Origin of the sequence: Inquilinus ginsengisoli (genome assembly GCF_031453975.1) — a bacterium.
Taxonomy (GTDB): Bacteria; Pseudomonadota; Alphaproteobacteria; order DSM-16000; family Inquilinaceae; genus Inquilinus; species Inquilinus ginsengisoli_A.
This window is the reverse complement of record NZ_JAVDPW010000009.1, coordinates 1-56463: the sequence shown is the minus strand read 5'-3', so window position 1 is coordinate 56463 and position 56463 is coordinate 1. Positions and strand designations below refer to the sequence as shown.

The 56463-nt window shown below is 69.0% G+C and carries 51 protein-coding genes (1 of these 51 only partly in view); 25 read left to right on the top strand and 26 right to left on the bottom strand.

Annotated elements, in window-relative coordinates:
- The 5 genes in view from E9232_RS24235 to E9232_RS24215 are tightly spaced (at most 11 nt apart) and all read right to left on the bottom strand, a layout consistent with a single transcriptional unit that may run on beyond the window.
- A protein-coding gene (locus E9232_RS24235) for a hypothetical protein (protein ID WP_309798365.1) crosses the window boundary here: on the bottom strand, window positions 1–281 show its 5' portion. 244 nt of this gene lie to the left of the window's left edge; 281 of the gene's 525 nt are visible here — the first part of the coding sequence; it begins with the start codon at window positions 279–281; its stop codon lies beyond the left edge, outside the window.
- Window positions 282–2462, bottom strand: coding sequence for a portal protein (locus tag E9232_RS24230; RefSeq protein ID WP_309798364.1), 2181 nt, complete (start codon window positions 2460–2462; stop codon window positions 282–284).
- 11 nt (window positions 2463–2473) lie between these two features.
- The gene (locus tag E9232_RS24225; RefSeq protein ID WP_309798363.1) at window positions 2474–2728 is read right to left on the bottom strand and encodes a hypothetical protein; all 255 of its coding nucleotides are present in this window, start codon (window positions 2726–2728) and stop codon (window positions 2474–2476) included.
- The gene (locus E9232_RS24220; RefSeq protein WP_309798361.1) at window positions 2728–4260 is read right to left on the bottom strand and encodes a terminase large subunit; all 1533 of its coding nucleotides are present in this window, start codon (window positions 4258–4260) and stop codon (window positions 2728–2730) included. The genes E9232_RS24225 and E9232_RS24220 overlap by 1 nt, the downstream gene beginning before the upstream one ends.
- Window positions 4257–4562: a hypothetical protein gene (locus E9232_RS24215; RefSeq protein WP_309798359.1), complete on the bottom strand. Its 306-nt coding sequence runs from the start codon at window positions 4560–4562 to the stop codon at window positions 4257–4259. Before E9232_RS24215 ends, E9232_RS24220 begins: the two co-directional genes overlap by 4 nt.
- 177 nt (window positions 4563–4739) lie before the next feature.
- Here E9232_RS24215 and E9232_RS35865 point away from each other — a divergent pair, with 177 nt between their 5' ends.
- Complete coding sequence (locus E9232_RS35865) at window positions 4740–5105, top strand: 4-fold beta flower protein (protein ID WP_374710650.1); 366 nt, start codon at window positions 4740–4742, stop codon at window positions 5103–5105.
- A gap of 571 nt (window positions 5106–5676) precedes the next feature.
- On the opposite strand, the gene E9232_RS24210 is transcribed toward E9232_RS35865, so the two are convergent.
- The 6 genes from E9232_RS24210 to E9232_RS24185 form a co-directional block, all read right to left on the bottom strand.
- Window positions 5677–6198: a hypothetical protein gene (locus E9232_RS24210; RefSeq protein WP_309798357.1), complete on the bottom strand. Its 522-nt coding sequence runs from the start codon at window positions 6196–6198 to the stop codon at window positions 5677–5679.
- 128 nt (window positions 6199–6326) lie between these two features.
- On the bottom strand, window positions 6327–6662 hold the full coding sequence (locus tag E9232_RS24205; protein WP_309798355.1) for a hypothetical protein: 336 nt from the start codon (window positions 6660–6662) through the stop codon (window positions 6327–6329).
- Window positions 6663–6852: 190 nt separating this feature from the next.
- On the bottom strand, window positions 6853–9276 hold the full coding sequence (locus E9232_RS24200; protein ID WP_309798353.1) for a hypothetical protein: 2424 nt from the start codon (window positions 9274–9276) through the stop codon (window positions 6853–6855).
- Between the two features lie 37 nt (window positions 9277–9313).
- Window positions 9314–9814, bottom strand: coding sequence for a hypothetical protein (locus E9232_RS24195; protein WP_309798351.1), 501 nt, complete (start codon window positions 9812–9814; stop codon window positions 9314–9316).
- A gap of 146 nt (window positions 9815–9960) precedes the next feature.
- On the bottom strand, window positions 9961–10320 hold the full coding sequence (locus E9232_RS24190) for a hypothetical protein (RefSeq protein ID WP_309798349.1): 360 nt from the start codon (window positions 10318–10320) through the stop codon (window positions 9961–9963).
- 504 nt (window positions 10321–10824) lie between these two features.
- Window positions 10825–11028, bottom strand: coding sequence for a hypothetical protein (locus E9232_RS24185; protein WP_309798347.1), 204 nt, complete (start codon window positions 11026–11028; stop codon window positions 10825–10827).
- Window positions 11029–11114: 86 nt separating this feature from the next.
- Between E9232_RS24185 and E9232_RS24180 the strand changes: the two genes are divergently transcribed.
- The 13 genes from E9232_RS24180 to E9232_RS24120 all read left to right on the top strand — a co-directional run bounded on the left by E9232_RS24180 (window position 11115) and on the right by E9232_RS24120 (window position 25200).
- Complete coding sequence (locus E9232_RS24180; RefSeq protein WP_309798345.1) at window positions 11115–11726, top strand: XRE family transcriptional regulator; 612 nt, start codon at window positions 11115–11117, stop codon at window positions 11724–11726.
- Between the two features lie 139 nt (window positions 11727–11865).
- Complete coding sequence (locus E9232_RS24175; RefSeq protein WP_309798343.1) at window positions 11866–12324, top strand: hypothetical protein; 459 nt, start codon at window positions 11866–11868, stop codon at window positions 12322–12324.
- Between the two features lie 58 nt (window positions 12325–12382).
- Entirely contained in the window at window positions 12383–12949 is a 567-nt protein-coding gene (locus tag E9232_RS24170; protein ID WP_309798341.1) for a hypothetical protein, read from the top strand.
- Window positions 12950–12996: 47 nt separating this feature from the next.
- Window positions 12997–13506, top strand: coding sequence for a hypothetical protein (locus tag E9232_RS24165; RefSeq protein ID WP_309798339.1), 510 nt, complete (start codon window positions 12997–12999; stop codon window positions 13504–13506).
- Between the two features lie 609 nt (window positions 13507–14115).
- Window positions 14116–15066: a tyrosine-type recombinase/integrase gene (locus E9232_RS24160; RefSeq protein WP_309798337.1), complete on the top strand. Its 951-nt coding sequence runs from the start codon at window positions 14116–14118 to the stop codon at window positions 15064–15066.
- A gap of 314 nt (window positions 15067–15380) precedes the next feature.
- Window positions 15381–16760, top strand: coding sequence for an aldehyde dehydrogenase family protein (locus tag E9232_RS24155; RefSeq protein ID WP_309798335.1), 1380 nt, complete (start codon window positions 15381–15383; stop codon window positions 16758–16760).
- A gap of 101 nt (window positions 16761–16861) precedes the next feature.
- Window positions 16862–18490: an NAD-dependent malic enzyme gene (locus tag E9232_RS24150; protein WP_309798333.1), complete on the top strand. Its 1629-nt coding sequence runs from the start codon at window positions 16862–16864 to the stop codon at window positions 18488–18490.
- 388 nt (window positions 18491–18878) lie between these two features.
- Complete coding sequence (gene nadC / locus E9232_RS24145; protein ID WP_309798331.1) at window positions 18879–19727, top strand: carboxylating nicotinate-nucleotide diphosphorylase; 849 nt, start codon at window positions 18879–18881, stop codon at window positions 19725–19727.
- Window positions 19724–21811, top strand: coding sequence for a phosphonate metabolism protein/1,5-bisphosphokinase (PRPP-forming) PhnN (gene phnN, locus E9232_RS24140; RefSeq protein ID WP_309798330.1), 2088 nt, complete (start codon window positions 19724–19726; stop codon window positions 21809–21811). The genes nadC and phnN overlap by 4 nt, the downstream gene beginning before the upstream one ends.
- Window positions 21812–21875: 64 nt before the next feature.
- The gene (locus E9232_RS24135; protein WP_309798328.1) at window positions 21876–22850 is read left to right on the top strand and encodes an ABC transporter substrate-binding protein; all 975 of its coding nucleotides are present in this window, start codon (window positions 21876–21878) and stop codon (window positions 22848–22850) included.
- Between the two features lie 50 nt (window positions 22851–22900).
- Window positions 22901–23701 carry an ABC transporter ATP-binding protein gene (locus E9232_RS24130; protein ID WP_309798326.1) on the top strand — a complete coding sequence of 267 codons (801 nt, stop codon included), beginning with the start codon at window positions 22901–22903 and terminating at the stop codon, window positions 23699–23701.
- Between the two features lie 22 nt (window positions 23702–23723).
- Window positions 23724–24473, top strand: coding sequence for an ABC transporter permease (locus E9232_RS24125; protein WP_309798324.1), 750 nt, complete (start codon window positions 23724–23726; stop codon window positions 24471–24473).
- A 4-nt stretch (window positions 24474–24477) separates the two neighbouring features.
- Entirely contained in the window at window positions 24478–25200 is a 723-nt protein-coding gene (locus tag E9232_RS24120; protein ID WP_309798322.1) for an ABC transporter permease, read from the top strand.
- On the opposite strand, the gene E9232_RS24115 is transcribed toward E9232_RS24120, so the two are convergent.
- Together E9232_RS24115 and E9232_RS24110 are read right to left on the bottom strand one after the other, a co-directional pair.
- Window positions 25197–26390 (bottom strand): amidohydrolase family protein, encoded by a 1194-nt coding sequence (locus E9232_RS24115; RefSeq protein WP_309798320.1) that lies wholly within the window; start codon window positions 26388–26390, stop codon window positions 25197–25199. The two genes, E9232_RS24120 and E9232_RS24115, sit on opposite strands and share 4 nt — an antisense overlap.
- A 135-nt stretch (window positions 26391–26525) precedes the next feature.
- Window positions 26526–28025: a CoA-acylating methylmalonate-semialdehyde dehydrogenase gene (locus tag E9232_RS24110; RefSeq protein WP_309798319.1), complete on the bottom strand. Its 1500-nt coding sequence runs from the start codon at window positions 28023–28025 to the stop codon at window positions 26526–26528.
- Window positions 28026–28137: 112 nt separating this feature from the next.
- Here E9232_RS24110 and E9232_RS24105 point away from each other — a divergent pair, with 112 nt between their 5' ends.
- Complete coding sequence (locus tag E9232_RS24105) at window positions 28138–29049, top strand: LysR family transcriptional regulator (protein WP_309798317.1); 912 nt, start codon at window positions 28138–28140, stop codon at window positions 29047–29049.
- A 199-nt stretch (window positions 29050–29248) separates the two neighbouring features.
- On the top strand, window positions 29249–29938 hold the full coding sequence (locus E9232_RS24100) for a DNA-3-methyladenine glycosylase I (RefSeq protein WP_309798315.1): 690 nt from the start codon (window positions 29249–29251) through the stop codon (window positions 29936–29938).
- Between the two features lie 129 nt (window positions 29939–30067).
- Here E9232_RS24100 and E9232_RS24095 read toward each other — a convergent pair whose 3' ends face one another.
- Entirely contained in the window at window positions 30068–30568 is a 501-nt protein-coding gene (locus E9232_RS24095; protein WP_309798313.1) for a Ros/MucR family transcriptional regulator, read from the bottom strand.
- Between the two features lie 229 nt (window positions 30569–30797).
- The gene (locus E9232_RS24090) at window positions 30798–32177 is read right to left on the bottom strand and encodes an HlyD family type I secretion periplasmic adaptor subunit (RefSeq protein WP_309798312.1); all 1380 of its coding nucleotides are present in this window, start codon (window positions 32175–32177) and stop codon (window positions 30798–30800) included.
- Window positions 32178–32565: 388 nt separating this feature from the next.
- On the opposite strand from E9232_RS24090, the gene E9232_RS24085 reads away from it, so the two are divergent.
- On the top strand, window positions 32566–33501 hold the full coding sequence (locus tag E9232_RS24085; RefSeq protein WP_309798310.1) for an MBL fold metallo-hydrolase: 936 nt from the start codon (window positions 32566–32568) through the stop codon (window positions 33499–33501).
- A gap of 41 nt (window positions 33502–33542) precedes the next feature.
- Here the strand turns inward: E9232_RS24085 and E9232_RS24080 are convergent, their stop codons facing one another.
- Window positions 33543–33944, bottom strand: coding sequence for a hypothetical protein (locus E9232_RS24080; protein WP_309798308.1), 402 nt, complete (start codon window positions 33942–33944; stop codon window positions 33543–33545).
- A gap of 215 nt (window positions 33945–34159) precedes the next feature.
- On the bottom strand, window positions 34160–34516 hold the full coding sequence (locus E9232_RS24075; protein WP_309798306.1) for a hypothetical protein: 357 nt from the start codon (window positions 34514–34516) through the stop codon (window positions 34160–34162).
- A 108-nt stretch (window positions 34517–34624) separates the two neighbouring features.
- Between E9232_RS24075 and E9232_RS24070 the strand changes: the two genes are divergently transcribed.
- From E9232_RS24070 to E9232_RS24060, 3 genes are read left to right on the top strand one after another with little or no spacing between them, the layout of a single operon-like run.
- Window positions 34625–35269, top strand: coding sequence for a response regulator (locus tag E9232_RS24070; protein ID WP_309798304.1), 645 nt, complete (start codon window positions 34625–34627; stop codon window positions 35267–35269).
- Between the two features lie 53 nt (window positions 35270–35322).
- On the top strand, window positions 35323–35889 hold the full coding sequence (locus E9232_RS24065; RefSeq protein WP_309798302.1) for a hypothetical protein: 567 nt from the start codon (window positions 35323–35325) through the stop codon (window positions 35887–35889).
- Between the two features lie 5 nt (window positions 35890–35894).
- Complete coding sequence (locus tag E9232_RS24060; protein WP_309798301.1) at window positions 35895–37157, top strand: sensor histidine kinase; 1263 nt, start codon at window positions 35895–35897, stop codon at window positions 37155–37157.
- Between the two features lie 52 nt (window positions 37158–37209).
- Here the strand turns inward: E9232_RS24060 and E9232_RS24055 are convergent, their stop codons facing one another.
- The 7 genes from E9232_RS24055 to E9232_RS24025 all read right to left on the bottom strand — a co-directional run bounded on the left by E9232_RS24055 (window position 37210) and on the right by E9232_RS24025 (window position 47771).
- A complete protein-coding gene (locus E9232_RS24055; protein WP_309798300.1) occupies window positions 37210–37701 on the bottom strand; it encodes a Ros/MucR family transcriptional regulator in 492 nt (163 codons plus the stop codon).
- A gap of 219 nt (window positions 37702–37920) precedes the next feature.
- Window positions 37921–41394, bottom strand: a complete 3474-nt coding sequence (locus E9232_RS24050; RefSeq protein ID WP_309798298.1) for a beta strand repeat-containing protein — start codon at window positions 41392–41394, stop codon at window positions 37921–37923.
- Between the two features lie 50 nt (window positions 41395–41444).
- Entirely contained in the window at window positions 41445–44369 is a 2925-nt protein-coding gene (locus tag E9232_RS24045) for a beta strand repeat-containing protein (protein ID WP_309798296.1), read from the bottom strand.
- 317 nt (window positions 44370–44686) lie between these two features.
- Complete coding sequence (locus E9232_RS24040) at window positions 44687–45289, bottom strand: response regulator transcription factor (protein ID WP_309798293.1); 603 nt, start codon at window positions 45287–45289, stop codon at window positions 44687–44689.
- 267 nt (window positions 45290–45556) lie between these two features.
- Window positions 45557–46348: a DeoR/GlpR family DNA-binding transcription regulator gene (locus tag E9232_RS24035; RefSeq protein ID WP_309798292.1), complete on the bottom strand. Its 792-nt coding sequence runs from the start codon at window positions 46346–46348 to the stop codon at window positions 45557–45559.
- Between the two features lie 144 nt (window positions 46349–46492).
- Window positions 46493–47008, bottom strand: coding sequence for a RidA family protein (locus E9232_RS24030; RefSeq protein ID WP_309798291.1), 516 nt, complete (start codon window positions 47006–47008; stop codon window positions 46493–46495).
- Window positions 47009–47168: 160 nt separating this feature from the next.
- Window positions 47169–47771, bottom strand: a complete 603-nt coding sequence (locus E9232_RS24025; RefSeq protein WP_309798289.1) for a helix-turn-helix transcriptional regulator — start codon at window positions 47769–47771, stop codon at window positions 47169–47171.
- Window positions 47772–48023: 252 nt separating this feature from the next.
- On the opposite strand from E9232_RS24025, the gene E9232_RS24020 reads away from it, so the two are divergent.
- Genes E9232_RS24020 through E9232_RS24010 form a run of 3 tightly spaced genes read left to right on the top strand, consistent with a single transcriptional unit; the run spans window position 48024 to window position 52903 of the window.
- Window positions 48024–49085: a dienelactone hydrolase family protein gene (locus E9232_RS24020; protein ID WP_309798287.1), complete on the top strand. Its 1062-nt coding sequence runs from the start codon at window positions 48024–48026 to the stop codon at window positions 49083–49085.
- A gap of 3 nt (window positions 49086–49088) precedes the next feature.
- The gene (locus E9232_RS24015; protein ID WP_309798285.1) at window positions 49089–51362 is read left to right on the top strand and encodes a penicillin acylase family protein; all 2274 of its coding nucleotides are present in this window, start codon (window positions 49089–49091) and stop codon (window positions 51360–51362) included.
- Window positions 51359–52903 (top strand): GH3 family acyl-acid amido synthetase, encoded by a 1545-nt coding sequence (locus E9232_RS24010; protein WP_309798283.1) that lies wholly within the window; start codon window positions 51359–51361, stop codon window positions 52901–52903. The genes E9232_RS24015 and E9232_RS24010 overlap by 4 nt, the downstream gene beginning before the upstream one ends.
- Here E9232_RS24010 and E9232_RS24005 read toward each other — a convergent pair.
- Both E9232_RS24005 and E9232_RS24000 read right to left on the bottom strand, forming a co-directional pair.
- Window positions 52900–53568, bottom strand: coding sequence for an SOS response-associated peptidase (locus E9232_RS24005; protein ID WP_309798280.1), 669 nt, complete (start codon window positions 53566–53568; stop codon window positions 52900–52902). The genes E9232_RS24010 and E9232_RS24005 overlap by 4 nt on opposite strands.
- A 17-nt stretch (window positions 53569–53585) precedes the next feature.
- The gene (locus tag E9232_RS24000; RefSeq protein ID WP_309798278.1) at window positions 53586–54185 is read right to left on the bottom strand and encodes a YIP1 family protein; all 600 of its coding nucleotides are present in this window, start codon (window positions 54183–54185) and stop codon (window positions 53586–53588) included.
- A 146-nt stretch (window positions 54186–54331) separates the two neighbouring features.
- Between E9232_RS24000 and E9232_RS23995 the strand changes: the two genes are divergently transcribed.
- On the top strand, window positions 54332–55624 hold the full coding sequence (locus tag E9232_RS23995; protein ID WP_309798277.1) for a class I SAM-dependent RNA methyltransferase: 1293 nt from the start codon (window positions 54332–54334) through the stop codon (window positions 55622–55624).
- 439 nt (window positions 55625–56063) lie between these two features.
- A partial coding sequence (locus E9232_RS23990; RefSeq protein ID WP_309798273.1) for a hypothetical protein occupies window positions 56064–56463 on the top strand: 400 nt, incomplete at its 3' end.

Sequence of the window (56463 nt, the reverse complement as noted above, 5' to 3'; positions counted from 1 at the left end):
GTGTCCGGCAGATGCCCGTTGGCCGCTGCCTTGGCTCCGCTCCTCCAGGCGCCGCGGAGGTCGTAGTCCGCGAGATCCTGGGAGGCGTCATAGCCCTTGCTCTTGCTCAACTGCGCCAGCCACTTGGCAAAGGCGGCTTCATCCTCGGCAGCCAACTGCGTGTTGTAGCGATCTGATAGATCGGGCGGCCCGGCCGCGACGTCATCCGATCCAGGCACGCCTAGAAGGCCGCCCATGACCGGCGTCGGCTGGACCTGCAGCAACCCCTTCGCGCCGGCCATCTATTCAGGCTTCGGCACGTTGGTGGCCTGCGCCGTCTCGGCCTGCTTCTCGATCTGGTACCGCTTCAGCGCGATCTCAGCGTCCATCTCCATGCGCCGCAGCTCGTAGTCCTGCACCGCCCGCTCGCGCTCCATCTGCAGCCGCGCGGCAAGCTCCTCGCGCTTCAACTGAAGCTCCTGCTCGGCCATCTCGCGGCGCATGGCGATGTCGGCCTGCCCCTGCTGCGCCTGAAGCTGGATCTGCGTCTGTGCCTTCTGCTGGTCCAGTTGTGCCTGGCCCTGCGCCTTCTGCTGCTCGATCTGCAGCTTGCCCTGCGCCTCGACCATCTTCGGGTCGGGCGGCGGCGCTTCCTGCGGCGGCTGGTTGGCCTGGTCGTCGGGGTCTGCGAAGTAGAGCTCGGGCGACTTGATGCCGCTGTACTCCACGATGCGACGCGCCGTGTTGTATAGGTGCTCCGGCTTGACGAACGGCCCCTTGGGCTGCCCGCCCTGCATCATCACCAGTGCCTGCTGCGCCGGCACGATGCCCTGCATCAGCGCGCCAAGCTGCTCGGTCCGGTCGCCCGTGCCGAGGCCGACGGAGACCTTCAGGTCCATCTTGTCGGCCCAGCCGCGCGGATCCATCGGCACCCACTTGTTCCGCAGGCGGATGACCTTCGGCTGCTGCTGGTACTTCCGCACGCAGGCGTAAATCAGGTTGAACACGCGCTTGACGCCGGTCTCCGCGAAGATGCGCGCGATCATCTTGAGGCGACGCTGACCGGCGCTGTTCATGATGCGCGCCGCGGTCGCCGTCTTGTTGATGACGTCCGGGTCCATGCCCTGCGCCTGGCGGATCAGGCCGGTGCGGCGTTCGATCACGGAATCCAGGTACTCGATCATCGGGAACGACGACTGGCCGACGAACGGCGTCACCTGCGCCTGGTAGTTCTCGGACAACGGGCCCGAGTTCGGCTTGACCCGGATCACGCCGCCCGGGCGGCTGTTCAGCACGTCGTCCAGGTTGACCTTGTCGCTGACCAGCTGCCGCGGATTGTTCGACAGGTAGAGGCTATCGAGGCTGCCGCGGGTGACGGCCGTTTTGATGTCCTGGATGTCCATCGTGTCGTCGGCGATGCTGCGGCCTTCCCAGGTGTGCGGCATCGGGTTCGGCGAGAGCATCGCGAACCAATTGTCGTCGACCTTGGTGTCATCGAGGATGACCTCGTTGACCTTGGTCACCTTGCGCAGCTCGGCGATGCCGTCCCCGTCGCGATCGGCCTTGATGAACACCTCTTCGACCCACACCTGGCGCATGGACTCGTCCAGCGTCGGGTTGTTCATCGGGATCTGCGTCAGGTCCTTGAACCGCTCCAGCTTCTCGCCGTGCAGGTCATCGCCCTCATCGTCGCTCGGCAGGCCGTCGACGATGTCCTTGTCGAACCCCTCCTGGATGAGCTGCGACTTGGTCTTCTGCGTGCGCTGGCCGATGAACGGCGTGTTGTCGGTGCCGGTCGCCCGGCTCCAGATCATGAACTCTTCGGGCGGAATGCAGCCCACGCAGACCCGGCCGCCCGGCACGGTCTGGCGCGTCTTCACGTCGAACAGGGGCCCGCCGAGCGCCGCCTGCGCGTCGGCCGCCATGACCGTCGGCGTCGTCTCGATGATCTCCGTGGACGGGTCGCTGCTGAGCAGCTTCAACTCGTCCTCGGTCAGACCGGCATAGGCCGCGTCCTTGACGTGCTCCTCGCTCTCCCACCACACCTTGACCATGCCGTTCTTGAACAGCAGGGCATCCTTGAACCAGGTGTAGAGGATCTCGAAGCCCGGGTTGTCCTGGCTGAAGATCCAGTTGACGTAGTCGGTCGCCTGCTCGGCGGCGTCCTCGTCCTCCGGCCCCATCGGGTCGAACCGCACGACCTCGTTGCCGCTGACGAAGATCTCCAGCAGGTCGGGCAGCATGCCGTCCACCGCCTCGGCCACGTCGCGGCTGACGACGGACGAGCGGCCCTCGATCTCATCGCCACGCGCATCGCCGCGGTAGTAGGCCAGCGCTCTCTCGCGGAACTTGGCGAGAGGCTGGTCCCACATGCCGCCGCTGTCCGCCACATACTGGTCGATCAGCGAGGCGAGTTCGCTGTCGGACATGGCTTCGCCGTCGCCCTTGCTCTCGGCGGGGGCGTCGTCGGCGGCGTAGGCCATTCAGATGCCTCTCAGGCGACCTTGCGGGGGCGGCCAGGGCCACGCTTCGTGTCGTCGGCAGGCTCGGGCTCCGGACCACGCTCCGCCGGCACAACGCCGCGCACAGCGACCGCGCCCTGCGCGTGCGCCAGCGCCGCGGCCTCGTCGCCGTCCTTCGCCTCGACCGTGATGATCTTGATGTTCGGCGTCTTTGACTCGTCCACGCCATCACCGTCCAGGTCGGCCATGACGAAGCCGCCCATGTCTGCCGTCACGTCGTAGAACATCAGACGATTCCCTTGTTGCTGTAGACGATCTTCTTGGCCCACGAGTTCGCCACATCGACTGGCTCGGCGAACGTCAGAGCCCAAGCATCACCTTCGTCGGGGCTGCGAACGCCGCGACGCTTCATGTCTTCCTTCTTCTCCAGGACGACACGCGAGTTGCTGTCATACTTGTAGCCAGGGCCAGTGATGTCGGCGTGCAGGCTGTCCATGTCCGGGATCTGCACCCCGGCGACGTCCTGCAGCCACTCCTTGCCCTTGCTCCACATCTCGGCGCGCCGGTTGAGCGGGCCACCGCCCTCTGGCGGCTCAGGCTCCAGCGGCGCAGAGCCAAAGTTCACGGCCCGCACCACCTCGCCGTATCCCATTTCCATCAGCCGATCGACGACACCCGCGCCCACGCCGCCGACGTCGATGAACATCCGCGCCGGCTTCTCAGCATCGATGACGGCCTTGCACCAGCCGGCCGTCGCCATCGTATCAAGGCCGCTCTTGCTCTCGATCTTCAGCGTCCGCCGGCCGCGGCGCCACGCCATCGATGTCCTGTCGTCGCCCATCCATGCCGGGTCGACGCCGATGACCAGTGGGCCCGAGGGCTCGACCTGGCGCTTGCGAGCCGCGGCGACCAGCGCGCCCGGGATGAAGCTGTCGTGGCCGCTGTTCTGGAACGCCTCGGCCGCGGTGGCCGGGTATTCCTGCTTGAACAGCCACGCATCCTTCAGCTCGGCGACCTTGCTGCGGCGCCACGCCATCTGCTCCATGTCCAGGCCATAGGCGCTGGCGTATTCCTGTTCCTCATCGGTGAGCGTGAAGCCGGCCGGCGGCGCCTTGCGGTACTCCGGGGTCCAGAACCACGGGATGAAGATCGCCTGGTACTCGGACTGCCCGGCCTCGGCCTTCTGCCACTGCTCGTGAAAAAACCCACCCACCCCGTTCGCCGTGCTCTCCAGGATCACCTCGGTATCCGGCATATCTGGCACCGCCTGGAGCACGCCGGCGGCGTGCGTCTCGGCGAACTGCCAGAACGCCACCTCGGACCCGTGGAACATCTGCACCGTCTGCGAGCGCCCAACCCCCTTGGTGCCCGCTGTCCCGACCTTGTAGCCGCTGTCCAGGCGATCGAACGTCAGCTCCCGGGCGTTCGCCGCGCTCGTGCTCGGCCGCACCAGAGGCGGCGTGTGCTCGTGGTAGCGCGACACCATGTCGAACAGGTTCGCCGTCGCCTCCGCCTCATGGCAGAGGATGAACACCCGGACGCCGCGGCGATGCGATGCCCTGTGGTAGTACCGGCCGCCGACGTAGGTGCTGCAGCCCTGCTGCCGCCCCTTCAGGATGATCGCCCGAACCCTGCCGCTCGCCTGGCGCTGGGCCTCCAGCCGCGTGTGCAGGTATTGCTGCGGCTTGTTCAGGACCAGCGGGTCGACCGACCCGGCCTTGGTCCGGATCTTCAGGCATTTGGCGGCGTAGTGAACGAAATCGTCCCGCAGGCGCAGCCGGATGGCGCGCTCACGGGGCGATAGCGCGGTCGCCGTCATTCCAGCTCGGACAGCGCGTCTTCGTGGTGCAGTGTCATCTCGCCGGAGTGCTCGACGGCAGCGAGCGCCGGGCGCTCGTAGCGAATGGCCGCCTTCGCGGCGTCGATGCGCAGCGCTAACTCGTGCTTCGGATCCTTGTAGACCGCCATCAGGAGAGCGTGCGCGTCGCCGTCGAAGGCGTTGGGGACAACCTCGGCGATTTTCTCGGCCGCAGCCTCCATGGCCGCGAGCGTCTCCGCGGTGCGCTTGTTCTTCGCGCCAGCCGGGCGACCAGCGCCCTCGCGCTTCCCTCCTTTCGGCATCGGCTGATTTCCTCGGATAAACAATCAAAGCGCCTGACGCCGGCCGTGACGGACTTTCGACCTCGAAATCACGGCTTGCGAACCGCTGACAGCGGCCGGATACTTGCCGAACCAGAAACGCCTATTCGTGACGGGCGGGCTGGTATTTTCAACAATACTTTTTATTGGACGAAGTATATGGAACCCTTGTTCTCGAAAGATTGCGATCTAGTCGGTTGGCTAGATCCAGGACACAACATCTTCGACACAAACATGGAGTACGTAGCGTTCATTTCCGGAGGGCACGCGTGGTCGGCGACCAGCGGGAACTGGCTCGGGAGCATCGATTACACCACGGCGCGGGATAAGCGCGGGTGTCCGGTTCTATTTTCTCCGGGTCATCCGGCCACCGGCACGTCAGTACCACCGATACCTTCTCGTCCTGCCCGTCCTTCGAGACCATCACGACCATCTCGGCCTTCAACGCCCTCCAGGCCATCGCGACAATCCACACCAGCGGGAGGATGGTCCAAATTGAGCTTCCGGGACTGGCTGGCCAGTTAGGTACAAAGAAGAGCCCGCCACGGACTCCCGGGCAGGCTCTTGAACCTGGCCTACCGCCAAGCGTTACTCAGCGGTGGCGATGCCACTGGTGGTGACGATCATGATGGCGGTCGTGATGGCGATGGTGGTTCACGTGGTGGTGATGCCTTCCGTGCCAGGTCGGGCCGGCGGCCTGAGCGACCGATGACACCACCGGCATCGCCAACAAGACACCAATTGCAAGAAGCCCCGCCTGGGCAAGCTTAGAGAACGCGGTCAAAGTCAGCTCCTGTGAGTCTCGCCATTTCTGGCTTACAGGAATGTTAGGTTTGACCTTCCCTCACCCAAGCCACGGGCCGCGGCATATTTGATGACCGTTGTAGCGAAAGGCCGCGGCGCCCGGGATCGCTTCTGAAGGAGCCGGCCGCCTTAGCTGACACTCCTCGAATGCTTGGCCGCGAGACCGCCGGACCTGAAATGAGAAGCCCGCCGCAGGATTGCCCCGGGGCGGGCTGTCGTCAGGCGGATTTCGATTCCCGACATAATGTAAGTCGCATATCTCAAACGAGATTGCAACCATCTTCTGCGACGTTCACGCCGCTTGGCGACGCGCCGCTTGGTCGGCCGCGGTCCGCCCTGCCCTGCGAATGTCGTCGGCACGCTCGTGCAGGCGCACCAGCCCGGGCACGATCCAATCAGCCCAGCGCAACGCATCCTCGATCTGCTCATGCGTTACCGCGGCGACGGCCCTGGATAGGGCAACCGCAACACGGTGGTCCAAATCGCTTAGGGCGATCCTGCAGGCGCCAATCTTCGCCCGGACGCTCACCGAGTGCCCGACATCCTCTGCTGCCAGTGCGCGGCCTCCGCTCCGAGCCACGGCGCAGGTCGGAGCGCCGATGATCTGCTCGTATGTGGCGATGAGGCCAGAATAGGTCTGCCCAGCGATCTTCAGTTCCGTTGGCGTTGGGCCTGGGATCGGCTTCTCGTCCGACCGATCCGGAAGCAGATCGCGCCGCTGCATGATCCCGAACACGTCACCGGCGTCCTGGTCCTGCCAGTTAGCACCACGGCGGGCGATGACCTCCGGCGGCGGGGGCGTCGTGTCGCGCACGACCTGGCCGCCAGGGTGGCGCGGCTTCTGCGATCTCGGGCGCCCGGTCCGGCGACGTCGTGCTTTCAACATCTACGAGTTCCTGTGGCTCAGATTGGGGAGACTCAAGCAGGCGCCGCGCTCCATGCTCACTTCCAGCCCTTCCCATGGGTCATCAGCCTCCCAAGCCGGACGAAGTAGTCGCCCCGGTGAGCCGAATTGTCCGAATAGAGGTAGAGCCAATTTGGATGAGGATCCTTGTCTTCCCAGACACCATCGATTTCGTGCGGATCGCGAGAAAACTTGATCGCGTGGGACGCGAAGTCGTTGTAGTCGACCCATACTCCGCTCGGCTGGCCCAGCGGCTTGTAGTGGCGGTTCAGGGGCAGCCAGACGTTCTTGCCGACCTTCGTCTCGTCGAATTGCTTCAGGCAGTACGGCATCCAGACGCGGAACCACTCGTCGCGCTTCATCGGTTCGCTCATCGGCTTTCTCCAATATCCGGTGATGGGACGGCACGGCAGAGACGCGGGGCGGGGGGTTTCCGGGCTTTTGTGGGTAGCCGCCACCCACTACCCCTAAACTGTCATAGGTAAGCATTACTGTCCTTTGACAGTTTTCGCGTGTTGGTGGCAGAAACCAGAGAAATCACCTGAAACCCCCCTTCCATCCCGGTCACTCCAAGTTGACCAGGGAGTAGAGGTTTCCGTTTTTATCATCCGGAAAGACTATTATTTTCATGCCACTAACGACGCGTCCCGCATTGCGGACGAGCCAGCGGCCAAGCGACTTCGACGAGATCCGTCCCCCCTGCCCGACCGCCTTCATCAGCGCGTCGTTCAGGTCTGGATAGCGTAGCTGGCCATCTCCGAAGCCGTCGGTCGCATAGCTCACGAGCGTCTTGGTGGAGTACTTCGTGCCCAGCTGGAGGCACTCCCGCCACTGTCCAAAGATCTCCTTGATCTCGACCAGATAGGGGTCCTCCTCTCGCGCCTTCTCCATGCTGGCAACCGGATCGCCTTCGCCGAGCCACACCAGGCACGACCGGATCATGTCGGACCAGACTTCATACGACCCGATGGGCGACAGCTTGCCCGGCTGTCCGGCTACGAGGTAGGCGCGGACAACCGTCAGCGCCGCAGCCACATAAGCCCCTCGGCCCGCCAGCACTCGCTCGACAGGGCTGAAATCGAACGCGCGCAGCTCCGGCCGCTCGACGCCGGCATCCAGGTTGCAGACGACCGCCCGGCGGGTCATGTCGCCGCGAAGCTGGAGGTTGTTGCCGGTGGCGAAAAAGGTCGACCGAACCTCGAAGGCTGGCGCCTCGGACCGGCCGAGAATGCGGACGCGGACGATTGGCCGCTCCACCGCCTGGCAAAGCATGTCGCCGCCCATCTCGCCGTTCACGTTGTCGATGGAGACGATCGGCACGCCGGCCATCAGGTAGGCGCCAAGGCGCTTCTCGGTCTCCTCCTCCGTCTGCCCCAGGGTGATGACCGGGCAGCGCTGCCCGCTCGCGATAACGCTGGAGACATCGACCAGGTAGGTCTTGCCGCTGCCCGCTGTGGTGGCGCGGACCGCGTGCAGGGGGGCAACCGGCATTGCTGGGCGGCAGACCGCCGTCAGGATTCCAGACAGTGCAACGGCATGGTCCACGTCGGACACGAAGGGGAATCCGGTGAGGAGGCCTTTAATCAGCTGTAGCGCCTTCAGCGCGTCATCCCGACTTGGTCGGTCCGCGATTGCCGGCATCTGAAGCCGCTTGTCCTCGGCGTAGTAGACGCGGGTCGCAGCGTCATAGCCAGGGGTCGACAGAAGCGACCCATCAAAGCGAAGGGTCGGTGTGGTGATGATGCTGATGACCTGAGGGAACCCCCATTGCCCCTCGCGGTTCAGGAGGATGCCGGCGACGTCCCGCGGTGGCTTTGTTGCCTCCCAATCCTCGGACCGGCCGTCAAACTTCTCGAACCGGATCGTCTCCGCCATCACGTCCGCCATCTCGTCGTTCGACATGGCCCGGAACTTCCCGATCAGCACGGTCTTGCCATTGGCGGCGTCGACCTGTTCGGTCACGGGGCGGACCAGCCGGCCGGCACGGACGAAGATTGGGCGCCCGGACTTGACCAGCAGTTCCTCGGTGCTGTTGACGTTTTGGTGCAGCTTGTCGTTTTCCAGACGGACCACCGGCCGGCTTTTCCCGCTGCCGCCGTCGACGCCGCCACCAGCATGTGGCTGCGGCGCCGTCGCAGGATCCCATTCAATGGCTGACGAGTGTGCCAGTTCGATCAACTGGTCACGTGTCCCGCCCCCCTCAATCCAGTTCGAGGCATCGCCCTTGTGCGGCAGCCGGGGGAGCGTCAGCACCTTGATGGACTTGACCTCGCCGTGAAGCTTGCGAGCCACGTCGTTGACGTGATCGCGGCCGGCATCATCGTTGTCGGGGAGAAGCAGGATGTCGGCGCCGCGGAACCACTTCACGAAGTGGTCAGGCCATTTGCCGGCTCCGCCCGGGTTACAGGTCGCGACGAAGCCGAGCCCACGCAGGTTGTCGACGTCCTTCTCGCCCTCGACGATCAGGATGGCCCTCGTTCCGACTGCAGCGGCGACCTCAGGCAGCCGGTACGGCAGCAGCTCGACGCCCTTCATCTTCCATACCCAACCGCCCCCGTCCGGGTCTGGTCGGCGCTGGCGAAAATCCTTCGGGTCGAGCCTCAGCACCTGAAAGGCAACGCCGCCTTCCGAATGTTCGTAGGTATATTCGGCGACGACATTGAAATTCTTGCGCGGCTGCGGCCTGGGCGCCGGGCCCGTCGCATCCTCGATGTGCAACTCTCGCTTCATCCAGTCGACCGCGTCCCGACCGCTGAGCCCAGCGCGGGCTTGGATCAGATCCAGCACGCCGCCGCCGCACATCTGCTCATGGTCGTACCATGTGCCCTGCTTCTCGCCGCCGACCTCAACCACCAGCGAGCCATGCGTTCCCCAGCGCAGCCTCTCCGGCTCCGAGAGTCTGTCGTTCGGCTGGCCGAGCAGGTGGAGCGCCACGGGCCTGATATGCTGCGCGATGTCTGCTGAATTCATGCTGACCTGTTGGTTCATCGGGCAGGGATCGCCGCAGGCGGGGCACGAAGTCGGGCTACGCGTTGCCCATGGGGCGGACGGTGCAGAGCGTGATGTGCTTCGAGACATCGACCGACCGCACGCAGTCGGTCCACGGCTGCTCACATTCAAGCCTGGTCTCGATGATGATGACCGGACGCTGGAACTGGACGGCTGCAAATGCGGCCAAGCAGTAGACCGGCGGCTCGGCGCGAGACGACACGATCACCACGTCAACGGCGGCCCGGATTGCGTCGCGCACGGAAGGCTTGTGGAAGGCCTTCGGCCCGAGAGCTTCGTCGTAGTCGTCGCCGATCATGACGATGGCGGACCGGTCGGCCGGAACAGCGAACCGCAGAGCGACCGCAGGCGGAGGGCACTGCGAGATCACCATGAATAGGGTGTCTGCGCCGTCGACGGCTTGAAGGATCGGGATCAGATGGTTGCTGCCTGAATCGCGAATGCGCTCCTGCAACCGCGGGCGTTGCTCGCGGGCATAGATGGGCGCGCGCGGGTCGATCGTGACGTGGGGGATCATGCTATCTCCATTTCGTGGGGCGCTTCGCTGCCGGGCTAGGCCACAGTCAGATTGAGCGCGCAGATCAAGGCCAAGGGATCGGGGCGGAGAGCACTCCCTTCACACGGGAGGTGTTCCCTCAACCGGATCCCCGGTGTCGTGGAGGATCATCGGCCCGCCACTTCGACTTGGATGGGACTCGGCGCCGGCGCTCGGAGCGAAGGAGGAAGAAAGCGCGCCAGGCGCGGAAAATCGCGAGCAAAACGCTCCCGATCAGCCTCATAGGCAGACTCCATGTCGGCTAGTCGGCGCTGCGAGAGGTCAGCGGCGCTGATGATTGCGAAATACTCGTCGACCCGCGGTCGCTCGACCTGGCGATACCAATAGGCGCGGGCACGAGCGACGGAGATGCCTGCCATCCTGGCCGCGCGAGACAGCCATGAGGGAACCGGCTCGTTGGCTCGGATCGGCGCCGCGATCACCGGCAGGCAGGATCGAACCTCCTCAGCGAAAGCGTCCGCTGTCATCGGGGGCTCCTGATTTCGGGATTTTCTGAAAGAACTTTTCGAGATTTCCAACGCCGTTCCACTCCATGGTCAGGGAATGGAGACGATGGTCATTCACAGGTCGATCGCAGGCGGCGCGGGAGCTGGAACCTTCCGCGCGCCGCTCCTTGTCGGATGGACGTACTCCGCAGAGAATCTGGGTGGCGAGATCGAGAGCACGTTCAGGGCGGCCTTCCGGCGTCCGGCGCCATCCCGATGCGGCCGGGGCTGGAGGGAAAGGCTCCGGCCCCGGCTCAATGCTACCGAAGCCCGCTGGCGTCATGCCTCGACGCCCCCGGCCATGGTCAGATGAAAGACGGAAGGACCAGCGATGCCGAACCGCATTCGGAAGATCATCGACACAGTCCGACGCTTGTGCGCCGGATTTGCCGCTCTCCCGCCGCACTGGAGCCGAGAGATGATGGTTGCGTGAGGCGCGACATGCGATCCCACGCGGCCAGCCATGCCCGTCATCAGGCCCGAAGATCATGAGGAGATCTCCTCGCAAGGCGTCGAATGGATGAACTCGCGCACCCTCGCCGCCACGCGGGTTCCAACGTCTCCCCCGGCCCGCAACCTGGGCACGAACTTGCCGTCGTTGACGACCTTTCGACCGAAGGTCGTCTCCTTCATGCAGGTCGCTGCCAGGAACGCGTCGATTTCCTTGAGAAGGCCGATTGTGTGCTGCATGAGGCGATCATAATGGGCAATTGCCCACTTGGCAATGGGTTATTGCATTCAACAAATCGTCCGCCAGTGTGGGCATAATCCCACCCATGGATGATCGGTTTCTCAAACGTCTGGAACAGCGGATGCTGGAGAGGGGCTTCAGCATGCGGGCGTTGTCCGAGGCCGCCGGCCTGGGACCAACAACCGTGCGTGACATTCTCAAGCGCGGTCGCAGCCCGAGCTTGGACACGCTCCGCGCGCTGGCCAAGCCGCTTGAAGTCACTGTTTCCTGGCTCACGGATGACGGAGATTCGGAACCGATTGACGCGCCCCTTAGTCCTTTCCGACGCGTACCGGTCGTTGGGTATGTCGGCGGCGGCGGGGAAGTCCGCTACCCAAAAGACTGGCCCAACAAAGATGCAATTCTGGTTGCCGGCCTCACAGGCGGCGAAGCTCTTGAGGTGCGCGGAGATAGTCTAGAACCCGTTTTTTTGGACGGGGATACGCTAATATATGGACGCCCGACAGACCTAGATCAGAATTTTCCGAGCGTCCCGTACGTTGTTAGACTGAAGGATGGGAGGACTTTTGTACGAGACCTCGCACCTTCTAAGGAAATTGGCCGCTTTACTTTGATCAGCTACAAATTCCCACCCATCTTGGATGCCGAGGTTGAGTGGGCCGCGCCAGTGGAAAATCGCCTCTTGCGAGACTACTGACGGCAAGCGCTTGTGAAGGCGATTGCCACCGGTGAGGCTATTGCCATCATGGCTCTTGACGGTGGGCAATAGCCCACACTATGATTTGCCTGTCAGCAATCGCTGACCGCCCGCTGGGGCGCCCATTGGGGAGGCACACATGCCCAGAGACGTTTTCCCGCAGCCCACGACCCGCACCATCGTTCAAGACCTGGCCGACAGGCTGGGCCTCCATGCGCGCGAGTTCAACCGCATGGACGACCACCCGGGCAAAGGCGATGAGTCCGAGGAAGAGGGCAAGGGTCGGGAGAGTCTGAAAGCGCTGTGCTACGGCAACATCGTCGCCGACCAGATCCGGCTTCTGACGCAGTTCCCCAAGAACGCGGTCGATGCGGTGATGATGCTGGCGGTTGCCCACAATCACATCGACGAGGACCGCGACAACGGCGTGATGACCGACCTCGGCGTCCAGGCGATCGAACGCGCGACCGCGTTCCTCATGGAACACCTCGGCGTCACTGGCACCGACTTCTCCGAATACATCTTCGCCGACTACATGCGGGATCGAGCGCTCGGGCGGGACGTGAAGCTCCACGCCCCCAATCTCGTTGCAGCCTGATTGGTCGGCGCCGGCATTCGCCGGCACCGCTCCCCCTCCAGCTACGAGGCCAAATCAAATGACAAAGTTCGACCGCCTCAGCACGGCCCCAACCGTGACCTCCTTCTCCGCCCCGGCCGCCCAGTTCGACGCATGGCGGAAGGCTGACGAGGCGATGACCGCAGCAGCCGCTGCTCTGGATGAGGGCGACCGGACCGATCTGCTGCGCACCTCTCGGATGAGGCTCGGGACTCGGTCTGAGCGTTCACCGCGCCGGCTGCCCTGGAAGGCATCGCCCCAGTTCGCAGGCCTGCTCCAAACCCCGGCCGACAAGATCGCGGCTCGGCAAATCCGAGACACCATGGAGAACATCGTCCGTGAGGCGTTGGCGAGGGGCATCACCCCCGCCCAGACGGCGAGCGAATTGACGGTCGCCATGGCCGACTGTCGCACGTTGCTTGTCATGGCCTGCGCCATCGGTCGATCCGCCGAAGACGGAGGCAGCCCCGCCGACATCGCCGATGCGGTGCTCTCGGCACTGAGCGCCGAAGATCCGGGCTTGCTCCGCTTCGCGCTCGCCAGCGGGAAGGCAGCGACAGTCCGAGGTGAGCAGGTCGCCGCCGAGGAAGCCTCGGCGAGGCACTAGGCCTGCGCCAATCAGACCCATCACGACCAAGACATAGGAGAACGACTATGGCCCCGCTCGACGGCAGCGCGACGATTTCGCCACCGCGTACGCGCTCATCGAAAGCGCCGAACCACATTTCCCATCCGGTCGGTAGGTCGCTGGTCGGATGCCTTATCGACGAGATGGCCGCGATGATTCCGGAGATCCAGGCGCTGGACGGGAAATTCCCAAACCCTGACACCACCGAGACCCATCTCAACACGCCCGAAGAACTCAAGATGCGCGATCGGTGGGAGTTCCTGACGTCCCGACTCGATGCGGCCGAAGAATTGCTCATGCATTGCGTGCCGCATACTGTCGAGGAAGCCCTGGCCGTGCTTGCAGTATCGCGGGGAATGGCCGTGGAGAACGAGGGGCCGTTGCCCAGACGCGCGGCCGCGGCAATGAAACTGGCGATTGCCGTTCTGAACGATCATCATCGCTTTTCCCCGGCCCTGGCCGAGCAGTATTTGCCTGAGGAATGGCGAGAGCGGGGGCTAAGCCTCGCGACCGTGCGCGAATCGCACACAGCATGATGTTCCGGGCCGGGAGGGCGCGGGCATTTACGCGATGAAGCCGCTGCCCAGACACCGCCACCGCTGGCGACAGGATTAGGCCATGATGCGCCCGCCCTCCCGGGCCCGTATTGGGCTCCCCGACGATCTGACACTTGCGGAAGTGGCTCGTCGTCTCGGAAAGTCTTCCCGCTGGCTGCAGGGCCGTCTTGCCGAGGATGTGCGGCGGGCGCCCGGGCACCAGCGGCTGCAGCACCACCACTATGTCGGGGCAAGCCGCCGATGGGACGAACAAGGGTACCGGGCGCTCCGGATGGCAATCCGGGACGAAGACACCGCAAAGCGCCGGCGGGTCCTCGAGTCGTCGAGCGGGCCGGCCATTGGTATGTCGTCGGCACTCTTCGGGTCGACGGACGCTCAGTCCGCATTCGACGCAGTACAGAGCTTCAGGCCAGGCCAGAGCACCGCGACGATGCCGAAGCCCTCAGGGACAAGTGGTGCACCGCCCTCCGGCGGGAGGTCGTCCACGGCGTCCGGCCGACGGTCGCATTCTCGGTTGCGGCTTATCAGTACCTGAACAGGACGCGCGCTCGGCCGCTCAATGGCTTCGATGTGGCAGTGGTCCAGGAGATGACGCGCAAGTTCCCGCGGGACGATCTGGCCGGCATCAGCGACGAGCGATGGAATCGGTTCATCGACAAGCGCCAGGCCGGCAACCTGCCGCAGACCCGCGAACGCTACCTCGATGCCGTCTTCACCTTCCTGAACTGGTGCGCCGAGGAGCCCAGGGTATGGCTACAGCGGCTGCCGGCGATCGACAGAGACAACGAGGCCCGCAAGCCGAAGACGCCCAGCCGGCGCCGCGTGGTCGACCTGCGGGCGGATCTGATCGCCCTGATGATCGACCAGGCCGGATGGCACCTGAAGCCTCAGCTTGCGGTCGAGTGGTCCACCGGCGCGCGGGTGAGTTCCATCCTGCTGGGCTGCAGGATCTGCGACGCCATCCTCGCGCCGGGCCGAGGTCAGATCACCTTTCACGACACCAAGAACGGCGATTCGGTGACGGCAGCGCTGCACGATTGGACGGTCCAGATCGTCATCGACTACCTGCAGCACCGCGGCCCTGTCCGCGACCGCGAGGCGCCGCTGTTCGTCACGCCAAAGCGGAAGCCCTACAGCCGCCGCGGCCATGACGCCGGGACCGGCGGCCAGAACAAGGCGGCCTATCGAGGGATGCGCTGGCGCACCGTCAAGACGCTCCTCCGCCGCTCCGTGTGGGCCCGGCGCGCCGGCGACCTGCCGGCGGCCCTCCAGCTTCGCCAGGACGCCCGCTTGGTCGCCCAGGTCACCCAGCACTGGTTCCGACACATGCTGTCGACCTCGCTGCTGTCACGCGGCACAGACCTTCGCACGGTCATGTCCCAGGGCGGATGGCGGGATCCGCGGTCGGCGCTGCGCTACGCGCACACCGTCTCCAGCGTGCAGCGAGCAGCGGTCGACGGCCTTCCGATCGGCGGTACACCGGGGACCGAGATTGACCCATTTTTGACACATACGGCCAGGCCGACCCGAAAAGCGTAGGTAAATCAACAGGCCCGGCACCAGGGCCCCCGACGTTGACATCGTAGGGGTCACAGGTTCAATCCCTGTCGCGCCCACCACCGGAACTCCAGGATTTCCAAAGTTTAGAGAGCCCTCCCCTCTGGGGGACCAGCTCCGATGCGCGGATGTTCCGCCGTCGTGCGCTCATCCTGACCCCTCGACCGCTCAGCTTCGGCATGCAGGTGGTACGGCGTCCGCCTGCCGCTATGATCCATGCGCCATCTGATCCTGCACCTCATGCGCCGATCCCTAGGCTGGGCTGAGCGGCGTGAACCGAACACCGAGGAAAGACCATGATCGAGGTCGTTCAGGCCTATGACCGCGTCCCCTTCGCCGAGGTGCCGTCGGACGACGCCGGCGCGCTGGAGGCCAAGCTGGCGGCCGCCCGCCGGGTGTTCCTGGACCGCGACGGATGGCTGCCGCCGCATCAACGCATCGCCATTCTGCGCCGCCTGGCGGAGCTGCTGGCCGGCAAGGTCGACCATTTCGCCCGGCTGATCGCGCGCGAAGGCGGCAAGCCGCTAACCGACGCCCTGGTCGAGGCACGCCGCGCGGTCGACGGCGTGCAGAACGCGGCGGACGAGCTGCGGAACTTCGCCGGCCGCGAGATCCCGATGGGCCTGACCCCGGCGAGCACCGGGCGCCTGGCCTTCACCATCAAGGAGCCGATCGGGGTCGTCGCCGGGATCTCCGCCTTCAACCACCCGCTGAACCTGATCGTGCACCAGGTGGTGCCGGCGATCGCGGTGGGTTGCCCGGTCATCATCAAGCCGGCCGCGACCACGCCGCTGAGCTGCCTGGAATTCGTGGCGCTGGTGCGCGAGGCGGGGCTGCCGGAGCCGTGGTGCCAGACCTTCCTGCCCGAAGGCAACGCGCTGGCGGAGGCGCTGGCGACCGATCCGCGCGTGGCATTCCTCAGCTTCATCGGCTCGGCGCGCGTCGGCTGGCACCTGCACAGCAAGCTGGCGCCGGGCACCCGCAGCGCGCTGGAACATGGCGGCGCCGCACCCGTGATCGTCGATCGCAGCGCGGATCTCGACCGGGCGATCCCGTCGCTGGTGAAGGGCGGCTACTACCATGCCGGCCAGGTCTGCGTGTCGGTCCAGCGCATCTTCGTCCATGACGCGGTGAAGGCCGAGTTCGTGACCCGCTTCACCGCGGCGGTCGAGGCCCTGAAGGTCGGCGACCCGCTGCTGCCGGCCACCGAGGTCGGGCCGCTGATCCTGCCGCGCGAGGCGGACCGGGTGCTGTCGTGGATCGAGGAGGCGAAGGCCGGCGGCGCCCAAGTGCCCACCGGTGGCACGCGCCTGTCCGACACCACGCTTGCCCCCACCGTGCTGGTCGAGTCGCCGGCCGGCGCGAAGGTGTCGCGCGAGGAGGTGTTCGGCCCGGTGACCTGCGTCTACGGCTTCTCGGAGGTCGCAACCGCGATCCAGGCCGCCAACAGCCTGCCGGTGGCCTTCCAGTCGGCCGTCTTCACCCAGGATCTCGGCTTCGCGCTGCAGGTGGCGCCGCGGCTGGATGGCTCGGCGGTGATGATCAACGACCACACCGCCTTCCGCACTGACTGGATGCCCTTCGCCGGCCAGCGGCAATCCGGCGCCGGCGTCGGCGGCATCCCCTGGACGATGCGCGAGATGACCCAGGAGAAGATGATCGTGTTCAAATCCTGAGGGGAATAGGCCTGGGCGCGGCGCCATGTCGCGCCGGGATTTCCACCCGGGATCTTAGCCTGAAGCCGATCCGCCGCACCGCCTTGACGGGAGAGATTGCCATGGCTTCCGACACGCCCCGCACCGGCTATGCCCTGCTGCGCGACCCCAGATCCAACAAAGGCAGCGCCTTCACCGAGGAAGAGCGCCGCCGGCACGGGCTGGAGGGGCTGCTGCCGCCGACGCCGAGTTCGCTGGAACACCAGGTCGCCCGCATCCACACCGAGCTGGCGAATCTCGACGTCGACCTGCAGAAGTACCTGCTGCTGTCCGACCTGCAGGCGCGGAACGAGACGCTGTTCTACGCGGTGCTGATGTCCGACCCAGCGACCTTCATGCCGCTGGTCTACACCCCGACGGTCGGCGAGGCCTGCCAGAAGTTCAACCACATCTTCCGGGCGGCGCGCGGCCTGTATCTGCCGATCACGGCCAAGGGCCGGCTGAAGGAGCTGATGGGCCACTGGCCGCAGCCGGATGTGCGCTTCATCGTCGTTACCGATGGCGAGCGGATCCTCGGCCTCGGCGATCTCGGCCTGGGCGGCATGGGCATCCCGATCGGCAAGCTGTCGCTCTACACCGCCTGCGCCGGTGTGCCGCCCGAGGTGTGCCTGCCGATCGTGCTCGACGTCGGCACCAACAACCAGGACCTGCTCGACGACCCGCTGTATCTCGGCCTGCGCGAGGAGCGGGTGCGCGGCGACGACTACCACGCCTTCATCGCCGAATTCGTCGAGGCGGTGCAGCTTCTCTACCCGAAATGCTGCATCCAGTGGGAGGACTTCGCCAACGTCAATGCGGTGCCGATCCTTGCGGCCTACCGCGACAAGGTCTGCACCTACAACGACGACATCCAGGGCACCGCGGCGGTGGCGCTGGCCGGCATCTACGCCAGCCTGCGCATCACCGGCGGCAAGCTGGCCGACCAGCGCTTCCTGTTCCTCGGCGGCGGGTCGGCCGCGACCGGCATCGCCGAGCTGCTGTCGCAGGCGATGGCGCTGGAAGGGCTTGATATCGCCGAGGCGCGCAAGCGCAACGCGCTGTTCGACATCAACGGCCTGATGGTGACGTCGCGCACCGACCTCGCGGAGTTCCAGCGGCCCTTCGCGCTGGACTGCGACCCGATCCATGATTTCACCGAGGCGGTGAAGGTGCTGAAGCCGAACGGCATCATCGGCGTCAGCACCGTGCCCAAGCTGTTCAACCAGCATGTGATCGAGGCGATGGCCGAGGTGAACGAGCGGCCGATCATCTTCCCCTATTCCAACCCGACCTCGCGCTCGGAATGCACGGCGGAGGAGGCGTATCGCTGGTCGCAGGGCCGGGCGGTGTTCGCCAGCGGCAGCCCGTTCCCGCCGGTCGAGGTCGACGGCAAGCGCTTCGTCCCCGGCCAGGGCAACAATGTCTACATCTTCCCGGCGATGGGCATGGCGGTCTACGCGACCGAGGCGACCCGCGTCACCGAGGAGATGTTCATCGTCGCCGCCCGCGCGGTGGCCGAGCAGGTCGGCGAGGACAGCCTGGAGAAGGGGCTGATCTATCCGCCGCAGAGCCAGATCCTGGCCGCCTCGCTGCATGTCGCCACCAAGGTCGCGGAATACATCTACGACCACGGCCTCGCCCGCGTGCCGCGGCCGGACGACGTCAAGGCGCAGATCGAGGCCAAGGCCTACAAGCCGGTCTATCCCGAGTGACCTGACCTGCGACGCAGCCGTCGCCGGCAACGGCTCCGATAGAGAGGGGTCGTCGTCGCTGGCGGAGCTTTGCCGGCCCGAACCCCCGCGAAGGGCGGGTTCGCGAGCGCCTTCGCATCTCAAATTCTCAGTTGGAGAAATAATATCGAAGCGAGGCGAACAGCCAAGACCCGCCTCACGCCCGAGTTCTATTGAACAGGATATTCTCAGCCAGAGAAATAACGCTGTATCGAGAAGTCGTCTAGTTGCCCATATTTGTTTCAGTCAGTGCCTAATCTTTCTCTTTGACAGATTAACCAAGTCATGGTTATCGTTTGCGTACATACAAAAGCATTCTGAAGAACGAGCGGCCGCGCGGCGGTCGAACTCGCATGCGGAGGCTCATGCCATGTACGATCGCTACGCGACCACCCGCCTGATCGACCTCTGGCTGCAGGAGGACATCGGCTATTGCGACCTGACCGTGCAGGTCATGATCGAGCCGGAGGAGACCGGCGCCTTCGTCATGAATGCCCGCGAGCCGATGGTGGTGTCGGGCATCGAGGTCGCCGCCGAGGTGTTCCGCCGCTATGACCCGCGCTGCGCCGTGACCGTCCGGGTCAAGGACGGCGACCGGGTCGCGGCCGGCCAAGTGCTGCTGGACGTCGGCGGCCCGGCCCAGGCGATCCTGACGGCCGAGCGCACCGCCCTGAACATCACCCAGCGCCTGTCGGGCATCGCCACCGAGACCGCGCGCTACGTGGCCGAGATCGCGGGCACCGGGGCCCGGCTGCTGGACACCCGCAAGACCACGCCGGGCCTGCGCGTGCTGGAGAAGCACGCCACGGCCTGCGGCGGCGCCCTCAACCACCGCCTCGGCCTCGACAACGGGGTGATGATCAAGGACAACCACATCGCCGTCTGCGGCAGCATCGCCGCCGCGGTCCGCCGGGCGCGGCGCACCCTGCCGATGCTGACCAAGATCGAGGTCGAGTGCGACTCGCTGGAGCAGGTGGACGAGGCGGTGCTGGCCGGCGCCGACGTCATCATGCTGGACAACATGCCGGTGCCGATCATGCGCCGGGCGGTCGAGACCGTGGCCGGGCGCATCCCGCTGGAGGCCTCGGGCGGGGTGCGGTTCGACACCATCCGCGCCATCGCCCAGACCGGCGTCGACTACATCTCCACCAGCAAGATCACTCAGTCGGCGCCCGCCATGGACATCGGGCTCGACGAAGCCGACCGGGCGGCGGCGTGAGCCCGGGCATCTTCTTCCTGGTGGTGGGGCCCAGCGGGTCGGGCAAGGACACGCTGATCGACGGCGCGCGGGCGATCCTGGCGCCGTCCGGCCGCTATCACTTCGCCCGGCGGGTCATCACCCGCCCGTCGGGGGCGGCCGGCGAGGACCATGACGGCACCACCGAAGAGGCCTTCGCCGCGCTGGAGCAGCAGGGCCGGTTCCTGATCACCTGGCAGGCCCACGGCCTGCATTACGGCCTGCCGATCGAGCTGCTGGAGGCCTGCCGCCAGGGACGGCACGTCATCGCCAACGGCTCCCGCTCCGCCGTGCCGGCGCTGGCCGAGCGGGTGCCGCGCCTGGTGCTGGTCGAGGTCTCGGCCCCTGCCGCGGTGCTGGCGCGCCGCATCGCCGGCCGGGGCCGCGAGGCCGGGGCCGACATCGCGGCCCGGCTGGCCCGGCCGGCGCCCGACCTGTCCGCGGCCTTCGCGGGCGGCGTGCGCGTCGTCCGGGTCGCCAATGACGGCACGCCGGAGGCCGGCATCGCCGCCTTCGTCCGGCTGGTGCAGCAGGAGGCGTCGCGCCTGCGCCTGCGCGCCGTGCCGATCGACACCGGCCGGCAGAACACGGCCTTCCTGCCGCGGCACGGCACCGTGCTGCGGGCGACCGACTATCTCGGCCCCCACAAGATCGACGTGGTCGCCGGCGACCGCAGCATCCGGGCCCAGGTCAATGTGCTGGACGACCCGCGGCTGCTCGACGACGACGAGATCGGCCTGTCGACCGAGGCCTTCGCCGATCTCGGCATGGCGGCGGGCACCGACATCTTCATCCGCCGCACCCCGTCCCCGGAAAGCCGAGGGGCCTTGCAATGCAAGATCCGCGGCGGCGCGCTGGGCGAGGAGCAGTACGCGCAGGTGGTGCGCGACATCGTCGAGGGCCGCTATCCCGACAGCGAGGTCGCGGGCTTCCTGGTGGCCGCCAACCGGGGGCTGAGCGACGACGAGGTGGTGTCGCTGGCCCGGGTGCGCAGCGCCTTCTCGGAACGGATCCGCTGGGACGCGCCCCTGGTGGTGGACAAGCATTCCATGGGCGGCATCCCGGGCAGCCGCATCACCCTGATCGTGGTGCCGATCGTCGCCGCCCACGGCCTGACCATGCCGAAGACCTCGTCGCGGGCGATCACCTCCGCCGCCGGCACCGCGGATGCGATGGAGACCGTCGCCCGGGTCGATCTGAGCGTGGAGGAGGTGCGCCGCACGGTCGCCGCCGCCGGCGCCTGCATCGCCTGGAACGGCCGGCTGAACCATTCGGCGCTGGACGACGTGATGAACGCGATCACCCGGCCGCTGGGGCTCGATTCCAACCGCTGGTCGGTGGCGTCGATCCTGTCGAAGAAGCTGACCGCCGGCTCGACCCATGTGATCGTCGACCTGCCCTACGGCCCCAGCGCCAGGCTGAAGAGCCGGGTCGAGGCGGCCGAGCTGGCCACCCTGTTCGAGACCGTCGGCGCCGGGCTGGGCCTGACCGTCCGCGCCTTCCCGACCGACGGCACGGCCCCGATCGGCCGCGGCATCGGCCCGGCGCTGGAGGTGCGCGACGTGCTGCAGATCCTGGACAACCGCCCGGAGGGGCCGGCCGATCTGCGCGAGAAGGCGCTGTTCTACGCCGGCCGGATCATCGCCTGGGACCCCGCGGTGGGCGACGAGGCGGAAGGCCGCCGCCTGGCCGAGGCGCTGCTGGCCAGCGGCCGGGCGCGCGACGCCTTCGACCGCATCGTCGACGCCCAGGGCCGGCGGGCGGACCCGATCCTGCCCGCGCCGCTGGTCCAGCCGGTCTATGCCGACCGGTCGGGCCCGATCGCGGCGATGGATGGCTGGGCCATCGCCGGCATCGCCCGCCGCGCCGGCGCCCCGTCCGACCCCGGCGCCGGCATCGACCTGCTGTGCCGGGTGGGCGAGGAGGTGCGGGCGGGGCAGCCGCTGTTCCTGATCCGCGCCTCGACGCCGCAGGATCTCGATGCCGCCGCGGCCATGGCCGGGCATCATGCCGGGATCGACATCCGCGAGACCGTCACGGCGGGGGGCCGCAGCAGCGGGGTGTGACGACGTCGCGCGGAAGCGCGGCCGGACGGAAAGCCATAACCGATAAACAAACAGGGACACGGCGATGACAGGAATGGCAGGCAAGGCGATGGCGGCGGTGTTTGCGCTGGCCGCCGCGCTGACCGCACCCGCCCGGGCGGCGGAAATCTCCGTCACCCAATGGGGCACCAGCCTCTACGGCGCGCCCTACGCGGTCGCCATGGAGAAGGGGTTCTTCAAGGAGGCGGGCGTCGACATCACCGGCATCATCGGGTCCGGCGGCGGCGGCACCACGGTGCGCAACATCCTGGCCAGCCCCCTGCCCTATGGCGAGGTGGCGCTGAGCGCCGCGCTGGCGGCGCAGCGCCAGGGGCTGGACGTCGTGATCGTCAACGCCGCCATCCGCAGCGCCGCGGAATCCACCCTGCTGACCATGCCGGATTCCGACATCAAGTCGCTGAAGGACCTTGCCGGCAAGAAGGTCGCCATCACCTCGCCGAAGGGCGTGTCGGAGATGCTGCTGCTGATGGAGCTGCAGAAGGAGGGCGTCGACCCGGCCTCGGTCACCCGCGTCGCCTCCGGCGGCTACAGCAACAGCCTGACCCTGCTGCAGCAGGGCGAGGTCGCCGCGGCCGGGATGATCGAGCCGCTGTCGATCATCCGCAAGGCGGAGTTCCGCACCGTGGCGCGGGCCAAGGACATCCTGCCGGCGATGACCACCGCCGTCGGCATCACCACCCGTGAATTCGCCGAGGCCAATCCCGGCGTGATCAAGGCCATCATCGCCGGCCGCCGCGCCGGCGTGCGGGCGATCTACGCCGACCCCGCGGCGGCGGCGGAGATCGTCGGCCGCACCTTCACCCTCGACCCCAAGGTGGCGCAGGAGGCGGTGGCCAACATGATCGGGCCGCGCTACTGGAGCGAGGGCGAGATCAACCAGGCCGAGCTGGACGAGACCGTGAAGGGCCTGGCGCTGGTCGGCGAGGTGCAGGACGGCGTCGACTGGTCCAAGCTGATCGACACCGCCTACCTGCCGCCCGAACTGCAGGCGAAACAATGAGCGTCACGCCCTTGCCGAAGCCGCAGCGCCGCCCGCCGGCCGGGGAGCCCATGAGCCAGACCGAGGAGCTGCACGTCGTCCTGAAGGGCATCACCCGGGTGTTCGGCGGCCGCAAGCGCGAGAGCCAGATCCACGCGCTCGGGCCGCTGGACCTCGAGCTGCGCCGCGGCGAGTTCTTCTCGGTGGTCGGCCCGTCGGGCTGCGGCAAGTCCACGCTGCTGGACGTGGTGGCCGGGCTGGCGCCGCCCACCACCGGCCAGGCCAGCTTCGAGGGCCGGCCGGTCACCGGCGTGCCCGACGGCATCGGCGTGGTGTTCCAGGAGGACGCGTCCTTCCCCTGGCTGACCGTGCGCGACAACGTCGCCTTCGGGCTGCGCCGGGCCGGGGTCGACGCGGCGGAGATCGCCCGCCGGGTCGACTACGCCATCGGCTTCATGGGCCTGCGCGAATTCGCCGGGGCCCTGCCGCCGCAGCTGTCCGGCGGCATGCGCCAGCGTGTCTGCATCGCCCGCACCCTGGTGCTGCAGCCGCGGCTGATCCTGCTGGACGAGCCGTTCGGCGCGCTGGACCAGCAGACCCGCCTGCTGATGGGCGACGAGCTGCTGCGGCTGTGGCGGGAGACCAACGCCACGGTGCTGCTGATCACCCATTCGCTGGACGAGGCGGCGATGCTGGCCGACCGCGTCGGGGTGATGTCGGCCCGGCCGGGCGTGTTCATCGACTTCGTCGAGACCGGCTGGCCGCGCGACCGCGACAGCCGGGTCATCGCCACCCCGGAATTCGGCGCCATCAACGCGCGGCTTTGGGAAAAGCTGCGGGTCGAATCCCTGAAGCACATGGGCGTGCACTGACCCGAACCCGGAGGCCCCGGCCATGCCGCGCGAAGCCTGGATCCGCCTTGCCGTGATCGTTGCCGCCGTCGCCGTGCTCGAGCTGCTGTGCCGCGGCGGCGCGATCCGGCACACCGCCATCATCCCGCCGTCGGAGATGGCGCAGGCGCTGTGGCGGATCCTCCGTGCCGGCACCTTCAACGCCGATATCCTCACCACCTTCCGCGACATCGCCCTGGCCGCGGCGATCTCGATCGGGCTCGGCTTCCCGCTGGGGGTGGGCATCCATGCCTGGCCGGATCTGCGCCTGGGGCTGGAGCCGATGCTGGCGAGCTATTACGCGGTGCCGACCTTCATCCTGTACCCGGTCTTCATCATCCTGTTCGGGGTCGGCAGCGGCGCGATCACGGCGGTCGCGGTCATGCTCGCCATCGTCGCCATGATCACGGCGACGCTGAACGGGCTGGACCGCATCCCCTCGGCGCTGCGCCGCACCGCCCGGGTGATGCGCATGGGCCCGCTGTCCACCGCGCTCAGGATCAGCCTGCCGGCCGCCCTGCCCTATCTGTTCACGGGGATGAAGCTGTCGGTGGCCTATGCCGTGATCGGCGTGATCGCGTCGGAGTTCATCCTGTCCGGCTCCGGCATCGGCTACTCCATCGCCTATGCCTACAACAACTTCGACAACCAGACGATGTACGGGCTGATGCTGCTGGTGATCCTGGCCGTGGTCGCGATCAACACCGGGCTGCACATGGTCGACCGCCGGCTGAACGCCCGGCGGGGGCGGTGACGCCATGAGGCAGGCCGTCAGCGTCACCCTCATCGTCGCCGTGTTCCTGGTGCTGTGGCAGGTCCTGCACCTGAGCGCCGGGACCGCCATTCCCGGGCCGGGCGAGACCCTGGACCGGCTGCGCGCCCTGGCCGCCACCCCGGCCTTCTGGGGCCATTGCGCCGAGACCGGCCAGGCCTTCCTGCTGGCGGCGGTGCTGTCGATCGCCGGCGGCCTGGTCCTCGGCGTGCTGCTCGGCAGCCACCGCCTCGCCGGCGGCGTGTCCGAGCCGATCCTGATCAACCTCTACGCCCTGCCGAAGGTGACGCTGTACCCGGTCGTGCTGCTGATCTTCGGCCTGGGGATGTCCGCCAAGGTGGCGTTCGGGGTGATGCACGGCATGATCCCGCTGGCCCTCTTCACCATGAACGCCATCCTGCAGACCAAGCCGGTCTATCGCCGCACCGCCAGCGTGATGCGGCTGACGCCGTGGCAGGCGGCCAGCACCGTGATCCTGCCGGCGATCGTGCCGGAGGTGATGTCTGGGGTGCAGATCGCGGTGTCGCTGGCGCTGCTGGGCGTGCTGATCGGCGAGCTGTTCGCGTCGCAGCGCGGCCTGGGCTTCCTGGCGCGGCACGCCATGGAGCTGGGCGACATGCCGACCGTGCTGGCCGTCGCCGCCACCCTGATCGTCTTCGCCCTGGCGCTCAACGCCGCGCTGCGCCGTCTGGCCAGGATCTGGTCCTAGGGCGCCTCGGCCATGGCGCGGCCGTCGCGGGCGACGACGCGGCCGCCCTTCACCACCAGCCGTCGCGGCGGATGGCCGGCCACCGCCTCGGCGACGGTCTCGGCCTCGACCAGCACGAAATCGGCGCGGCAGCCGGCCTCGATGCCGTAGCCGTCCAGCGCCATCACCGCCGCGCCGCCATGGGTGCAGATGTCGAGCGCCAGCTGCAGCTCGTCGTCGCGGCGCAGGTTGTTGCGCATGCCGACGAACATCGCCCGTTCCAGCATGTCGCCGGTGCCGTAGGGACCCCAGGTGTCGCGGATGCCGTCATTGCCGGCGCAGATCGTGACGCCCGCCGCGGCCAGGCGCTTGACCGGCGGCGCGTCGACCGAGGCCGGCCCGGTGGTCATGATGTGGATGCCGGCCTCGCGCAGCCCCTCGATCAGCCTGTCCACCGCGGCCACATCCGGCATGCCCAGGCAGAAGGCGTGGCTGAGCGTCACCCGCCCCTGCAGCCCGAGCGCCTTGGTGCGCTCGATCGTCAGCTCGACCGCGAAGGCGCCGAGTTCGCCGCCCTCGTGCAGATGGATGTCGATCGGTTTGCCGAAGCTGTCCGCCAGGCCGAAGACGGTGTCGAGATGCCCCTTGGGATCGCGGTCGATGCCCGACGGGTCCAGGCCGCCGACGACATCCGCGCCCTGCCGCAGGGCATCGGCCATCAGCCCGACCGTCCCCGGGCGCACCAGCATGCCGCTTTGCGGGAAGGCGACGATCTCGATGTCGACGATGTCGCGATACCGCTCGCGCGTCGCCATCACCCCTTCGATGCCGGCCAGCCCGACCTCGGTGTCGACATCGACATGGCTGCGGATATGGGTGGTGCCGTGGCCGACCGAGAGCACGACCTGCCGCGCGGATTGCCGGGCGGGGTCGATGCCCAGCGTCCGCTTCATCGTCCGTTCGTTGTCGATCCTGTCGATCAGCCGGGGCCCGACCTCGTTGCGGTACCAGCCCATGCCGTACAGCGTCTTGTCGAGATGGGTGTGCGCCTCGACCAGGCCCGGCAGCATCAGGGCACCGCCGCCATCGACCACGGCGGCCCCGGCGGGCGCCGGTTCCCCGGCGGGAACGATGCGGCCGTCGCGGACCAGGATGTCGGTGGCCGCCCGGCCCGCCGGCCGGACATTGGTGAACAGGGTGGCTGAAGCCATCGGATGCATCCTTCGATCAGCGGGCCGGGAGCGTCGCACGACGCCCCTACCGAATACTGCCGTCGAGCGTCCGAGACCATGTCCTGGATGCATGGTCGAACGGCAGCATCCCCCGGTATCACTTCGAGGTGGGCTTCACTTCATCGTCGGCATCACGAATTCGGCGCCGGCGCGGATGCCGGTGGGCCAGCGGGTGGTGATCGTCTTCATCCGGGTGTAGAAGCGCACGCCTTCCGGCCCGTGCATGTGGTGGTCGCCGAACAGCGACGACTTCCAGCCGCCGAAGGAATGGAAGGCCATCGGCACCGGAATCGGCACGTTGATGCCGATCATGCCGACCTGGATCTGGTGGGCGAATTCGCGCGCGGCGTCGCCGTCGCGGGTGAAGATCGCGGTGCCGTTGGCGAATTCATGGCGGTTGATCCAGCCGGCCGCGGTCTCGTAGTCCGGCGCCCGGGCGACCGACAGGACCGGCCCGAAGATCTCCTCGCGATAGATCTTCATGTCGGTGGTGACGTGGTCGAACAGGCTGCCGGCGATGAAGTAGCCGTCCTCATAGCCCTGGCGGCGGAAGTCGCGCCCGTCGACCACCAGCTTCGCCCCTTCGGCGACGCCGGAGTCGATGTAGCCGCGCACCTTGTCGAGATGCTGCCGGGTGACCAGCGGCCCCATCTCGGCCTCCGGATCGGTGCCGGGGCCGATGGCCAGGGCACGGACCCGCGGCTCCAGCCGGGCCAGCAGGGCCTCGGCGGTCTTCTCGCCGACCGGGACGGCGACGGAGATCGCCATGCAGCGCTCGCCGGCGGAGCCGTAGGCGGCGCCCATCAGCGCATCGACCGCCTGGTCGAGATCGGCGTCGGGCATGATGATCATGTGGTTCTTGGCGCCGCCGAGCGCCTGGCAGCGCTTTCCGGTCCGCGCCGCGGTCTCGTAGATGTACCGCGCGATCGGGGTGGAGCCGACGAAGCTGATCGCCGAGATGTCGGGGTCGAACAGCAGCGCGTCGACCGCCTGCTTGTCGCCCTGGACGACGTTGAACACGCCGTCGGGCAGCCCGGCCTCCGTCAGCCATTCGGCCAGCAGCAGCGAGGCCGAGGGGTCGCGCTCCGACGGCTTCAGGATGAAGCAGTTGCCGCAGGCCAGCGCCACCGGGAACATCCACATCGGCACCATGGCCGGGAAGTTGAACGGGGTGATGCCGGCGACGATGCCGAGCGGCTGGCGCAGCGAGTGGCTGTCGACCCGGGTGCCGACATTCTCGGTGATCTCGCCCTTGAGCAGCTGCGGCGCGGCGGTCGCGAACTCGACCACCTCGATGCCGCGCTGGACCTCGCCCTTGGCGTCGCTGAGCACCTTGCCGTGCTCGGCGGTGATGGCGGCGGCCAGCTCGTCGGTCCGCTCCTCCAGGATGCGCAGGAAGCGATTGAGGATGCGGGCGCGGCGCAGCGGCGTGGTGCCGGCCCAGTCCGGGAACGCCTGCTTCGCCGAAGCCACCGCGGCGCGGACGTCGTCGACCGAGGCCAGGGCGACGGTGCCGCTCTGCACACCCGTGGCGGGGTTGAAGACTGGCGCGGTCCGCCCGCTGCTGCCGGGAACCCGGCGGCCGCCGATGAAATGGTGAATCTCGGTTGGCATCACGGCGTCTCCTGCTCCAGTCCGGCCCGGCGGGCGGATGGGATGTCATCCCGCTTTACCCGGCGCGCATCAATGGCCAGGATCGAGCAACCATTGTGCGGGATTTGAAGCCATGGACTGGGACCACCTGCGCGTCTTCCTGGCGATCGCCCGGCATGGCCAGCTGCTGGCGGCGTCGCGCAAGCTCGGGCTCAACCACGCCACGGTGGCCCGGCGGCTGGACGCGCTGGAGGCCGATCTCGGCACCGTGCTGTTCGACCGCCGGCCGGCGGGGTCGGTGCTGACCCAGGCCGGCGACCGGCTACTGCCGGTGGCCGAGGGCATCGAGACCGCGCTGCTGGGCGCGGCGGAAGGGCTGCGCGACGACGAGGCCGAGGTCGCCGGCACGGTGCGGATCGGCGCGCCCGACGGTCTGGGCAACTATTTCCTGGCGCGGGAGCTCGGCATCTTCGCCCGGCAATACCCCAATCTGACGATCGAGCTGGTGCCCCTGCCCCGCAGCTTTTCCCTGTCGCGGCGCGAGGCGGACCTGGCCATCGGCCTCGACCGGCCGGTGGAGGGAAGGCTGATCGTGTCCCGCCTGGCCGATTACAGCCTGGGGGTCTATGCCTCCGCCGGCTATCTCGCCGCGGCGGGGACGCCTGATACCGTGGACGCGCTGGCGGACCACATGGTCGTGACCGGGGTCGAGGACTACGCCTACGCCCCGGCCCTGGACTATGTCACGGTGCTGGAGGACCGGTCGCGCCGACGGTTCCGCTGCGCCAGCGTGATGGGCCAGATGGAGGCGGTGCGGGCCGATGCCGGCATCGGTATCCTGCATGATTTCGCCGCCGCCGAAGTGCCCGGCCTGACCCGGATCCTGCCGGAGGTCGGATTCCGCCGCAGCTACTTCATGCTGTCGCATCCGGACACCGCCGGGCTGCGCCGCGTCGCGATCTGCCGGCGCTTCCTCGCCCGCCGCTTCGAGGAGGAGCGCCAGCGGTTCCTGCCGGGATGTCCTCGACGGCCGGATCGCGAATGAATGCGCCGCGGGGCCGGAGGCAGCAGCCGGCCGCGATCGAGAAGGGCGGCGGCGTCCGCTGCAACGGCGCCATCGACAGCCGTTCGGGCTCGGGCGAAGCGCTCGGCTGCTGACACGCAGGCCACATCGGAGCCATGATCGGGCGGGGCGCCTCGGGATCCGGGGCGCCCTTTTCATCGCTCTCGACACGGATTCGACGATGGCACCGGACGACCCGAAGACGATCGCCGACGGCATCACCATCGGCCCGGACGGTGTGCCGCGCTGTTCCTGGCACTTCGACATGCCCGATCATCCCGATTACCACGACCGCGAATGGGGCCGGCCGGTGGAGGACGACCAGCGCCTGTTCGAGAAGATCTGCCTCGAAGGCTTCCAGTCCGGCCTGTCCTGGCTGACCATCCTGCGCAAGCGCGAGAGCTTCCGGGAGGCGTTCGCGGATTTCGAGATCGAGCGGGTGGCCGGCTTCACGGAGACCGATGTCGAGCGCCTGCTCGGCAACCCCGGCATCATCCGCAACCGGGCCAAGATCCTGTCCACCATCAACAACGCCCGGCGGGCGCGCGAACTGATCCAGGAGGCCGGCTCCCTCGGCGGCTGGCTCTGGGCGTTCGAGCCGGGCCCGGAGGAGCGGCCGCGGGTGATGGACCTGCAGTATTGGCGGTCGAACCCGACCAGCCCGGCCTCCGAGCGCCTGTCGAAGGCCTTGAAGACGCGCGGCTGGACCTTCGTCGGCCCGACCACGATCTACGCCTTCATGCAGGCCATGGGCCTGGTGAACGACCATCTGGAGGGCTGCGCCTGCCGGCCCCGCATCGAGGAGGCACGACAGGCCTTCGCCAGGCCCGCCAAGAGACCGTCTGTAAATGCTACTGGCACGGCCATCTGACGGCGGCTTCTGCGCTTCCGGTGCTCACGGACTCAAACGTCCGCTGCGCGCCGGTTCTCGAAACCACCGCCAGCCGACTCCCGTCAGCGCATTTCCAAACGATCTCTTAGGCCAAGCACCATCCGGCGATCAGACGGCGGCCGCTTTCCGGCCCCGGGGAGCCTTGGCCGGCACGGCGGCAGCCTTCTGCGGCGCCGGCGGCGATGCGCGCCGGGTGCCGAGGCCGATCGACTTCGCCAGAGAGCTGCGCTGCTGCGCGTAGGCCGGTGCGACCATCGGGTAGTCCGCCGGCAGACCCCAGCGCTCGCGATACTGCTCAGGCGTTAGGTTGTAGGCGGAAGACAGATGACGCTTCAGCATCTTCAGCTTCTTGCCGTCCTCGAGGCAGATGATCCACTCCGCCGTCACCGACTTCTTGATCGGCACGGCCGGCTGCGGCCGCTCCGCCGCCACCGGCGCGGCCGGCTTGTCGAGATCATGCAAGGATGCGTAGACCTGGGCGATCAGCGCCGGCAAGTCGCTCAGCGCGACGCTGTTGTTCGAAACATGTGCAGAGACGATCTGCACTGTCAGTCGCCGGGTTTCATCCGCGGCAGCCGCCGTCGATGTCGCGGCGCCATTCTCACTCATTCAAACTGCTCCGTACCAGAGGTTCACGCTGTGATAATACCGGATCGCGTTCAATACAGCTTGAATATAGTTAACAAATGGCCCGGGCGGTAGTCCGGACTGTTATTTAATATCCTTTTGTGCAGCGAGAGATCCGTCGGGCGGCGGCAATCCCTGCCCTGGCCCTCCCCTTCCCGAAGGCGCCGGGCGTGAAAAAGCCGTCGCCGCCGCAGAGGATCGGGACCGCCGATTACCGGAAGGTCTGGAGGAGAGGATCGAAGGCGTAGTCGAGCACCGTCCGGCTGCCGGTGGTGATCGAGACCTCGGCCGGCGTGCCGGCGGAGAGTTCGACGCCTGGCGCCACCTGCTTCACCACGGCCGGGTCGACCTCGATCTTGGCCAGGAAATAGGCGCGCCCGGTCTTCTCATCCACGGTGCTGTTGGCGGCGACATAGATCAGCCGGCCCGCCACCCGCGGCACGCTGCGGTGGCTGTAGGCGACGAAACGGACCAGTGCCGGCTGGCCCTCGCGCACCACATCGATGTCGTTGGGCTGGACCTGGACGTCGAGCACCACCTTCGCGCTCTTCGGCACGATCTCCAGGATCGGCGCGCCGGGCGCGACCACGCCGCCGACCGTGTGGAACTTCCGCCCGGTGACGGTGCCGTCGAGCGGCGCCACGATGCGGGTGCGGACGACCACGTCGCCGCTGGAGCGCATCCTCTCCTCCAGCGCCGCCAGTTCCTTCTGCGTCTTGGCGCGCTCGCTCGCGACCTTGTCGCGGAAGTCGCTGTCCAGCGCCAGCATCCGCATCTCGCTTTCGCCGACGGTCTGTTCGGCCCTGGCGATGGATGACAGGGCGGAGGCCTTCTCGCCGATCAGCCGGGCCTGGCCGCGCTGCAGCTGCAGCAAGCGCGGGCGCCGTTCCAACCCCTTCTCGACCAGGGGCGCCACCGCGTCGATCTCCTGCTGGATCAGCTCCATCTGGATGTCCGCGGCCCGGATCTGGCCCTTCAGCCCGACGATTTCCGAACGGCTCTGGGCGATGCGCTGCGCCAGGACCGACTTCTGGCCCACGATCGATTCGCGACGGAAGGTGAACTGGTCCTGCTGCGCCCTGACCAGGGCCGCGGCCGCGGGATTCGACGGGGTCTCGTTCAGCATGGCCTCGGGCCATGCGATGGCGGCCGCGCTGGTCTGTTCCGCATCCAGACGGGCAATGGTGGCGACGGCGGCCAGGCGCTGCATCCGCACCATGTCGTAGGTCGCCCTGTCGCGCGTGGCATCGAGCACCAGCAGGGTGTCGCCCGCCTTGACCTCGTCGCCGTCGCGCACCGCCAGTTCGCGGATGATGCCGCCTTCGAGATGCTGCACCGTGCGCCGGTTGCCCTCGGGGCTGACCTGCCCGTTCGCGACCGCGGCGGCGGCCAGCGGCGTTAACGCGGCCCAGACGCCGGCCCCCACGACGAACACGGCGATGACGGCGCCGCCGATCAGGCTCACGCGGTTCAGGCGCCGGGCGTTCTGCCGCAGCGCCGCCGTCTCCTCCTTCCGCGAAGCAGACAGAAGGGCGCTGCCGGGGATGGCCGGCAGGTTGGGCTTTCCGGGCTCCTGAGGGATCAGTGACATGGTCGGAGCGTCCTTCTGCGCGGCGGCGACATCGGCAATCGGCGATCCCTCGGACGAATGCGTCTCGTCTTCACGTCACGGGATCGATCGGCCGGCCTCATCTCAAAAATCTCTGTCCGAATCGCAAGTCGTAAATGCTCGTTCTGCCGGGTGTCTATCAGACCATCTTGTCATATCCGCGGCGGGCGGCACCACAACAAGCCGATCATACCAACCTTCACCGGCGACGTTACGTCGGTAATGCGTTTCCGCCGGCGCTGAAACTCCGCCGTAGCAGGGCCCGGTCAATTTCACAGTAGGATAGAGGCTTTCCCGCCGCCGCAAGGCGTGACCTCGGGAACCGGCCGGCGGGCCGTACGTTGATGATCTTGGAGAGGTGGTCCACCCGATGCGATCCGTTCCAGCCACCGAGGCGCTGCCCACGCCCCGCGATGCCGTGTCGGCCGCGAACGCCCGGCCGGCGGTGCGGGCCTTCTTCGATCCGCGCACCTGCAGCCTGCAATACGTCGTCGCCGACCGGTCGACCGGGGATTGCGCGATCATCGACCCGGTGCTGGATTTCGACGAGCGGTCCGGCGCGGTCGCGACCCACAGCGCGGACGGGATCCTGGCCCATGTCGAACAGGCGGGGCTGCGCGTCGCCTGGATCCTGGACACCCATCCGCATGCCGACCATTTCTCCGCCGCCGCCTATCTGAAGGCGAAGACCGGCGCGCCGACGGCGATCGGCGAGAAGATCGTCGCGGTCCAGGCGCTGTGGCGTGAGATCTACAATTTGCCGGAGCTGCCGGCCGACGGATCGTCCTGGGACCGGCTGTTCCACGACGGCGAGGTGTTCCGCATCGGCGGCCTGGAGGCGCGAGTTCTGCACTCGCCCGGGCACACGCTGGCGTCGATCACCTATGTCGTCGGCGATGCCGCCTTCATCCACGACACCCTGTTCATGCCCGATGGCGGGACCGCGCGCGCCGACTTCCCCGGCGGCGATGCCCGGCGCCTGTGGGCCTCGATCCAGCAGATCCTGGCGCTGCCGGACGACACCCGCCTGTTCACCGGGCACGACTACCAGCCGGGCGGGCGCGAGCCGCGGTGGAAGAGCAGCGTCGCCGAACAGCGGCTGGGCAACGCCCATGTCGCAGGCAAGACCGAGGCGGAGTATGTGGCCTTCCGGAAGGCACGCGACCGGCTGCTGCCGATGCCCGGGCTGATCCTGCCGGCGATGCAGGTCAACCTGCGCGGCGGGCGGCTGCCGGAGCCGGAGGACAACGGCCGGCGCTATCTGAAGATCCCGATCGACGCGCTGCCGGGTGCGGCCTGGGAGTGATGCCGGAGACGGGTGGCGGCACGGCGCGTCCGCTCCCGGCGTCAGTTGGTGGCGGACACCGCCAGCGGCTGCTCCAGACCGCCGGACAGCGGCGGAGATGCCACGGCGTCCCGGGCATGCAGCGCGTCGCTGCCGGTCCCCGCCTGGATGAAGATCGCGACCACCACGCCGAGCAGCACGGTCAGGGTCGTCGTCAGCAGGAAGCCCTGTCCATCGGCGGATTCTTCCGCCGCCACGGCTTCGCGCGGGATGGATCGGGCCAGCAGCAGGCCGGTGGCGATGCCGACGGCGGTCATGCCGACGATCAGGGCCGCCACCCCGCCGATCTGCCGAAGCCCCACCGGCGCGGGATCCAGGGCGAGCGTCCGGACCACCGCCAGCATGAAGCCCACGGCAAAGCCGACCGCGGCCGACCTGGTCACCACCACCGTCCGCTGCTTCATCGCATCGGGCTGCCCGCGGCGCCCGGACCGGGTCGGCACAGTGTCCCGCAGGACGGCGCCGGATGGACCGGCCGTCGCCGACGACAAATCGCCCCCGGCCATTCCGTCCCGGATCCGGGACGGAATGGCCGGACGGGTGGAAAATCGCGCTTCCGGCGCCGGTGTGGAAGTTGCCCTCTTCAGGCGTGCCATGGCCAAACCCGGTGGTTCTCGAGTCAGGCCGGGCGGGTGCTGAATTCACCCGCCCGGCCACCTGCCTTCACGTCATCCGTATCCGTGATCGCCCCCGTATTGCGTTCGGCTCGTCCCTGCACGTCCGCATGGGCAGGGTTCGGCCGGAAACCCGTGGTGGTTTGCGTCACCCGGCCGGATACGTTGGGCCGAGCGATCGATTTGCCGAATTCACGGGTCTTTACAGGTAATCCATTGTTTGGTTTCCAGCACCGAAGACGATCGTGAAGAAGCTCGATCGGCGCCTCGACATGGAAATAAAGAGAAACTGGCGCGCTTTTTAGTAAACTTCTGATTCGAGCAGCACCTTCGCGAGCATCAAGATCTGGACCGACCCACATGGATCAGACGCACACTTCAAGCCTGATTGCGGAACCTAAAAAAGGGGGGTCGCCCCCCCTATTTGCGATAAGGTTTCGCCGCCTCAGGGAATTCGGGACGATGCTTCGATGATTCCGGCTGAACAGACCTCTCGCGCCTTGGTGATCGAGGACCAGGATCTGATGCGCCTGGCCTTGATCCATGAACTCAAGGCGGTGCTGAAGGACTGCATCGTCCAGGGGGCCGCAACCTGGGAATCCGCGTCCCGGCTGCTGAAGGACCATGATTTCGACCTCGTCATCATCGATCCGGGACTGCCGGGATTCGACCCGACGTCGCCGCTCGATCGCCTGACGGTCGTGAAGGAGGTGGTCGAGGCATGCCCGAATGCCCTGCACATCGTCGTCACCGGATCCGACACGCCGGAGGAAGGCGAGAAGTGCAGGCGACTCGGGGCGAACGCCTATGTCGGCAAGACCGGCCTCGATCGCGACACGCTGATCAGCATCCTGCAGAACATCTCGGAAACCGGGTTCTCCCTGTCCCTGTCCGAGGTCAAGGAGCGCACGCCGGAGTTCTACTATTCCGGATTGACGCCCCGCGAGCAGGAGATCATCGATTTCATGCGGCGCCGGCCGCGGGGCGCCAAGCGCCGCGAGATCTACGAGCAGATGGGCGACCAGTTCGGCATCGATCCCTACACGGTCGAGAAGTACTACAAGCAGGCCCGCGCCAAGCTGATCAAGAACGGACTCTTCCCCAAAGGTGCCTGATGATGGTGATTTCGCCGGCTGCGCAGGGAATCGGGAGCTTCGTGAGACCCAGGATGTCGAGGCTTGTGCCGCCGGCCATGGCGGCCGCCGCCGCGATGCTGGCGGCTTTGCTGGTTGGCGCCGCCCAGGCGGCCCCGGCCGGCCATGACGACCCGCAGGTGCTGCGCATCGAGGACGCGGCGGGGCAGCCGACGACGACATACGGGCTGGAGCGGCTGAAGCGCGACTTCCCCCAGCGCGAGCTGGACACGCGGACGCCCTGGACCGCGGCGGGGGAAAGCATCCGCTACCGCGGGCCGGAGCTCAAGGACGTGCTGGCCGGCAACGGCCTGGGCGACGTGCCCTCGATCGAAGCCTCCGCCTATGACGATTTCGTCACCACCATCCGGATGGACGAGATCGACACCTACAAGCCGATCCTGGCCCTGGAGCGGGCGTGCTCCGCCGACGACCACAAGGCCGGCCGCTGCAAGGACGGCGAAGATTTCAGGCCGCTGACCTTGGACGATTCCGGCCCCTATTCCATCATCTGGCCTTACGACCAGCTGCCCAGTTCCTACGTGCCCGGGCGGAACTCGATCTGGGTCTGGTTCGTCACGGCGCTGCGCCCCGCCTCATGATCCGGATGCCGCGATGGTGGCTGGAGCTGTTCCCATACCTGGCGCTGGCCGTCGCCATATCCCTGAGTTCGTGGTCGTTCATGCGGTCGGAGCACTACCGCGAAGAGACCGACATGCTGCTCACCCAATCCTATGAGATCGAGTGGCGGGGCTCCCAGGTCCGCGAGCGGCTGGCAAACATCATCGGATACCTGAAGATCGCTATCGCCACCGGGGAGCGGGAGCCGCGGCTGGTGCAGGAGATCGGGCTGCTGCAGTTCAACATCGTGGCGCTGAAGAACCTGGAATACGCCGACCACTTTCTCGATCCGAAGGATTTCGACCGGCTCGACAACAGCCTGACCATGATCCGGGCGAACATCAATCCGGCCCTGGCGGATGGCGGCCAGGACCTGAACGTCCTGGCCTGGGTGTCCGCGATCCAGGAGGACATGTTCCACGTCTCCGGCACCGCCGGCGCGCACAGCCGCACCCTGACCGAGACGGCGCAGATCGAGGAGAATGCGCTGCGCAACACGGCGATCTTCGCCCTGGCGCTGTCTGCGGTGATCGTCGTCGGCGTCGTCATCCACCAGAGGGCCGCCTTCGCGCAGCGGAAGGATCGGCAGATCCGCTCCTTCTCCTCGCTGTTCGCGCATATGACGCGGTCCCGCGTGTCCGCCCTGGCGCTGTTCATCGGACGCCTGGCCGACACCACCACGCCCGACCCGGAGATGGTGGCCGCGGCGGTGCGCGCGGCGAAGGAGCTGGACGCCATCAATGACGGGCTGCTGAAGATCGCCTATGCCGGCAAGCCGGCGCGACGGGTGGCGCTCAAGGCCATCCTGGACGCCATCCGCCTGGACCATGGCGACCGGATCCGCCTCGACATTCCCGACGAGGCGCAGGACGCGCCGGTCGCGTTCCCGCAGCTTCACCTGATCCTGGACGAATTGATCCGGAACGCCGAACACGCCGTGGCCGCCGCCGGGCGGGCGGCGCCCAGCGTGGTCCTCCGCGGTCGCCTGGCGCCGCGGTTCCCGCTCGGGCGCCGGCTGATCCTGGAAGTGGTCGACAACGGCGTCGGGATGACCGCGGCGGTCCGCGAGAAGGCGCTGGAGCCGTTCTTTTCGACCCGGGCGGGGAGCCATGTCGGCCTGGGCCTGACCGGCTGCGCCGAGATGGTGAAGACGCTGGGCGGCCGGTTCGCCATCCAGTCGATGGAGAACATCGGCACCACGGTGCGGATCAGCTATCCGATCGCCCGGGACGCCGGGATGCCGGCCTGACCGGCGCGCCGTACGGCCGGGAAACGCCCCCGACCGCCGGCGCGATCGGCCGTTACTTCGCGGCGGCCTTGCGCGGACGCCGGGCCTTGGCCGGTGCGGGCGGCGGTGCGACCACCTCGACCGGGCGCCGGGTGCCGAGGCCGATGCTCTTCGCCAGCGTACTGCGCTGCTTGGCATAGTTCGGCGCGACCATCGGATAGTCGGCCGGCAGACCCCAGCGGTCACGATACTCGTCAGGGGTCATGCCGTAGGCGGCCTGCAAATGCCGCTTCAGCATTTTCAGCTTCTTGCCGTCCTCGAGGCAAATGATGTAGTCGGGCCGCACCGACTTCTTGATCGGCACCGCCGGTTCCGGCCGGCTCGGCACCGGTTCGGACGGCATGCCAAGACCATTCAGGGCCCCGTAGACCTGCCCGATAAGACCAGCCAGGTCGCTGACCGCGACGTTGTTGTGCGAAACATGGGCCGCGACGATCTGCGCGGTCAGCTTGCGCGTCTCATTTGTCGAACTCGGCTTCAAATCACTGGAGACGTCTGCAGGCATCAAATCTCTCCGCCAGAATGGATGTAGAATAGATATCGCATTTGGCCTGCAGGTCCAGACAAATGTGGGATAAGACAGAAATCCGCTAGGCCATGACTTTCCATTCCTTGGACGTAAACCTTGCCGCGGCGGTGTCGCCCCCCGGGTGCCGCGGCGGTCGGGACGGCCGGCGCCGCCGCTCCCCGGATGACGGGACCCCAGGGGGCGGCGCCCGACGCCTCACAGCGTAAAGTCGGCCGCCACCAGGGTGATGGCGCCGGTCAGGACGATGTTGAAGTCGGCGACGCCGTCGCCATTGACGTCGCCGCTGACCGTGGTGACGCCGCCGGCCACGGCCTCGCGCAGTTCGCCGGCATGGTGGGTGAAGGCCCCTGCGCCGATGAAGCGGAACGCCTGGTCGCCGGCGGCCGCGGTGTTGGCATCGATCGCCGCGAGGTCGATGCGGTCGCCCTGGGCGTGGCTGAAATCGGTGATCCGATCGGCCCCGGCGCCGACCGGGCTCTGGCCGACGCTGCCATAGGTGAAGCGGTCGGCCCCGAGCCCGCCGATCAGCGTGTCCGCGCCGCCCAGACCGGCCAGGACGTCGTTGCCGGCGCCGCCGGACAGGGCATTGGCGGCGGCCGACCCGAGCAGCGCATCGTTGCCGTTACCCCCGGCCAGGTTCTCGATCCCGACCAGCGTGTCGCCCTGGGCATTGCCGCCGGCGCCCGTGCCCGTCGTCAGGTTGACCGCCACCCCGGCGGTGCCCTCGGCGTAGTTTGCGGTGTCGATGCCGGCGCCGCCGTCGAGATGGTCGGCGCCCGCGCCGCCGCGGAGCGCGTCGTTGCCGGCGGCCCCGAACAGGGCGTTGGCCCCGGCGCTGCCGATCAGGGCATCGCCGCCCTGGCTGCCGAAGACGTTCTCGATCCCGGTCAGGGTGTCGCCCTGGGCGTTGCCGCCGCGGCCCGTGCCGGCGGCGAGGTCGACCGCCACCCCGACCGTGCCCTCGGAATACATCGCGGCGTCGATGCCGGCGCCGCCGTCGAGATGGTCCGCCCCGGCGGCGCCGCGGAGGACGTCGTTGCCGGCGCTGCCGAACAGGGCGTTGGCCCCGGCATTGCCGGTCAGGATATCGGTGCCCTGGCTGCCGAAGACGTTCTCGATCCCGACCAGGACGTCGCCTTCGGCGTTGCCGCCATGGCCGGTGCCGGCGGCGAGGTCGACCGTCACCCCGACGCTGCCCTCGGAATACATCGCAGCGTCGATGCCGACACCGCCGTCGAGGTGGTCGGCCCCGGCCCCGCCGCGGAGCACGTCGTTGCCGGCATTGCCGGTCAGGATGTTGGCCACCGCGCTCCCGGTCAGGGTGTCGCTGCCCTGGCTGCCATCGACATTCTCGATCGAGACCAGGATGTCGCCCTGGGCATCGCCGCCGCTGCCGAGCCCGGTGGCCAGGTTGACCGTCACCCCGACCGTGCCGTCGTCGTAGAGCGCGGTGTCGTTGCCGTCCTCCGACACCGCGGCGGCGGCGTTGACGCTGCCGTCGTCGCTGAAGCCGCCATTCAGCACATCGGCGCCGGCGCCGCCGCGCAGCACGTCATCGCCGTCCTGGCCGAAGATCATGTTGGCGCCGGCGTCGCCGAACAGCGCATCGGCGAAGTGCGACCCCGACAGGCCCTCGATCGAGATCAGGACATCGCCCCGGGCATCGCCGAGGAACCCGCCGGTGACCAGGCTGACCACCACGCCGGATTCGGCGTCGCCATAATCCGCGATATCGAGGCCGGCACCGCCGTCCAGCCGGTCGGCGCCGACGCCGCCGTCGAGGTCATCATTGCCCGCGGCGCCGAAGAGGGTGTCGACGCCCGCCGCGCCGCCGAGGAAGTCGGCGCCGCCGGCCCCGGTGATGCGGTCGTCGCCGGAGCCGGCGTCGTAGGCCATCGCCTCGACATTGGTCGTCCGCGTTCCGTCGCTGCCGGTGCCGCCGTTCAGGGTGAAGGTGAGATTTGCGGTCGCGTCGCGGCGGTCCAGGAACAGGAAGTCGGTGCCGGTGCCGCCGTCGATGACGTCCGCCCCGGGCCCGGAGAAGATCTGGTCGTCGCCGGCGCCGCCGCTGATCACGTCGTTGCCGACGCCTGAGCTGATCCCGTCGTTGCCGGCGCCGCCGCTGATGATGTTCTTGCCGTCGCCGCCATCGATGAAGTCGTTGCCGGCGCCGCCGGTGATGCGGTCGTCGCCGGAGCCGCCCTCGTAGCTCAGGATCTCGATGTTGGTGGATCGGCTGCCGTCGCTGCCGGGCCCGCCGTTCAGGGTGAAGGTGAAGCCGGTGGCGAGGTCGCTGCGGTCGATCTCGAGGATATCGACCCCGGTGCCGCCATCGGCGATCACCACCCCGGAGCCTTCCACGATCAGGTCGTCGTCACCGCCGCCGCCGTTGAGCGTGTCGTTGCCGCCATTGCCCGTGAGCTCGTTGTTGCCGCCATCCCCGGTCAGCACGTCGTCGCCGCGGCTGCCGATGACGTTCTCGATCCCGGTCAGGGTGTCGCCCTGGGCGTCGCCGCCGGTGCCCAGCCCGGTCGCCAGGTTGATGACGATCGGGTCCGCGCTGCGGTCGTAATCAGCCGTGTCGATACCGGCGCCGCCGACCAGCGCATCGGCGCCGGCCCCGCCGTCGAGGTCGTCGTTGCCGGCCCCGCCATCGAGCTGGTCGGCGCCGCCGGCGGCGTGGATCTCGTCGTCGCCGGCATCGCCGGTCATGACATCGGCGAAGGCCCCGCCATTGATGAAGTCGTTGCCGTCGCCGCCGCTGGCGTGGTCGCCGCCGTCGGGGGTGTTGAAGTTGTCGCTGTTGATGATGTCGTCGCCGGCCCCGCCGTTGATCGTGTCGGCACCGTCGCCGGCATTGATGACGTCGTTGCCGTCCCCGCCCGACAACGTGTCGCCGCCCGCACCGCCATCCACGACGTCGCTGCCAGCCCCGCCGTCCAGCGTGTCGGCGCCGGCCCCGCCGTCCAGGACGTCGCCGCCGACGGCGCCGTGGACGACGTCGTTGCCCGATCCGCCCTCATACACCAGCGCCTCGATGCCGGTCGCGGTCGACCCGTCGCTGCCGGCCGTGCCGTCGACCGAGAAGGTGGCGCCCACCGTGGTGTTGAAGCGGTCGACGGTGAGGACGTCGTCGCCGGCGCCGCCGTCGATCGTCAGCACCCCGGCCCCGCCCGTGATGGAATCGTCGCCGGCGCCCCCGTTCAGCGTGTCATTGCCGTTGCCGCCTTCCAGCTGGTCATTGCCGTCGCCGCCCAGCAGGGAATCGTTTCCATCCAGCCCCAGCAGGTGGTCGTCGCCGCCCAAGCCGCTGATGGCGTTGTCGCCGGCCGACCCGGTCAGGGTGTCGTTGAAGGCGGTGCCGACGAGGTCCTCGATGTCGGCGCCGACGGTGTCGCCCTCGGCGGCGCCGCCATGGCCGGTCGCGCCGATCGCCACGGTCACGCCGTCCGTGCTGTCGGCGAAGCTGGCCGTGTCCCTGCCGTTGCCGCCGCTCAGCACATCCGCCCCGGCGCCACCGAGGAGGACGTCATTGCCGTCGTCGCCGAACAGCTGGTCGTTGCCGAGGCCGCCGGAGATGCCGTCATTGCCGTCGTTGCCATGGATGACGTCGTCGCCGTCGGTGCCGGTGAGGGCGTCGCTGTTGGGGGTGCCGTCGATGGTCGCCATGGTTGATCGCTTCCTGAAGGGGATGGGACGGGGCGGCTTGGGCCTGCCCGCTAGAGCACGAAGTCGCCGGCCACGAGGGTGATGCTGCCGGTCAGGGTGATGCTGAAATCGGCGGTGCCGTCGCCGTTGACGTCGCCGCTGACCGTGGTGACGCCGCCGGCCACCGTCTCGCGCAACTCGCCGGCATGGTGGCCGAAGGCGGCGCTGCCGATGAAGCTGAAGGCCTGGTCGCCGGCCACGGCAGTGTTGGCGTCGATCCCGGCGAGGTCGATGCGGTCGCCCTGGGCGTGGCTGAAATCGGTGATCCGGTCGGCCCCGGCGCCGACCGGGCTCTGGCCGACGCTGCCATAGGTGAAGCGGTCGGCCCCGGCCCCGCCGATCATGGTGTCCTTGCCCCCCAGCCCACTCAGCACGTCGTTGCCGGCGCCGCCGACCAGCCCGTTGTCGATCGACGATCCGATCAGCGCGTCATTGCCGCTGCCGCCATAGACGTTCTCGATCCCCATCAGCGTGTCGCCCTGGGCGGTGCCGCCGGCCCCGGTGCCGGTGGCCAGGTTGATCGCCACGCCGACGGTGTTTTCCGAGTACATCGCGGCATCGATGCCGGCGCCGCCGTCGAGATGGTCGGCCCCGGCCCCGCCGCGGAGCACGTCGTTGCCGGCATTGCCGTTCAGGATGTTGGCCACGGCGCTTCCGGTCAGGGTATCGCTGCCCTGGCCGCCGACGACGTTCTCGATCGAGATCAGGGTGTCGCCCTGCGCGTTGCCGCCACTGCCGGTACCGGTGGCCAGGTTGACCGTCACCCCGACACTGCCTTCGGAATACATCGCCGTGTCGATGCCATCCCCCTCCAGCGCGGCGGCCGCGCCGGAGGAGGCACTGCCATAGCCGCCATCCAGCACATCGGCGCCGGCGCCGCCGCGAAGCACGTCGTTGCCGCTGCCGCCGTACAGGCCGTTGGTACCGGCATCGCCGGTGAGGGTGTCGGCGAAATTCGACCCCGCGAGACTCTCGATCGAGACCAGGACATCGCCCTGGGCCTCGCCGAGCGACCCGCCCGTGGCCAGCGCGACCGTGACCCCGGACAGGGCGTCGCCATAGCTGGCCGTGTCGATGCCGAGGCCGCCGTCGAGCCGGTCGGCGCCCGCGCCGCCCTCCAGCACATCGTCGCCCGCCGCGCCCGACAGGATGTCGGCACCGGCCCCGCCATGGATGGCGTCGGCGCCGCCGGCCCCGGTGATGCGGTCGTTGCCCGACCCTGCGGCATAGTCCATCGCCTCGACGCCGACGGCGCTCGACCCGTCGCTGCCGACCCCGCCGTTCAGGGTGAAGGTCAGGCCGGCGGTGGCGGCGCGGCGGTCCATGGAGAGGAAATCGATGCCTGCGCCGCCATCGACGGTGTCGACCCCGGCCCCCGCCCACATCGTGTCGTCGCCGGCACCGCCGTTCAGCACATCGTTGTTGGCACCGCCCTGGATGAAGTCGTTGCCGGCGCCGCCATTCACCGTGTTGTTGCCGTCATTGGCGTCGATGTAGTCGTCGCCCGCCCCGCCGGTGATGGTGTCGGCGCCGCTGCCGCCCCGGTAGTCCAGCGTCTCGATGTTGATCGCGGTCGACCCGTCGCTGCCGGCCGGGCCGTTCAGGGTGAAGGTGACGCCCAGGGTGGTGGTGTCGCGGCCGACATAGAGGTGATCCGTGCCGGTGCCGCCATCGGCCGTCACCACCCCGGGGCCGTTGAAGTCGAGTTCGTCGTCGCCGGCGCCGCCGCTGAGCGAGTCGCTGCCGCCGTCGCCCACCAGCCGGTTGGCACCGCCATCGCCGATCAGGACGTCGTCGTGCACACTGCCGGCGATGTCCTCGATCCCGGTCAGGGTGTCGCCCTGGGCATCGCCGCCGCTGCCCAGCCCGGTCGCGAGATTCACCGTCACCCCGGCGGTGCTGTCGATGTAGACGGCGGTGTCGATGCCGATGCTGCCGTTCATCGCATCGGCGCCGGCCAGGCCATAGAGCGTGTCGTCGTCGGCGCCGCCGTCGAGCTGATCGTCGCCGGCGCCCCCGACCATCATGTCGTTGCCGGCGTTGCCGGTAAGGATGTCGGTGCCGTCGCCACCGTCGACCCGGTCGTCGCCGTCATTGCCGCTGGCCCGGTCGTCGCCGTCCATGGCGTAGATGGTGTCGTTGCCGGCTTCGCCGTAGATCGTGTCGGTGCCGGCATAGCCATAGAGGGCGTCGTGTCCGGCCCCGCCATCCAGCGTATCGTTCCCAGCCCCGCCCGTGATGGTGTCGTTGCCGTCGGCGCCGTAGACGATGTCGTCGCCCGAGCCGCCATTGTAGCCCAGCTGCTCGATGTTCGCGGTCGTCGTGCCGTCGCTGGCTGCGCCATTGAGATGGAAGGTGACGCCTACGGTGGAGTCCGAGCGGTCGATGAACAGGCGGTCGGTTCCAGCACCGCCGTCGACCGTCAGCACGCCCGCCTTGGCCTGGATGATGTCGTCGCCGGCGCCACCACTCAGAGTGTCGTTGCCGGTTCCGCCATCCAGCTGGTCATTGCCGTCGCCGCCGAACAGGGCATCGTTTCCGTCCAGCCCCAGCAGGCGGTCGTTGCCCGCCAGGCCGCTGATGGCGTTGTCGCCGGCCGATCCGGTCAGGATGTCGTCGAAGAACGAGCCGGTGAGGTTCTCGATGTCGGCACCGATGGTGTCGCCCTCGGCGGTGCCGCCATGGCCGGTGCCGCCGATCGCCGCTGTCACGCCGGCCGCGCTGTCGGCGAAGTTCGCGGTGTCGATGCCGGCGCCGCCATTCAGCGCATCCGCCCCGGCGCCGCCGAGGAGGGTGTCGTCGCCGTCGTCGCCGAAGAGCGTGTCGTTGCCGAGGCCGCCGGAGATCCCGTCATTGCCGGCATTGCCGTGGATGACGTCGTCGCCGTCGGTGCCGTGGAGGGAGTCGCTGTTGGGGGTGCCGTCGATGGTCGCCATGATCGATCTGCTTGCTTCCTGAGGGGGTGGGGGCGCCGGTCGCGGTGACACGGCCCTGGTCTGCGCAATTCGGCGAAAACCCCCTCCATGCAGCGGTGCGCCGGCCGGGACGGGGATGCATCGGGGGCGCCCGCGCGCCCTCGGCAGCGGCGCCCCTGTCCCTGCCGCAGGGACCCGAAGGCATCGATCGCCATGGAGCGCACGGGCCCACTGCTTCAAAATCGGGGTTGGACCGGGGCGAGGCAATACCCTCAAAATCCGGTATCTTGACAAGCTCGGAACTCGATGGAAGTCCGAGTCGATCCGCCCCGGGGACGTCAGATCGCGATCAGCCCGTGCGCGACGGCGACGGCGGCGGCTTCGGTCCGCTTGGTCACGCCCAGCTTGGCCATCGCCGACCGGACATGCTCATCGACGGTGTGGGAGGACAGGCTCAGCTGTCGGGCCGCGAATTTGCTGGTGGCGCCGCGCGCGACCCAGACCAGGCAGTCCTGTTCGCGCTGCGACAGCAGCCGGGTCGCGGTCGCCGCCGCCGGCGGCGCGTCCCGCACCTCGGCGGCGAAGCGGCGGTCGAGCCGCAGCGCCCGGCCGATATGAGGGCCGAGATAGGTCAGGAGGGCGATGTCCGCCTCGCTCCAGGGCGGCGAGGCGCAGGACCGCGTGACGGCGACCTCGGTCGTGACCCCCGTCGCCTCGACATCGGTCCAGACCAGGGCGCCGCCGGGCGCCGGCGCCGCCTGCGGGCGGTGGCCGCAGCCGGGCTCCCGTCGCGGCGCCGCCCCGCGCATCCGGGCCAGGGTGACGGTGCCGCCGCCCAGCACATCCGCCAGGCGCGACAGGGTGTCGGGCCACGCCGCGTCGCCGAGGGCCGCGGCATAGAAAGCGCCGATCAGGTCGGCGACCTCGTGCTCATTCGCCATCACGCCTCCGCCGGACAGGGTCCGCTCGCCCCGGCCCCTCGGAGAGACGGGCGGGAGATTCGCTCGACCTTGTCGGCCGGGAACCAGCGGTCGCGGCGACGGTGAGCGGCACAGGAAGGACGCTGAAGTCCCACCTCTAGGAATTGTGGAGTATAGGACAGTTATTATTACAAGCCCAACATTTTTTGTGGAAGACTCAACATTTCCATCGAGCCTGCCGCGGCGTCGTGCCATCGGCATCCCTTCCGCGGGACGGTGGCGGTCCGGCTATGCTCCCGCCGGCTCCCGCCCGACATGGATTCGCGTGCCTGCCGCCTGCGCCACCTGCAGCAGCTCGGCCGGCGGCGGCCGGTCGACCACCAGGTCGTCGATCGCGTCGAAGCCGCAGACGCGTTCGATCGCCGAGACGCCGAACTTGCTGGCGTCGACCACCAGCATCGAGGCCTCGGACTGGCGCAGCATGGCGCGCTTCACCGCCGCTTGGCCGATGCTGACGTCGCAGGGGCCGTTGTGGCTGAGGCCGGAGGCCCCGAAGATGGCGCGGTGGGCGTTGAACCGCCCGAGATACTCGGTCGTCTCCTCGCCCGCCACCAGGGCCTCGGCCCCGTCATAGGCCCCCGGGCACAGCCTGACATGGAAGGTCGGATTCGCGGCGGCGACCGCGGCGATGCTGGTCGAATTGGTGATGATGGTCAGGTCGCGCGCCCGCTGCGCCAGGTGCCGGATGACCTGGTAGGTGGTCGACCCGCCGTCGATCATCAGCACCGCGCCATCCGCCACCAGGCCGGCGGCCGCGGCGCCGATGCGGTTGCGTTCCGCCACCCGCAGGTTCTGCCGGATCGAGAACGAGGCCTCGCTGGTCAGCGGCCGCAGCGTGGCCCCGCCATAGGTGCGGCTGAGCAGGCCGCTGGCATTGAGCTCGGCGATGTCGCGCCGGATGGTCTCGCCGGTGACGCCCAGCTGTTCCGCCAGCAGCGAGACGCGGATGGACGCGTGCTCCGCGATCTGCTGCAGGATCAGTTCGTGGCGGTCCTTCTTCTTCGGCTTGGCCAGTCCCACCGCACGACCTCGACGCTGTTCCGCGGCGGCGCGCCGACGGTGCCGGGCCAGGGTCAGTCCCATATGTGCCCGGTTCCACATTCGCGGATCGGCAGGGACCTTGCCAAGGGGCATCGCAACCCCCTGCGATCGGAACCGCCCGGGTCAGGCATGCAGAGCCACCTCGGCGGCAATGACGACGGGGCTGTTGAGCGGCGTCGCGACGACGCCGACCGCGGTGCGCGCGTGCCGGCCGATATCGGGCCCGAACAGGTCGAGCACCAGTTCGGAGGCGGCGCCGACGATGCCGGTCGTGCGGTCGAAGCCCGGCGCCGACAGCACGAAGCTTTCGATCCGGAGCCAGGCGGCGATACGGCCGAGATCGCCGAGTTCTCGCTTCAGCGTGCCGAGCACGGCCAGCATCGCCAGACGGGCGGCATGCCGGGCCTCGTCGGGCGAGACCTCGATGCCGACACGGCCGAACGGGCCGGCGGCGCTGCCGTCCGGCGCCTGCGGGCCGTGACCCGAAACATAGATCCGATCGCGGTGGCAGCGGGCCCAGGCGAACGGCATTGCGGTCTCCGCCGGCATCCGGACCGGCGCCGGCAGGTACAGCCCCCGCGCGGCGATCCGATCCTCGATCGCCGACGGTTCCGGCCGCCTCAGAGGCTGTGCAGTCATGGCACGATCGCCGCGCCGCCATGGGGTCCGAACCGATTCGTCATGATCAACCTCGTGGTGTCCCGGGGCGGGAAGAATGCCGCCGGGCGGAAAGCCGTTTCAGGATCAGGAGCCGGGCGGCGCGCGGCAATCCCCTCAAGACAGAGGGCTTGACAGGCGGTCAGGGCGTGAGCAGGCCCTGCTCCATCGCCCGCATCACCGCCTCGGTGCGCGTCGTCGCGCCCAGCTTGGCCATCGCCGAGCGGACATGTTCATCGACGGTGTGGGACGACAGGCCCAGCTCCCGCGCCGCGAACTTGCTGCTGGCGCCCCGCGAGATGCAGGCCAGGCACTCCCGTTCCCGCGGGGAGATCGGCCGGCTGGTCGGTGCTTCGCGGGTGCCGCCGCCTGTTGCCTCGGCCGCGAAGCGGTGGTCCAGCCTGAGAGCCCGGCTGAGATGGGATCCGAGATAGCGCAGCAGGGCCGCTTCCCGCTCGTCCCAGGCCGGCTGGCCGGCGGGCCGAAAGACCGTGACCTCGGCCGCCCGCCCGGTGGCGTCGGCCTCCCGCCAGCGCAACCCTCCGCACGGCTCCTGCTCCTCCGGCACGTCACGCTGCCGGGGCGAAGGCTCTCGCCGCAGCGTGGCGCCGCTGCCGCCGAGCAGTAGGGCGAGGTGCGACAGCACCTCGGGCCAGGTCTTCTGGCCAAGCGCCGCATCATACAGCCCGCCGACCACGGTCAGGATCTCGCCGTCGGCCTCCGGTGTTCCCGCTTTGAGATGCAATCGCCCAATCCTATCCTGCGATGCCGCGAACTGTCCCGGCACCCGATCGGCAGACGCTAGCAACGCCGGCGCGGCCCCGCCCCCCACATTTGGGGGGTCCAACATAAAATATTTGGGACTCCACATTTCTGTCGCCGAGCGATCGGATGAGCCTTCAAGGCTGCGACGCCGTGGCCCCGGCCCGCGGGCTGGCCCCGGCCGGAAAGCCGTCTACAATCGCAGCCGACCGCTGAACCCGAGAGGATCCGACGGATGGCGCAGCCCGGCCCGGCCCATTGGCAGAAGCGGATCGGCCTCGTCGCCGTCCTCCTGTTCCTTGCCGCCCCGGCCGCCCGCGCCGAACCCGCCTTCAGCGATCCCTGGCCGGCCGTGTCCGATTCCACCGGCCGGATCGTCGCGGTGCCCAGCCGCAGCCCCTTCGCCCCCGCCGACATCGGGCCCGACGCCCCGGCCACTTCGGCGCGCGTCACCTACTACCCGCCCGCCGGCGGCGACGCGGCCCACAAGGCGCCGGCGGTGGTGCTGCTGCACGGCTCCGCCGGCATCGACGAGAACCGCGAGCCGACCTATGCGCGGCAGCTGGCGGCGATGGGCATCGGCGCCGCGGTGGTGGACGTGTTCGGGGCGCGACGCGATATGGCCACCAGCTTCGTCGACCGGGTGATCGAGATCACCGAGACCATGGCCCTGGCCGATGCCTACGCCACCCTGGCCTGGCTGAAGGCGCGGCCGGAGATCGACGGCAGCCGGGTCGCGGTGTGGGGCTTCTCCTACGGCGCCATGGCCAGCGTCATCGCCGCCGACGCCCAGATCGCCGACCGGCTGGCGGCGCTGTACGGCCTGGGCGACACCCGCTTCGCTGCCCATGTCGCCTTCTACGGCCCCTGCATCACCAGCTTCGAGGATTCGCGCACCACCGGCGCGCCGGTGCTGATGGCCTGGGGCGAGCGCGACGCGCTGATCGACCCCGCACGCTGCCAGGCCACCGCCGCCGCGATGCGCCAGGGCGAGTCGCGGGTGCAGACCATCAGCTATCCCGGCGCCGTGCACCAATGGGATGGCAGCCGGCCCGGCCCGCGCCCGATCGGCCGGCTGCTGAACGACTGCGACTTCCGGGTCGAGCGCGACCTGACGGTGCGCGACGGCAATCTCGGCATCGCCATGACCGGGCCGTTCACCCGCAAGCTGATCCTGGCATACTGCGTCGGCAGCGAGGGTTACCTGATCGGCCGCGACGACGCCGTGCGGGCGAGGTCGGACCGCGACGTCGCCGCCTTCCTGTCCGCCGCCTTCGGGCTGGCGAGCCGCAGCTGAAGCATGGCCGAACAACCCATGCCGGCCCTGCGCCGGCTGATCGCCGCCCTCGCCCCGCTGGTGCCGGCGCTGCGCGCCCTGGCGCCGCGCCCGGTGACCGCGGCGGACCGGCTGGCGGTCTTCCCCACCCGGGGCCTGCCGCTGTCCCGGCCGGTCGACATCCGCTGGAACGACCACCAGATCCCCTTCGTCGAGGCCGAGACCGACGGCGACCTGGCGGTGGCGCTGGGCCTGGTCCACGCCCATCTGCGCGGCGGCCAGATCGCGCTGCTGAAGCGGGTGGCGCAGGGCCGGCTGGCGGAGATCGCCGGGCCGGTGGCGCGCGACCTCGACCACATCCTGCGCATCCTCGACTTCCGCCATGCCGCCGACACCGTGATCGACCGCATGCCGCAGGATGTGCGCGACTTCGCCGAGGCCTTCATCACCGGGGTGAACGCCTATCACGCGCTGGAGCGGGCGCCGCCGCCGGAATTCGCCCTGCTGGGGCTGCGGCACGAGCCCTACACCCTGCGCGACATGTGGACGATCGGCCGACTGGCCGGCACCGACATCAACTGGCTGGCCTATTTCGGGCTGCTGCGCGAGCGCGGCACGCCGGGCTTCGCCGCCACCTGGGCCCGGATGCTGAAGGCCGGCGCCAACGCCACCGCCAGCTTCTCCATGGACGAGGGACAGGAGGCGCTGGCGACCCTGCTGACGGCGACCGGCCGCAGCGGCAGCAACTGCGTCGCCGTGGCGGCATCGCGCAGCGCCAGCGGCGGGGCGCTGATCGCCAGCGACCCGCATCTGGCGCTGTCGCTGCCCAATTTGTGGGTGGTCGCCGGCATGCGCTCGCCCGGCTACCACATGGCCGGGCTGATGGTGCCGGGCCTGCCCTTCGTCGCGGTCGGCCGCAGCCTGCACATCGCCTGGGGCGGCACCAACATGCGGTCGGCGTCGAGCGACCTGTACGATATCTCGGGCCTGCCGCCCGGAGAGATCGAGACCCGCGAGACGGTGATCCGCACCCGATTCTGGCGGCCGGCTCGGCGGAAGGTGCGACGCAGCCGCTTCGGCCCGATCGTCAGCGACGCCAAGCTGGCGCGCAGCCGGCCGGGCGACACCATCGCCCTGCGCTGGATCGGGCATGAGCCGACCGACGAGATCACCGCCCTGCTGCGCGCCAGCCGCGCCACCACGCCGGAGGACTTCCGCGCCGCCTTCGCCGGCTTCGGCGTCTCGGCCCAGAACATGCTGGTGGCCACCGCCGCGGGCCGCATCGGCCAGGTCATGGCGGCGACGCTGCCGCTGCGCACCCGCTTCCCGCCGCCGGACCCGGTGCTGGACGCCGCCGACCCGGACAGCCATTGGCAGGGGCTGGTCGACGCCCCCGGCCTGCCCTGGGCCACCGACCCGCCGGACGGGGTGCTGGCCACCGCCAACAACCGGCCGACCGACGCCGCCGTGCCGGTCGGCTTCTTCTTCTCCCCCGACGAACGGGTGCGGCGGCTCTATGCCCTGCTCGGCGCCAAACCGCAGCTGACGCCGGACGACCTGGCGGCGCTGCAGGCCGACACCTTGTCGCTGGACGCCGGGGTGCTCACCCGGCACCTGGTCCAGGTGATCCGCGACGCCGGCCTGGCCGGCGGGCATGCGGCCTTCGTCGACCGGCTGGCCGGCTGGGACGGCGACTATGCGGCGGACTCGGCCGGCCCCCCGGCCTTCGAGGCCCTGCTGTTCCACCTGGTGCCGCGCATCCACGGCGCCAGCTCGGCCGACGCCATGCCGCGGCTGATGGCGCAGTGGAACGCGATCATCGCCTTCCTGCCCGACGACCTGGCGGCGCTGGCGCCGGAGCGGCGGCGCCAGGTGCTGGCCGAAGCGGTCGGGCTGGCCGCCGCCGACGCCGCCGCCTTCCCGGCCTGGGGCGACATGCACCGCATGCGGGTGGCGCACATCCTGGGCCGGCTGCCGGTGCTGGGCCGGTTCTTCAGCTTCGGCGACTACCCCACCGGCGGGTCGCGCGAGACCCCGATGAAGACCGCGCACGGGCTGGTGCGCGGCCGCCACGACGCCAGCTACGGGTCGATGGCGCGGCATGTCGCCGACCTGTCCGACCCCGATGCCAGCTGGGTCACCCTGTTCGGCGGCCAGGATGGCTGGCTGGGCAGCGCCAACGCCGCCGACCAGATCCCGCTGTGGCGGCAGGGCCGGTCGATCCGCCTGCCGCTGCGGCCGGAGACGGTGGCGCGCGAATTCCCGACCGTGCTGCGCCTGGAGGCGGTCCGGCGATGATCGACCCGACCCCGGCCTTCCGGCTGGCGGCGGCGCTGCGGCGCCGGCGGCTGCGCAGGCTGGACCCGGTCGAGAGCCAGCGCCGAACGCTGCTGGGGCTGCTGCGCCGCGCCGCGTCCACCCGCTTCGGCCGCGACCACGGCTTCGACCGCATCGCCGATGTCGCCGCCTTCCAGGCCGCGGTGCCGCTGCGCCGCTACGAGGCGATGTGGCGGGAGTACTGGCAGCCGGCCTTCCCGGTGCTGCGGGATGTGTCCTGGCCCGGCGGCATCCCGTTCTTCGCCCTGTCCTCGGGCACCACCAGCGGCACCAGCAAATACGTGCCGGTCAGCGACGCGATGCGCCGGTCGAATGTCCGCGCCGGCTTCGACCTCGCGGCCTGGCATCTCGGCGCCCGGCCGCGCAGCCGGATGTTCGGCGGCCGCAGCCTGATGCTGGGCGGCAGCACGGCGTTGACCGAGCACGCGCCGGGCATCTTCAGCGGCGACCTCAGCGGCATCGCCGCCCGCACCCTGCCGGCCTGGGCACGGCCCTTCGTCTTCCCCGGGCCGGACCTCGCCCTTCTGTCCGACTGGGAGGAGAAGCTGGACCGCATCGCCCGCGGCTCGCTCGACCTGCCGATCCGCAGCCTGTCCGGCACCTCGAGCTGGCTGCTGCCACTGCTCGACCGGGTGCGGACGCTGCGCCGGGCCCGCGGCGACGCGGCCGACCCGCCCTACCCCTCGCTCGACCTGCTGGTGCCCGGCGGCGTCGCCCTGGCGCCCTACCGGCCGCGCTTCGAGCGGCTGCTGGCCGGCACCGCCGCCGAGATCCGCGAGGTCTATGCCGCCAGCGAGGGCTTCATCGCCCTGCAGGACGCCGCCCCCGAGGACGGGCTGCGGCTGAGCCTGGACCACGGGCTGTTCCTGGAATTCGTGCCGGTGGAGGAGCTGGGGTCGCCCACCCCGACCCGGCACTGGGTCGCCGATGCCGAGCCGGGGGTGAACTACGCCCTGGTGGTGACCAGCTGCGCCGGGCTGTGGGCCTATGTGCTGGGCGACACGGTGCGGCTGGCCACACCACGTCAACTCGGGCGCGACCCGCCGCGCGTGCTGATCACCGGCCGCACCGCCTACGGCCTGTCGGCCTTCGGCGAGCACCTGATCGCCGAGGAGGTCGACCGCGCCGCCGTCGACGGGGCCGCGGCGATCGGCGCCGACCTCAGCGACTTCGCTGTCATGGCGGTGTTCCCGGACGAAGCGTCGCCGGTCGGCCGCCACCGCTGGTATGTGGAGTTCGCCGCGATGCCGGATGCGGCCGCGGTCGCCCGCTTCGCCGCCGTGATCGACGCCCGGCTGGCGGCGCTGAACGACGATTACGCGGCCCACCGCTCCGGCGGCGCCGGCATGGGCGCGCCGGAGGTGGTGGCGCTGCCGCCCGGCCGCTTCGCCGCCTGGATGAAGTCCCGCGGCCGGCTGGGCGGCCAGAACAAGGTCCCGCGCATGATCGCCGACCGCGCGCTGGCGGCCGATCTGGCGGGGTTCATGGGAATGGCCGGCTAGGCTGCGCGATCGGTTAGCGTCGGGTCATCGTTGCGCACCGCATTGACCCGGACCGAGACCGGATAGGCCTCGACCGGCAGGTCGGCCGGCGGCGCCAGGATCGCCTGCAGCCGGTCCGGCGCGGCCGCCTCCTCGCCCAGCCAGGCGGGCCAGTCCGCCGGCTCCAGCATCACCGGCATGCGGTGGTGGATCGGCCGCAGCCGCTCGATCGCGTCGGCGGTGACGATGCTGAAGGTGCGGACCCATTCGCCCGAGTCGGGGTCCTTCCACCCCTCCCACAGCCCGGCGAAGCTCATCGGCCGGCCGTCGAGCCGGCGGACGAAATGCGGGGTGCGGTCCGGCGCCCATTCGTAGAAGCCGTCGGCCGGGACGATGCAGCGCCGCGCCTGGAACGCCTTGGCGAAGCTGCGCCGCTGGGCCAGCGTCTCGGACCGGGCGTTGATCAGCTTGGCGCCGCCCTTGAGGTCCTTCTCCCAACTCGGCACCAGGCCCCAGCGCAGCAGGCCGATGGCGCGCCGCCCGGTCTGCGCGTTGAACCTGACGACCGCGAGGTCCTGGGTCGGCGCCGCGTTGTAGCGCGCCGGGACGTTGGGGATCGGGCCGTCGGAGTCGTAGGCGGTGGCCAATTCCTCCGGCGGCAGCTTCTGGACGAATCTTCCGCACATGGGGTCAGGCTAGCAAATCAGGCCGGCACCGGCAGCACATAGGGGCCGAGCAGCAGCCCGGCCAGCATCATCAGCACCACCAGCGTGACCAGGGTCAGGCCGAAATGGGCGCCGCGGCTTTCCTGCGGCACGGCCAGCACCAGGCCGGTGCCGCGGTAGAGGATGGCGAAGGCGTAGCCGAGGGCGAGCAGGATCAGCAGGATCGCCGCCGGGCCGGAGAACACCAGCTGCACCGCCGGCCCGATCATCTCGGCGACATAGAGCGGGGTCAGCGCCAGCGCCACTAGCACGAAGGCGGCATCGAAGCCCGCCTTGCCGCCGAACATCCCGGCATAGAAGCGGATGATCGCCGCCATCACGAACAGGCCGGCGAGGTTGAGGACCACGCGCCCCGCCATGAACAGCGCGATCAGGCCGATCGAGGCGCCGGTCTCCGACGCCGAGGTCAGCACCACCAGCAGGATGAAGGCGCCGATCGAGGTCAGCACCAGCACCGGCAGGGCATGTTCCCGCACCACCAGGCGCCAGCCCGGCGCCGGCACGCCATGGGCGGCCAGGGTGGCGTCGGGTTCGAACAGCATGCCGCGCATGCGGCCGACCACAGCGGCGAGATCCAAGACCGTCTCCAGCACGTCTTCGCGGGGCCGGCCCCGCAGGACCGCCCCCCTAGGCCAGGGATATGGCCCCTCCGATCAACCGCATGCAAGACCGCGCCTTGCAAGGCCGGGCAGCGCGTGCCATGGCTTTCCCCATGAAGCAGCGTATGCGACGGACCAAAGCCGCGACCCCCGGGTCGCGGCGTGAGATCGAACTGGTGATCGAGCGCCTCGGGGGCGGCGGCGACGGCGTCGGCACGGCGGAGGATCACCGCATCTACGTGCCCTACGCCGCCCCCGGCGACCGGGTGCGCGCCCGGCTGGGCCGGCCGGACGGGCAGGTGTGGCGCGGCGAGTTCGTCGAGCTGGTCGAGGCCGGCCCCAACCACCGCGACCCGCCCTGCCCGCATTTCGGCCCCTGCGGCGGCTGCCAGGTGCAGCATCTGGCCGCGCCGGTCTACACCGAATGGAAGCGCGGGCTGCTGGTCAACGCACTGTCCCGCCAGGGCATCGAGGGCGAGGTCGGCGCGCTGGTCGAGACCCCGCCGCGCAGCCGGCGCCGCGCCAGCCTGGCCGCCCGCCGCGGCGGGTCGGGCGTGTTCCTGGGCTTCAACGAGGCGGGGTCGAGCCGGATCATCGACCTGACCGACTGCGTCGTGCTGCGGCCGGAGATCACCGCCCTGCTGCCGCCGCTGCGCGCGGTGCTGGCCGGCATCCTGCCGCAGAACGGCGGCGCCGACCTGACCGTGACCCTGCTGGAGGACGGCATCGACCTGGTGGTCGTGGCCGACAACAAGCTCGACCTGGCGATGCGCGAGCGGCTGGCGGAATTCGCCGTGGCGCAGGACCTGGCGCGGCTGTCCTGGCGCGGCGCCGACGGCTTCAACGACCCGGTGGCGCATCGCCGGTCCGGGATGATCCGCTTCGACGGCATCCCGGTCACCATCCCGCCGGGCGGCTTCCTGCAGGCCAGCGCCGAGGGCGAGGCCGCGCTGACAGGGCTGGTGCGCGACGGCGTCGGCGCGGCGAAGAAGATCGCCGACCTGTTTTGCGGCGCCGGCACCTTCGCCCTGCCGCTGGCCGGCGGCGCCCAGGTCACCGCGATCGACGGCGAGGCCGCGGCGATCGACGCCCTGGCCACGGCGGCAGGGCGCGGCGGACGGGGCGAGCGCATCGCGGCGCAGCGCCGCGACCTGTTCCGCCAGCCGCTGACCGCGGTGGAGCTGAAGGGCTTCGACGCCGTGGTGTTCGACCCGCCGCGGGCCGGCGCCCGCGACCAGGCGGAGGCGCTGGCGGCGTCGGCCGTGCCGCTGGTGGTGGCGGTGTCCTGCAACCCGTCCAGCCTGGCGCGCGACGCCCGCATCCTGGTCGATGGCGGCTACCGGCTGGAGCGGGCGACGCCGGTCGACCAGTTCCTGTGGTCGACCCATCTCGAAGCGGTGGCGGTTTTTCGACGGTGAGGATCCGCTCTCAACGGCTCACGCTCGTCCCTCAGCTTGTCATGCCACGGCTTGACCGTGGCATCCAGGGGCGGCCAGAACCGCTCTTGATGGCCCCTGGATTGCCCGGTCAAGCCGCATAGGCGCTAAGATAGGGGATTCCGGAGAAGGCGGGATCGTGATTCAAGCTTGGGATGTCTCACGATCTGACGAATGACGCGGACTGGCAGGATCTGGTCGAGCGCTTTGGCGGGGCCGAGGCGCTGACGAGGTCGGCGCGGGAGCACAAGGCGTTCCAGCGGGCGCGCGGGGTCAAGGACGCTGCGACCCTGCTGCGGCTGGCGCTGATGTATGGTCCCGGCGGCCTGTCGCTGCGGGGCGCGGCGGGAGCGGCGGCGTTGGGCGGGATCGCGGCCTTGTCCGATGTGGCGCTGCTGGGGCGGCTACGGGCGGCCGGGCGATGCGGCTGCATCTGGCCTATGACCTGCCCGAAGAGCGGATCAGCCACTGCGTCCTCACCGATCTGGCCGGCGCGGAGAAGCTGACCCGGACGCCGGTGCGGCCCGGCGAGATCCGCATCGGCGACCGCGGCTATCCCCGCCCCGACGACCTCGCAGCACTCCGCGCCGACGGTGCCGATGTGGTCGTCCGCCTCACCTGGAAGAGCCTCAGCCTGGCCCATCGCGACGGCCGGCCCTTCGCCTGGATGCCGCTGTTCGACGCCGCCACCGCGCACGGCCACGCCGACGCCGAAATCCTGGTCGAGAAGGCCCGCACCCCGGATTGGCCCGCCTTGCCCATGCGCCTGGTGGTGATCCCAAAGCCCCCCGCCGATGCCGAACTCAGCCGCAGCCGCGCCC

What these genes read in the sequence shown, in the direction of transcription:
- E9232_RS24230 (WP_309798364.1), bottom strand. Translation starts at nt 2,462, where the DNA reads ATGGCCTACGCCGCCGACGACGCCCCCGCCGAGAGCAAGGGCGACGGC.
- E9232_RS24225 (WP_309798363.1), bottom strand. Translation starts at nt 2,728, where the DNA reads ATGTTCTACGACGTGACGGCAGACATGGGCGGCTTCGTCATGGCCGAC.
- E9232_RS24220 (WP_309798361.1), bottom strand. Translation starts at nt 4,260, where the DNA reads ATGACGGCGACCGCGCTATCGCCCCGTGAGCGCGCCATCCGGCTGCGC.
- E9232_RS24215 (WP_309798359.1), bottom strand. Translation starts at nt 4,562, where the DNA reads ATGCCGAAAGGAGGGAAGCGCGAGGGCGCTGGTCGCCCGGCTGGCGCG.
- E9232_RS35865 (WP_374710650.1), top strand. Translation starts at nt 4,740, where the DNA reads ATGGAACCCTTGTTCTCGAAAGATTGCGATCTAGTCGGTTGGCTAGAT.
- E9232_RS24205 (WP_309798355.1), bottom strand. Translation starts at nt 6,662, where the DNA reads ATGAGCGAACCGATGAAGCGCGACGAGTGGTTCCGCGTCTGGATGCCG.
- E9232_RS24200 (WP_309798353.1), bottom strand. Translation starts at nt 9,276, where the DNA reads ATGAACCAACAGGTCAGCATGAATTCAGCAGACATCGCGCAGCATATC.
- E9232_RS24195 (WP_309798351.1), bottom strand. Translation starts at nt 9,814, where the DNA reads ATGATCCCCCACGTCACGATCGACCCGCGCGCGCCCATCTATGCCCGC.
- E9232_RS24190 (WP_309798349.1), bottom strand. Translation starts at nt 10,320, where the DNA reads ATGACAGCGGACGCTTTCGCTGAGGAGGTTCGATCCTGCCTGCCGGTG.
- E9232_RS24185 (WP_309798347.1), bottom strand. Translation starts at nt 11,028, where the DNA reads ATGCAGCACACAATCGGCCTTCTCAAGGAAATCGACGCGTTCCTGGCA.
- E9232_RS24180 (WP_309798345.1), top strand. Translation starts at nt 11,115, where the DNA reads ATGGATGATCGGTTTCTCAAACGTCTGGAACAGCGGATGCTGGAGAGG.
- E9232_RS24175 (WP_309798343.1), top strand. Translation starts at nt 11,866, where the DNA reads ATGCCCAGAGACGTTTTCCCGCAGCCCACGACCCGCACCATCGTTCAA.
- E9232_RS24170 (WP_309798341.1), top strand. Translation starts at nt 12,383, where the DNA reads ATGACAAAGTTCGACCGCCTCAGCACGGCCCCAACCGTGACCTCCTTC.
- E9232_RS24165 (WP_309798339.1), top strand. Translation starts at nt 12,997, where the DNA reads ATGGCCCCGCTCGACGGCAGCGCGACGATTTCGCCACCGCGTACGCGC.
- E9232_RS24160 (WP_309798337.1), top strand. Translation starts at nt 14,116, where the DNA reads ATGACGCGCAAGTTCCCGCGGGACGATCTGGCCGGCATCAGCGACGAG.
- E9232_RS24155 (WP_309798335.1), top strand. Translation starts at nt 15,381, where the DNA reads ATGATCGAGGTCGTTCAGGCCTATGACCGCGTCCCCTTCGCCGAGGTG.
- E9232_RS24150 (WP_309798333.1), top strand. Translation starts at nt 16,862, where the DNA reads ATGGCTTCCGACACGCCCCGCACCGGCTATGCCCTGCTGCGCGACCCC.
- nadC (WP_309798331.1), top strand. Translation starts at nt 18,879, where the DNA reads ATGTACGATCGCTACGCGACCACCCGCCTGATCGACCTCTGGCTGCAG.
- E9232_RS24135 (WP_309798328.1), top strand. Translation starts at nt 21,876, where the DNA reads ATGACAGGAATGGCAGGCAAGGCGATGGCGGCGGTGTTTGCGCTGGCC.
- E9232_RS24130 (WP_309798326.1), top strand. Translation starts at nt 22,901, where the DNA reads ATGAGCCAGACCGAGGAGCTGCACGTCGTCCTGAAGGGCATCACCCGG.
- E9232_RS24125 (WP_309798324.1), top strand. Translation starts at nt 23,724, where the DNA reads ATGCCGCGCGAAGCCTGGATCCGCCTTGCCGTGATCGTTGCCGCCGTC.
- E9232_RS24120 (WP_309798322.1), top strand. Translation starts at nt 24,478, where the DNA reads ATGAGGCAGGCCGTCAGCGTCACCCTCATCGTCGCCGTGTTCCTGGTG.
- E9232_RS24115 (WP_309798320.1), bottom strand. Translation starts at nt 26,390, where the DNA reads ATGGCTTCAGCCACCCTGTTCACCAATGTCCGGCCGGCGGGCCGGGCG.
- E9232_RS24110 (WP_309798319.1), bottom strand. Translation starts at nt 28,025, where the DNA reads ATGCCAACCGAGATTCACCATTTCATCGGCGGCCGCCGGGTTCCCGGC.
- E9232_RS24105 (WP_309798317.1), top strand. Translation starts at nt 28,138, where the DNA reads ATGGACTGGGACCACCTGCGCGTCTTCCTGGCGATCGCCCGGCATGGC.
- E9232_RS24100 (WP_309798315.1), top strand. Translation starts at nt 29,249, where the DNA reads ATGGCACCGGACGACCCGAAGACGATCGCCGACGGCATCACCATCGGC.
- E9232_RS24095 (WP_309798313.1), bottom strand. Translation starts at nt 30,568, where the DNA reads ATGAGTGAGAATGGCGCCGCGACATCGACGGCGGCTGCCGCGGATGAA.
- E9232_RS24090 (WP_309798312.1), bottom strand. Translation starts at nt 32,177, where the DNA reads ATGTCACTGATCCCTCAGGAGCCCGGAAAGCCCAACCTGCCGGCCATC.
- E9232_RS24085 (WP_309798310.1), top strand. Translation starts at nt 32,566, where the DNA reads ATGCGATCCGTTCCAGCCACCGAGGCGCTGCCCACGCCCCGCGATGCC.
- E9232_RS24080 (WP_309798308.1), bottom strand. Translation starts at nt 33,944, where the DNA reads ATGAAGCAGCGGACGGTGGTGGTGACCAGGTCGGCCGCGGTCGGCTTT.
- E9232_RS24075 (WP_309798306.1), bottom strand. Translation starts at nt 34,516, where the DNA reads ATGTGGGTCGGTCCAGATCTTGATGCTCGCGAAGGTGCTGCTCGAATC.
- E9232_RS24070 (WP_309798304.1), top strand. Translation starts at nt 34,625, where the DNA reads ATGATTCCGGCTGAACAGACCTCTCGCGCCTTGGTGATCGAGGACCAG.
- E9232_RS24065 (WP_309798302.1), top strand. Translation starts at nt 35,323, where the DNA reads ATGTCGAGGCTTGTGCCGCCGGCCATGGCGGCCGCCGCCGCGATGCTG.
- E9232_RS24060 (WP_309798301.1), top strand. Translation starts at nt 35,895, where the DNA reads ATGCCGCGATGGTGGCTGGAGCTGTTCCCATACCTGGCGCTGGCCGTC.
- E9232_RS24055 (WP_309798300.1), bottom strand. Translation starts at nt 37,701, where the DNA reads ATGCCTGCAGACGTCTCCAGTGATTTGAAGCCGAGTTCGACAAATGAG.
- E9232_RS24050 (WP_309798298.1), bottom strand. Translation starts at nt 41,394, where the DNA reads ATGGCGACCATCGACGGCACCCCCAACAGCGACGCCCTCACCGGCACC.
- E9232_RS24045 (WP_309798296.1), bottom strand. Translation starts at nt 44,369, where the DNA reads ATGGCGACCATCGACGGCACCCCCAACAGCGACTCCCTCCACGGCACC.
- E9232_RS24040 (WP_309798293.1), bottom strand. Translation starts at nt 45,289, where the DNA reads ATGGCGAATGAGCACGAGGTCGCCGACCTGATCGGCGCTTTCTATGCC.
- E9232_RS24030 (WP_309798291.1), bottom strand. Translation starts at nt 47,008, where the DNA reads ATGACTGCACAGCCTCTGAGGCGGCCGGAACCGTCGGCGATCGAGGAT.
- E9232_RS24020 (WP_309798287.1), top strand. Translation starts at nt 48,024, where the DNA reads ATGGCGCAGCCCGGCCCGGCCCATTGGCAGAAGCGGATCGGCCTCGTC.
- E9232_RS24015 (WP_309798285.1), top strand. Translation starts at nt 49,089, where the DNA reads ATGGCCGAACAACCCATGCCGGCCCTGCGCCGGCTGATCGCCGCCCTC.
- E9232_RS24010 (WP_309798283.1), top strand. Translation starts at nt 51,359, where the DNA reads ATGATCGACCCGACCCCGGCCTTCCGGCTGGCGGCGGCGCTGCGGCGC.
- E9232_RS24005 (WP_309798280.1), bottom strand. Translation starts at nt 53,568, where the DNA reads ATGTGCGGAAGATTCGTCCAGAAGCTGCCGCCGGAGGAATTGGCCACC.
- E9232_RS23995 (WP_309798277.1), top strand. Translation starts at nt 54,332, where the DNA reads ATGCGACGGACCAAAGCCGCGACCCCCGGGTCGCGGCGTGAGATCGAA.